This window comes from Bacteroides sp. 519 (assembly GCF_010500955.1).
In the GTDB taxonomy this organism is placed as follows: Bacteria; Bacteroidota; Bacteroidia; order Bacteroidales; family Bacteroidaceae; genus Bacteroides.
In genome coordinates, this window is the sequence record NZ_QVMJ01000014.1 from 84,092 (window position 1) to 141,762 (window position 57,671).

The 57,671-nt window shown below is 39.1% G+C and carries 51 protein-coding genes and 1 pseudogene (2 of these 52 running past the window's edge); 27 read left to right on the top strand and 25 right to left on the bottom strand.

The window, feature by feature from the left end; genetic code table 11:
* The 9 genes from D0T85_RS12845 to D0T85_RS12885 form a co-directional block, all read right to left on the bottom strand.
* Positions 1-247: the beginning of a phosphoribosylaminoimidazolesuccinocarboxamide synthase gene (locus tag D0T85_RS12845; RefSeq protein ID WP_163213848.1), read on the bottom strand. The gene continues 689 nt to the left of window position 1, outside the view; the window shows 247 of its 936 coding nt (coding positions 1-247); the start codon lies at positions 245-247; its stop codon lies beyond the left edge, outside the window.
* 309 nt (positions 248-556) lie between these two features.
* Complete coding sequence (locus D0T85_RS12850; RefSeq protein ID WP_163213850.1) at positions 557-1,552, bottom strand: PhoH family protein; 996 nt, start codon at positions 1,550-1,552, stop codon at positions 557-559.
* Between the two features lie 482 nt (positions 1,553-2,034).
* A complete protein-coding gene (locus tag D0T85_RS12855; protein ID WP_163214053.1) occupies positions 2,035-3,942 on the bottom strand; it encodes a trehalase family glycosidase in 1,908 nt (635 codons plus the stop codon).
* 18 nt (positions 3,943-3,960) lie between these two features.
* Positions 3,961-7,089, bottom strand: a complete 3,129-nt coding sequence (locus D0T85_RS12860; RefSeq protein ID WP_163213852.1) for a glycoside hydrolase family 2 TIM barrel-domain containing protein — start codon at positions 7,087-7,089, stop codon at positions 3,961-3,963.
* A gap of 140 nt (positions 7,090-7,229) precedes the next feature.
* Positions 7,230-7,832 carry a lysine exporter LysO family protein gene (locus D0T85_RS12865; protein WP_163213854.1) on the bottom strand — a complete coding sequence of 201 codons (603 nt, stop codon included), beginning with the start codon at positions 7,830-7,832 and terminating at the stop codon, positions 7,230-7,232.
* Positions 7,829-8,110 (bottom strand): LysO family transporter, encoded by a 282-nt coding sequence (locus D0T85_RS12870; protein WP_163213856.1) that lies wholly within the window; start codon positions 8,108-8,110, stop codon positions 7,829-7,831. The genes D0T85_RS12865 and D0T85_RS12870 overlap by 4 nt, the downstream gene beginning before the upstream one ends.
* 36 nt (positions 8,111-8,146) lie before the next feature.
* Positions 8,147-9,664, bottom strand: a complete 1,518-nt coding sequence (locus D0T85_RS12875; RefSeq protein WP_163213858.1) for a RagB/SusD family nutrient uptake outer membrane protein — start codon at positions 9,662-9,664, stop codon at positions 8,147-8,149.
* Positions 9,665-9,683: 19 nt separating this feature from the next.
* Positions 9,684-12,788 (bottom strand): TonB-dependent receptor, encoded by a 3,105-nt coding sequence (locus D0T85_RS12880; RefSeq protein WP_163213860.1) that lies wholly within the window; start codon positions 12,786-12,788, stop codon positions 9,684-9,686.
* A 202-nt stretch (positions 12,789-12,990) separates the two neighbouring features.
* A complete protein-coding gene (locus tag D0T85_RS12885) occupies positions 12,991-14,613 on the bottom strand; it encodes a tetratricopeptide repeat protein (RefSeq protein ID WP_163213862.1) in 1,623 nt (540 codons plus the stop codon).
* 141 nt (positions 14,614-14,754) lie between these two features.
* Here D0T85_RS12885 and D0T85_RS12890 point away from each other — a divergent pair, with 141 nt between their 5' ends.
* The 6 genes from D0T85_RS12890 (at position 14,755) to D0T85_RS12915 (ending at position 19,864) form a co-directional block, all read left to right on the top strand.
* Positions 14,755-15,705, top strand: a complete 951-nt coding sequence (locus tag D0T85_RS12890) for an SPFH domain-containing protein (protein WP_163213864.1) — start codon at positions 14,755-14,757, stop codon at positions 15,703-15,705.
* A gap of 5 nt (positions 15,706-15,710) precedes the next feature.
* The gene (locus D0T85_RS12895; protein WP_163213866.1) at positions 15,711-17,018 is read left to right on the top strand and encodes an alpha/beta fold hydrolase; all 1,308 of its coding nucleotides are present in this window, start codon (positions 15,711-15,713) and stop codon (positions 17,016-17,018) included.
* Positions 17,018-17,233 carry an Arc family DNA-binding protein gene (locus D0T85_RS12900; protein ID WP_163213868.1) on the top strand — a complete coding sequence of 72 codons (216 nt, stop codon included), beginning with the start codon at positions 17,018-17,020 and terminating at the stop codon, positions 17,231-17,233. Before D0T85_RS12895 ends, D0T85_RS12900 begins: the two co-directional genes overlap by 1 nt.
* Positions 17,226-17,693 carry a hypothetical protein gene (locus tag D0T85_RS12905; RefSeq protein ID WP_163213870.1) on the top strand — a complete coding sequence of 156 codons (468 nt, stop codon included), beginning with the start codon at positions 17,226-17,228 and terminating at the stop codon, positions 17,691-17,693. The genes D0T85_RS12900 and D0T85_RS12905 overlap by 8 nt, the downstream gene beginning before the upstream one ends.
* A gap of 109 nt (positions 17,694-17,802) precedes the next feature.
* The gene (locus D0T85_RS12910; protein WP_163213872.1) at positions 17,803-18,195 is read left to right on the top strand and encodes a BlaI/MecI/CopY family transcriptional regulator; all 393 of its coding nucleotides are present in this window, start codon (positions 17,803-17,805) and stop codon (positions 18,193-18,195) included.
* Positions 18,196-18,199: 4 nt separating this feature from the next.
* Positions 18,200-19,864, top strand: coding sequence for a carboxypeptidase-like regulatory domain-containing protein (locus D0T85_RS12915; RefSeq protein ID WP_163213874.1), 1,665 nt, complete (start codon positions 18,200-18,202; stop codon positions 19,862-19,864).
* A gap of 56 nt (positions 19,865-19,920) precedes the next feature.
* Here the strand turns inward: D0T85_RS12915 and miaA are convergent, their stop codons facing one another.
* The 15 genes and pseudogenes from miaA to D0T85_RS12990 form a co-directional block, all read right to left on the bottom strand.
* Positions 19,921-20,829, bottom strand: a complete 909-nt coding sequence (miaA, locus tag D0T85_RS12920; protein ID WP_163213876.1) for a tRNA (adenosine(37)-N6)-dimethylallyltransferase MiaA — start codon at positions 20,827-20,829, stop codon at positions 19,921-19,923.
* Complete coding sequence (locus tag D0T85_RS12925) at positions 20,829-21,383, bottom strand: plasmid pRiA4b ORF-3 family protein (protein ID WP_163213878.1); 555 nt, start codon at positions 21,381-21,383, stop codon at positions 20,829-20,831. Before D0T85_RS12925 ends, miaA begins: the two co-directional genes overlap by 1 nt.
* A 53-nt stretch (positions 21,384-21,436) precedes the next feature.
* Entirely contained in the window at positions 21,437-22,204 is a 768-nt protein-coding gene (gene lpxA / locus D0T85_RS12930; RefSeq protein WP_163213880.1) for an acyl-ACP--UDP-N-acetylglucosamine O-acyltransferase, read from the bottom strand.
* A gap of 11 nt (positions 22,205-22,215) precedes the next feature.
* Entirely contained in the window at positions 22,216-23,607 is a 1,392-nt protein-coding gene (locus tag D0T85_RS12935; protein ID WP_163213882.1) for a bifunctional UDP-3-O-[3-hydroxymyristoyl] N-acetylglucosamine deacetylase/3-hydroxyacyl-ACP dehydratase, read from the bottom strand.
* Positions 23,607-24,650 (bottom strand): UDP-3-O-(3-hydroxymyristoyl)glucosamine N-acyltransferase, encoded by a 1,044-nt coding sequence (gene lpxD, locus D0T85_RS12940; protein WP_163213884.1) that lies wholly within the window; start codon positions 24,648-24,650, stop codon positions 23,607-23,609. The genes D0T85_RS12935 and lpxD overlap by 1 nt, the downstream gene beginning before the upstream one ends.
* 187 nt (positions 24,651-24,837) lie before the next feature.
* Positions 24,838-25,662: an orotidine-5'-phosphate decarboxylase gene (gene pyrF / locus D0T85_RS12945; RefSeq protein WP_163213886.1), complete on the bottom strand. Its 825-nt coding sequence runs from the start codon at positions 25,660-25,662 to the stop codon at positions 24,838-24,840.
* 122 nt (positions 25,663-25,784) lie between these two features.
* On the bottom strand, positions 25,785-26,873 hold the full coding sequence (gene prfA, locus D0T85_RS12950; RefSeq protein ID WP_163213888.1) for a peptide chain release factor 1: 1,089 nt from the start codon (positions 26,871-26,873) through the stop codon (positions 25,785-25,787).
* 14 nt (positions 26,874-26,887) lie between these two features.
* Entirely contained in the window at positions 26,888-27,259 is a 372-nt protein-coding gene (locus D0T85_RS12955) for a four helix bundle protein (protein WP_203558476.1), read from the bottom strand.
* A gap of 88 nt (positions 27,260-27,347) precedes the next feature.
* Positions 27,348-28,514 carry an AIR synthase-related protein gene (locus D0T85_RS12960; protein WP_163213890.1) on the bottom strand — a complete coding sequence of 389 codons (1,167 nt, stop codon included), beginning with the start codon at positions 28,512-28,514 and terminating at the stop codon, positions 27,348-27,350.
* A 279-nt stretch (positions 28,515-28,793) separates the two neighbouring features.
* A pseudogene (gene recA, locus D0T85_RS12965) lies at positions 28,794-29,822 on the bottom strand (recombinase RecA); the annotation flags it as partial.
* A gap of 36 nt (positions 29,823-29,858) precedes the next feature.
* Positions 29,859-31,052 carry a saccharopine dehydrogenase family protein gene (locus D0T85_RS12970; RefSeq protein ID WP_163213894.1) on the bottom strand — a complete coding sequence of 398 codons (1,194 nt, stop codon included), beginning with the start codon at positions 31,050-31,052 and terminating at the stop codon, positions 29,859-29,861.
* Between the two features lie 304 nt (positions 31,053-31,356).
* Positions 31,357-32,292 carry an Rpn family recombination-promoting nuclease/putative transposase gene (locus D0T85_RS12975; RefSeq protein ID WP_163213896.1) on the bottom strand — a complete coding sequence of 312 codons (936 nt, stop codon included), beginning with the start codon at positions 32,290-32,292 and terminating at the stop codon, positions 31,357-31,359.
* Positions 32,293-32,445: 153 nt separating this feature from the next.
* On the bottom strand, positions 32,446-34,290 hold the full coding sequence (locus tag D0T85_RS12980; RefSeq protein WP_163213898.1) for a fimbrillin family protein: 1,845 nt from the start codon (positions 34,288-34,290) through the stop codon (positions 32,446-32,448).
* An 81-nt stretch (positions 34,291-34,371) separates the two neighbouring features.
* The gene (locus D0T85_RS12985; RefSeq protein WP_163213900.1) at positions 34,372-34,629 is read right to left on the bottom strand and encodes a transposase; all 258 of its coding nucleotides are present in this window, start codon (positions 34,627-34,629) and stop codon (positions 34,372-34,374) included.
* Between the two features lie 1,000 nt (positions 34,630-35,629).
* A complete protein-coding gene (locus D0T85_RS12990) occupies positions 35,630-36,394 on the bottom strand; it encodes an XRE family transcriptional regulator (protein WP_163213902.1) in 765 nt (254 codons plus the stop codon).
* A gap of 207 nt (positions 36,395-36,601) precedes the next feature.
* Between D0T85_RS12990 and D0T85_RS12995 the strand changes: the two genes are divergently transcribed.
* The 17 genes from D0T85_RS12995 to D0T85_RS13070 all read left to right on the top strand — a co-directional run bounded on the left by D0T85_RS12995 (position 36,602) and on the right by D0T85_RS13070 (position 48,172).
* A complete protein-coding gene (locus D0T85_RS12995; protein ID WP_163213904.1) occupies positions 36,602-37,510 on the top strand; it encodes a Lin1244/Lin1753 domain-containing protein in 909 nt (302 codons plus the stop codon).
* Between the two features lie 356 nt (positions 37,511-37,866).
* The gene (locus D0T85_RS13000; protein WP_370459966.1) at positions 37,867-39,582 is read left to right on the top strand and encodes a bifunctional DNA primase/helicase; all 1,716 of its coding nucleotides are present in this window, start codon (positions 37,867-37,869) and stop codon (positions 39,580-39,582) included.
* A 30-nt stretch (positions 39,583-39,612) separates the two neighbouring features.
* Entirely contained in the window at positions 39,613-39,828 is a 216-nt protein-coding gene (locus D0T85_RS13005) for a DUF4248 domain-containing protein (protein ID WP_163213908.1), read from the top strand.
* A gap of 164 nt (positions 39,829-39,992) precedes the next feature.
* A complete protein-coding gene (locus tag D0T85_RS13010) occupies positions 39,993-40,496 on the top strand; it encodes a DNA-binding protein (RefSeq protein ID WP_163213910.1) in 504 nt (167 codons plus the stop codon).
* Between the two features lie 227 nt (positions 40,497-40,723).
* Positions 40,724-40,825 carry a smalltalk protein gene (locus D0T85_RS13015; RefSeq protein ID WP_163213912.1) on the top strand — a complete coding sequence of 34 codons (102 nt, stop codon included), beginning with the start codon at positions 40,724-40,726 and terminating at the stop codon, positions 40,823-40,825.
* 92 nt (positions 40,826-40,917) lie between these two features.
* Positions 40,918-41,739 (top strand): hypothetical protein, encoded by an 822-nt coding sequence (locus D0T85_RS13020; protein ID WP_163213913.1) that lies wholly within the window; start codon positions 40,918-40,920, stop codon positions 41,737-41,739.
* Positions 41,711-42,103 carry a hypothetical protein gene (locus tag D0T85_RS13025; protein WP_163213915.1) on the top strand — a complete coding sequence of 131 codons (393 nt, stop codon included), beginning with the start codon at positions 41,711-41,713 and terminating at the stop codon, positions 42,101-42,103. Before D0T85_RS13020 ends, D0T85_RS13025 begins: the two co-directional genes overlap by 29 nt.
* Before the next feature lie 26 nt (positions 42,104-42,129).
* Entirely contained in the window at positions 42,130-42,351 is a 222-nt protein-coding gene (locus D0T85_RS13030; RefSeq protein ID WP_163213917.1) for a DUF4160 domain-containing protein, read from the top strand.
* Between the two features lie 76 nt (positions 42,352-42,427).
* Entirely contained in the window at positions 42,428-42,859 is a 432-nt protein-coding gene (locus D0T85_RS13035) for a hypothetical protein (protein ID WP_163213919.1), read from the top strand.
* Positions 42,860-43,302: 443 nt separating this feature from the next.
* Positions 43,303-43,701, top strand: a complete 399-nt coding sequence (locus D0T85_RS13040; RefSeq protein WP_163213922.1) for a D-Ala-D-Ala carboxypeptidase family metallohydrolase — start codon at positions 43,303-43,305, stop codon at positions 43,699-43,701.
* 115 nt (positions 43,702-43,816) lie between these two features.
* Positions 43,817-44,287, top strand: coding sequence for a hypothetical protein (locus D0T85_RS13045; RefSeq protein ID WP_163213923.1), 471 nt, complete (start codon positions 43,817-43,819; stop codon positions 44,285-44,287).
* 177 nt (positions 44,288-44,464) lie between these two features.
* A complete protein-coding gene (locus D0T85_RS13050; protein WP_163213925.1) occupies positions 44,465-44,977 on the top strand; it encodes a hypothetical protein in 513 nt (170 codons plus the stop codon).
* Positions 44,978-45,101: 124 nt separating this feature from the next.
* Positions 45,102-45,497 (top strand): hypothetical protein, encoded by a 396-nt coding sequence (locus D0T85_RS13055; RefSeq protein WP_163213927.1) that lies wholly within the window; start codon positions 45,102-45,104, stop codon positions 45,495-45,497.
* Between the two features lie 10 nt (positions 45,498-45,507).
* A complete protein-coding gene (locus tag D0T85_RS22535; RefSeq protein WP_203558477.1) occupies positions 45,508-45,852 on the top strand; it encodes a hypothetical protein in 345 nt (114 codons plus the stop codon).
* A gap of 77 nt (positions 45,853-45,929) precedes the next feature.
* Entirely contained in the window at positions 45,930-46,916 is a 987-nt protein-coding gene (locus D0T85_RS13060) for an Imm65 family immunity protein (RefSeq protein ID WP_163213929.1), read from the top strand.
* A gap of 21 nt (positions 46,917-46,937) precedes the next feature.
* Positions 46,938-47,483: a hypothetical protein gene (locus tag D0T85_RS13065; RefSeq protein WP_203558478.1), complete on the top strand. Its 546-nt coding sequence runs from the start codon at positions 46,938-46,940 to the stop codon at positions 47,481-47,483.
* Between the two features lie 119 nt (positions 47,484-47,602).
* Positions 47,603-48,172 (top strand): hypothetical protein, encoded by a 570-nt coding sequence (locus tag D0T85_RS13070; protein WP_163213933.1) that lies wholly within the window; start codon positions 47,603-47,605, stop codon positions 48,170-48,172.
* Positions 48,173-48,228: 56 nt separating this feature from the next.
* On the opposite strand, the gene D0T85_RS13075 is transcribed toward D0T85_RS13070, so the two are convergent.
* Positions 48,229-50,247, bottom strand: a complete 2,019-nt coding sequence (locus tag D0T85_RS13075; RefSeq protein ID WP_239060723.1) for a glycoside hydrolase family 2 protein — start codon at positions 50,245-50,247, stop codon at positions 48,229-48,231.
* A gap of 348 nt (positions 50,248-50,595) precedes the next feature.
* Here D0T85_RS13075 and D0T85_RS13080 point away from each other — a divergent pair, with 348 nt between their 5' ends.
* The 4 genes from D0T85_RS13080 to D0T85_RS13095 form a co-directional block, all read left to right on the top strand.
* A complete protein-coding gene (locus tag D0T85_RS13080) occupies positions 50,596-53,844 on the top strand; it encodes a TonB-dependent receptor (protein ID WP_163213937.1) in 3,249 nt (1,082 codons plus the stop codon).
* Positions 53,845-53,855: 11 nt separating this feature from the next.
* On the top strand, positions 53,856-55,877 hold the full coding sequence (locus tag D0T85_RS13085) for a RagB/SusD family nutrient uptake outer membrane protein (RefSeq protein WP_163213939.1): 2,022 nt from the start codon (positions 53,856-53,858) through the stop codon (positions 55,875-55,877).
* Positions 55,878-55,892: 15 nt separating this feature from the next.
* Entirely contained in the window at positions 55,893-57,080 is a 1,188-nt protein-coding gene (locus tag D0T85_RS13090; protein ID WP_163213942.1) for a discoidin domain-containing protein, read from the top strand.
* 269 nt (positions 57,081-57,349) lie between these two features.
* On the top strand, positions 57,350-57,671 hold the start of the coding sequence (locus D0T85_RS13095) for a hybrid sensor histidine kinase/response regulator transcription factor (RefSeq protein WP_163213944.1). Its footprint extends 3,704 nt past the window's final position; only the first 322 of its 4,026 coding nucleotides appear in the window; it begins with the start codon at positions 57,350-57,352; its stop codon lies beyond the right edge, outside the window.

Here is a 57,671-nt window from a genome sequence, read left to right on the forward strand (position 1 = left end):
GAGTAGCAAGTTTCCAGTTAGGAACAATATCGGCAGTTGCATCCAGAAATTTAGAAGCAATCATATTCAAAACCTGTCCCTTATAAGGAATTCCTTTAGGTAAAACTACATCGAAAGCAGATATACGATCGGTTGCAATCATTACCAGTATTTTACCGTTAATGTCGTATACATCACGTACTTTTCCGTGATAAACACTTTCTTGTCCCGGAAAGTTAAAATCAGTTCTAACTAATGCTTTATTCATCTTATTTTAGTTTTAAGTTTCTTGCTATACATGAGGCCAACGGCCTCTATAGTTTCTTGCTATGCATGAGGCCAACGGCCTCTATTCAATAGCGTAGGGCAAAGCCCTACGTAATAATCGGGCGTGCAACCGACCCCAAACGGGGTCAACGCAATCAACCAGGATATTTGAGTAGACTCCGTTGGAGTCACGTTATTATCAATCTCGTTACGTAGGGCTTTGCCCTACGCTGCTGTATTGAGGCCGTTGGCCTCTACTTTTTAAAAACGCGGATTAGCGCAGATTTGAAATCTGATTAAATAATCTGCGTTAATCTGCGTTAATCTGCGTTTCAACAGAAGCCTTTCTCTTTTCTCGTTCCGCCTTCACCTCCTTATCAAACTTCTCATACGCATCCACTATTCTTTCCACTAACTTGTGGCGAACAATGTCTTTCTTACTCAGTTCAACAAATGCAATGCCTTTCACCTGCTTTAAAATCTTCATGGATTGTACCAACCCCGAAGTTTGCGATGGTGGAAGGTCTATCTGTGTAATATCACCAGTAACAATCATTTTGGTGTTCATCCCCATACGGGTAAGGAACATCTTGATTTGTTGTGCGGTTGTATTCTGGGCCTCGTCCAATATTACTACAGCATCGTTCAAAGTGCGTCCACGCATAAAAGCCAATGGAGCAATTTGTATAACATTCAACTCCATGTATTCTTTCAACTTGGCCGCAGGAATCATATCCTGCAATGCATCATACAAGGGTTGCAGATACGGATCAATCTTTTCTTTCATATCACCGGGCAGAAAACCAAGTTTCTCGCCGGCCTCTACAGCAGGTCTGCTAAGAATAATTTTTTTAATCTCTTTATTCTTAAGGGCTCGTACGGCCAATGCAATAGCTGTATATGTTTTGCCCGATCCTGCAGGACCAACGGCGAATATCATATCATTCTTATTATACCCCTCGACCAGTTTTTTCTGGTTTTCGCTTCGGGGGATAATAGGCTTTCCTGTTACACTAAATACAATTACATCACCGGCCTTCTCGGCTTGGGGAGCATTACCTTTAACAATGTCAATGATAACATCTTCTTTAAGCGAATTATATTCTGCGCAATATTTTTCCAGCTTCACAATAATTTCTTCAAAAGCCGCCATCTCTTCCTCGTCACCGAGTACTTTAATCACATTGCCTCTGGCTACTAATCGTAATTTAGGATAAAGTGCTTTCAATAGTTGTAGGTTAGCGTTGTTTACCCCATAAAAAATAACCGGGTCAATGTCTTCTAATACAATAATTTTCTCAATCATCTATAACATTTAAAAATTCTTATTTGTTTTTGCGCGAAATTCACGCAAAGTTAACGAAAGGTTTGGTTTCTATTTATAATTCTCTTCAGAAAATCCCTTCTGATCTAAAAATAGTCTTTATTTTGTAATATTAACTACTCCCCTACCTGCCTTGCCTGCCTTGTCTTTTAACTAGAATGCCTTTTTGCTCTATCTGTATATTCTTTTATGATGCTCTGCGGAAAAGTCTGTAGTTCTTTGCGGAAAAGTCTGTAGTTCTCTGTGGAAAAGTATGTAGCTTTCTGTGGAAAGTTCCGTTGTTTTCCACAGAAAACTCTGTAGTTTTACAAACAAAAATACGGAAATGGTAGTAATATGTAATTACCAACATTCCCGTATTATACCTGCATATCTTATGCTACACTAAAGATACAATATTTTGATGACATGTGCAACCGCATGTTAACATACGGTAACACTTACGTCTGTATCTTGCCTTTATTTTATTTTCCAAACTCCTCGTACATCAATAATAGATGCGCCGAACTCCATCCAAAATGAGGAGCTTTCAGTAACTCACCTGTATGTGTACCATAGTTCTCGTGAATGGGAGCATCTTCTTTTAAGCCATGTAAACGATTAAACACCTGCCCAGTAAATTTATCTGCCAACTCTTTGTGCCCATAGTTGCGCAATCCCTTAATGGCAAAATACGTTTGATCTAACCAGATAGGGCCCCGCCAATACCCTTTGGGAGTGAATTTCGGATTATCCGCAGCAACCGTAGGGAATGGAATATAGGTGGCAAACTTAGTGGTATCTGTTAGTAAAGGCAGTGCCCTGTTCATTTGCTCTTTGCTGGCAATACCTGTCCAGAAGGGGATGTACGCCTCGCAACCTTCTTCTTTAATAAACTCACCATCCGGTAAATGGCGGTCGAAGAAGAAACCTGTTGTACTATCGAAAAAGTATTCGGCTACATTGGCTGTATAATCAGGCTCGGCAAAAGGTTGGTTAATAAGCCCGGCAAACTTCTTCAATAGTTTGTACTCGTAAGCCAGATAGGCGTTAAGGTCAACACTTTCCTGATCAAAGCTCCAGGCATCATCTGCATTTTTAACCATTTTGGCGTTATCGAAACGGATGGCGTTATCCATTCCGCTTTCCCATGCCGCAGCCTCGGCAGTGCCATCAACCGAACCGAATTCGCAAATCCCGTTCCGGTTATGATCTCTCTTAGCATACCACCAACGGTGATAAGCCAGAAGTTGTGGATACATTTCGCGAACAAATGCCGTATCGTTGGTATGGGTGAATATTTCATCTACCGCCCATGCTGCCAAAGGAGGCTTGCTATCGCGGGCGTTATTCTCGTCGGTGTTCGAATAAATACAATCAATCACCATACCATCAGCCAACTGATAATCGAACATGGCACGTATCTGGTTCTTGGCTACTTCGGGAGCAAATCTGGCGTAAGCCACAGCTGTTTTCCACGAATCCCATGCCCAGAATCCCATGAAATAACCTACTGCATGACTGGGTACTACACCTTCGTGCAACAGTCCGCCTTTCTGGCTTTGCCAATTTGCAATTAACGTGGCAACCGCTTTTACAGCTATCCGGTTATACTCCTCAGGCATATCATTGCGAAGCACACTTGTTAAATAACCCTCCCAACGTTTATTGTTGGCTTCGATATAGTTCTGCGGATGGTTAAGTATGGATGTTGCTTTTTGCAAACCTGCTATTTTTTCTTTTTCGTTGTTAAAAAAAGATAGGGTAACATACACATTCTCTCCACTGCAAACTGCCAGGTAGTTATCGTTGGTAATGCTTACCCGGGCATCGGGCTCAAAGCCGATACATACAATCTCGCCCGAAGGGTGACGGGCAATTACCGTGTTCTGGTTCAGTTTAAAACTTGTACCATTGGCCCAGGTATCGCCTTTCAGTTGTAACTCACGATTGATATTTGTACGAATATATAATAGTGCTGTGTTTGTGTCGATAAACTGTAGGTGTTGTTCAATGTTTCCTGATGGAGAATGTGATTTTACAAAAATCTCTCCGGGAAAGTAGTTTGTAGAATCCGGAGTAAAAGTTTCGTTGATGTTGCTGAATCCGGGTACAACGGCACTGCGAACCATCCAATGACGATGGTCGAGGCTGAAAGGACCGCAAAATCCGTTTATCCATTTATCTTGCATGGGGATGGTAAATCCCATCCACGAGCCCTGATCGGTGAACCATCCACCGCAGCGGGTGTTTGCCTCAGGGGTGTATGCGATATTGAATAATTTACCATATTCGTATCTTATTGAGTGGGGGCCCTTTGGGGTGTTTACACAGCTCATCATACAGATGAGGAGTGCGCAAAAACAGAGCTTGATCATTATTTTATATAACATATTTGACATACATGCGGATTATTTATCAATTGGTATTATGGTGAAAGAATAAGAAATCGGTTCTGGTGTAATTGTGTACTCCGGATGAACCTGCGCCCCCCAGGTATTATCACCACCTACGCCCATCTGACGGTAGTCTATATTTACCCATACCATATCTTTTTTATGGATACTGCCACCATGTTTACGTTCAGTGTTGAATGGGATATATTCAATATCTTCCATGGGGAAATTCCATGCACTGATACTAAGTGGCCTATCGCCTTCAATCATGATTCCTACGTTTGCAGCATTCAGAAAGCTAACCCATCGAACATCGCACTTGTTGCCTGTTTCTTGCGAACGTACATAGGGGTGATATTGTTCCCATACCGTTTGTTGGTACAATCCGATGGCTGCCGATGATTTACGGTCTTCGTAATTTTCGTGCGGACCGCGTCCTAGCCAAGTCATCATTTCATATTCGGCCGGAAGCACCATGTATGCACCAAAGCGTGGCATTTCAGGGAGTGGTTTGCTGCCTGGGGCAAAATCTATCGAAACCCTGATTGTTCCATTTGCCAGAACCTGATAAGTGAGTTGCAAATGTGCATCTTGTTCGGGCATATCGTACAACTCTGTTATGGTTACGGTATTCTTACCTGCGTTTTGTTGCACATCGAATGATTTTAATGTCTTTGTTTTTCCCGCATGTTGCCAAGTGGCACAACGCGTTGCGGTTCTGTTAGCAACATCGTTATCGGTAAGTGCCCTCCAGAAGTTTGGTTGCAATCCTTCCTTTATCACCTCTTTTCCTTTGTACATCATATTGATTATGCCACCATTAACTGCTGAGAAGTTTAATTGGAAATCCCCTCCCGAAACAATGAAACGGTTATCATCCTTTTGGGTGGTTAAAGTACCCGGAACGGCTTCAAGCGGTTTTTCTTTCTTGATTCCCGGCATCTGCCATTGTTCCATGGCCACAATATGATCTTTTGCAAACAATGCATCACCTGTTCTGGTCAAAGCTTCCAGTTTCAGGAAATATTCTTTTCCATCTTGTGGAACGGCCTTCATTGGGATAGTAATTTGCTGTGTGCCATGGGCGGCTATAGCCGGAAAATCCAATCTTCCCGAATCGACAGCCTTTCCGTTTGTTTCCATTGTCCATCTCAGATAGAATTTATCCAGATTGATAAAGTCGTGCCTATTTGTAACCTTTATAACATTGGTAGTGAAAGGAGCCGGTTCAAAGTGAATGTACTGATATACTTTCTTTACCTCCCAGATGTGCGGATGCAAAGAACGATCGGCAGCAACAAGTCCGTTGGCACAGAAATTAGAGTCGTTAGGGATGCCAACAAAACCCATATCTCCACCATAAGCCCATATCTTCTTTCCTTTATCGTCCTTTATTTCAAAAGTCTGGTCTACCCAGTCCCAGATGAAACCGCCCTGTAGCTGATCGTATTTATAAATAAGATCCCAGTAATCCTGAAGATTACCAACGCTGTTTCCCATGGCGTGTGCATACTCACATAGTATTAACGGGCGCGGCTGACGCTGGTTTACATGTTCGCGCAACAGCCAGATACGCCCATACATGGGGCAATAAATATCGGATACACCCTGTTTCCTTGAGCCCTCGTATTGTGTGGGGCGGGTAGGGTCGAACGTTTTTGTCCAGTGATAAAGCGTTTCGAAGTGTTTGCCATAGCCCGATTCATTTCCCATAGACCAGGTAACGATGGAAGTAAAATTCCTGTCGCGCAGTACCATGCGTTCCATTCGTTCCTTAAAAGGAAGCTCCCATTCGGGGTAATTGGCCAATGTTCCATCTTTATGATAATCCATGCCGTGGCTTTCAATATTAGCCTCATCAATCAGGTAGATGCCATAACGGTCGCACAAAGCATACCATTCTGCACAATTGGGGTAATGTGAGTTACGTACGGAATTAATATTGAACTGTTTCATTAGTTGGATATCGTGCACCATGCTTTCTACAGTGATGGTGCGGCCGTGGTGCGGATCGTGTTCGTGCCGGTTAACGCCTTTAAAAAGAACAGGCACGTTGTTGATAAGTAACATCCCGTTTTTCAGTTCAACAGTGCGGAAACCAAACGGATGAGCAAACGATTCCAAAGCCTCACCTTTTTCATTGAAGGTATTTATAACCAATGTATACAGGTTGGGTGTTTCAGCATTCCATGGGTTTACTTTGGGAAAAACATTGCTGACGGAAAAGAGTGTGTCGGTAGCATTGCTGAGGCTTTTCTTTGTGTTGAATATAGCATTCTTGCCATCCAATACTTTCACTTCTACGGTGTGCCCCGCTTGGGCATTCTTGATATATAGGTCGAGATTCAGATTTCCGTCGGTATATTGGTTGGTTAATTCGGATACCAGTTTAAAGTCTCTTATCCGTACAGACGGACGGGCATATACAAATACATTCCGTTCAATGCCGCTGTATTTCCAGCAGTCCTGATCTTCCAGATAAGAAGCATCGCTAAAGCGGAATACCTTTACAGCCAGTTTGTTGTTTCCTTTTTTAAGTAGTGAGGTGATGTTAAAGTGGGCAGGCAGGCGACTATCTTCGCTGTATCCGGCCAGTTCTCCATTCACCCAGCAGTAAAATGCGGATTCTACACCTTCAAAATCAATAAATACATCCATTCCGTTCCATTCTTCGGGGATGGTAAACTCGCGTACATAAGCGCCAACGGGGTTATAATCGGTAGGCACATGCGGCGGGTTTGCCGGGAAAGGATAGCTTACATCGGTGTAGATGGGGGCATCGAATCCTTGCAGCTCCCAGCTTCCGGGTACTTGTATGTTACTCCACTTTTTGGTGTTGTATCCGGGTTTCCAGAACCCTTGCGGACAGCTATCCGGGTTTTTCGAGAATAGAAACTTCCATGTACCGTTTAAGCTGATGCGCCTTTCGGCTTTTGCATTCAGTTTAAATCCTTCGGGTACAGGCAGGTTGAGTTGTTGCAGTGCTTTGGCTTCATCTTTAAAAGGGATAAAGTGGGCATTCATCGGTTCCCGGTTTATGGCATTTACTTGTGGGTTTTGCCAGGGAACTTTATCTCCTTCTTTAGCTTTTGTTGGGTTAGAAGCTAAAAGAAAGGTAAGGATTAGTAGTATATATTGTTTCATAAATACATTTATATTGTTGCTGATTGTTTTTGAAACGCAGATTAACGCGGATTAACGCAGATTATTTAATTATTTATATTTCAATCTGCGTTAATCCGCGTTAATCTGCGTTTCAAAATAATTCCTTTTGCATATTCTTGTCAAATTAGGCAGAAGAGTGTAACCAGAAAAGGCACACTAAAGTCTACTATAAACCCATGAAAGATGGATACTACTACATACTCCTTTCCGGAATATCTGGTAATTATGGGCAGCGTGGTATCCATAGTGGTTGCACCTCCAACAGAGATAGGAGCCAGTTTCCCGAAATACTTCACCAATAAGGGTGCACAAAGCAATGCAATAATCTCTCTGGTGATGTTAGACAAGAGGGCGATTGTTCCTAACTCGGCCCCCTTATACTCTGTTATAAATATGCTGGATAGGGAATAATACCCAAACCCTGCGCCCAGAGCCATTACATCGGCCGGATTTCTGTGTTCCAGAAAAAGACTCACAACTGCGCAACCAGCTAAGGTGCCCAGAATAGTCATTACCGGGAGAAGAATCAGGCGCGGATTAAGTGTTTTGAAACTTTTCAGGGTATTGGGATCGTTACCCACACTAAGCCCTACGCAAAACATCAACACACACAAGGTATAGTAACTAAGTTTGCTTTCCGAAAAGTCGTAAGGTATTACATGGTATATTCCAAATACGGTTCCCAATGCAAAGAACGATACTATAATAAAACTTCCTTTCATTGCTTTACTCCTTTCTTTGGTTTATTGATAAAGTACCACAATGCCCAAGCGCCTAGGGTGCTTCCTGTTACAGCTGCCAGTGTAATAATCAAAGCTTCGGCTCCAATAGTATGGAGCCCTTTGATTATAGCTTCGTTGCTGCCTACATCAATGCCCAGCAGAAAAAGTAATACCCATATAAGTACGGTAATAATTTTGTGAATCCATGTAAGTTGTTTGTTTCTTAACAGGAAACCTAAAAGCATACCGGATAGCATTATTCCAATTATGATTAGCATGTTCTTTTTTGATGCAAAAGTAGTTGTTTTTGAGTTCTATTTCCCAATTTGGCTGTTTGCATTTAACTCACTTAGTGGAACAGGATAGAAGGAGTGTTCATTCTCTTTGAAGTTTTCTCCACGACCCACTGCGGTAAGTGCTTCTTTTGTTTTTCCCCAGCGGCGAAGATCGTACCAACGGAAGTTTTCTAATGGGAACTCAATGATACGTTCGTGCTCTATCTGTGCTTTTACCTCTTCTTTTGTTGTTCCCGTCATAGCAGGCATATCGCCGTGTACGGATCTAACCTGATTGATTAATGGAATGGCTTCGGAGGTTCGGCCCAGTTCGTTCAAAGCTTCGGCTTTCATAAGAAGAACGTTTGCGTAGCGCATTAGGGGGATGTTAATGGCGCTAAAGTTTGGTATTAATTCTTCGAATCTTGATGGAAGAAATTTGCGGAACACTGGTATGGGCTTAATAACAAAAAAATTATCATAAGTATCTCCATACACACGCTTCGCCTCAGGGTCATTAAAATAATCACATTTATAAAAAATTGAATGATACAATCGGGAGTCATAAAATCCTGTTGATGCTATTTCTCCTTCTTTCATAAATTCGTTTAATAACATAGGGCTGGGTAATATCTCTTCCCATCCTTTCAAATCTTCAGTGCCTATCCATTTATGTAATGAAGTTTGATAGGCTGCACCATTGGCAGCATTCATTGTTAACTGCAATTCGAATATGGACTCTTTACTATTTTTATTCGTAGAATTAAACATGCTGAGGAAATCCTTTTCTAACTCGTATCCCTTTACAGCATCAAAGGCTTTTACAGCTTCGGTTAGATACTCTTCCTTTTTAGAGGTTTCTTCATACGCACGGGTAAGGTAAGTAAAACCCAGATAAGCATTAGCTGCCCCCGAAGTTGCCCTACCCAAGTTATCTGTATTGTGTGATGAAGGGAGGGCTGTGGCGGTTTTAAACTCCTGAATAATAAATTCCCAAGCATCCGAACGTGATGATAAACCTTTCTCCAACTCTGCCTGATTGGTGATATATTTATCACGTATAATTATTTCTTTCCAGTTAAGAAGTAGTTTAATATGATAATATCCACGTAAAAAATGAGCCTCGTTTACTATTTGTGTACGAATAGTTGGGTCTATAGCGTTATCCGGCATTTCAGCTACTTTTTCTACAACCTGATTCGCAAAACTGATTCCCCGATAGTTATTCCACCAGTACGAAGTAAACTGCGAATTTCCATTGGTATAGCTAAATGTTGCCAATTCTACCCAGTTGGGATAATTGTAGGCATCGGCACCGAGAATAACCACATCTTCACGATAGGCTTCAACCGGCCATTTAACTTCAGGAAATTCCCATCTATTTATAGAATACTCTAATTGTGAATAAGCAGAAGCTAGCCCTGCTTCAGCATCGTTTTGATCGCGCCAGAAAGTTCCGGATGTTAACTGATCGGGTGATTGTAAGTCTAGATAGTCGTCACATGAAATGAGAGCCACAGCACAAAAAATTGTTACTAAATATAATATTTTTTTCATTTTAGTATACTTTTAATAGTTAGAATGAAAGTTGAACGCCAACAGTAAACGAACGAGTGAAAGGATATATCAGGTTGTCGATACCCGAATTAAGAACACTTGCACGTGAGAATTCCGGATCAATACCAGAGTAATCGGTAATTGTAAACAGGTTTTCACCACTTACATAGAAACGTAGGTTTTCAATATACACCTTACGAATGAATGATTTTGGTAAAGTATATCCCAATTGAAGTTGGCGCAACCGGATGAAATCTCCTTTTTCGAGGAAACGATCGGACTCTTTCAGGTTTCCGTTAGGATCTGAAGAAATAGCTCTTGGCACTGTTGTTTTTGTGTTTTGTGGAGTCCAAGCATTAAGTGTTGATTTCATGAAGTTTGAACCGGCATTCATTGATTCATAAAAATAGCGGTTACCATTATACAATTTATGTCCCCAAGCACTACCCAAAATTGCCGAAAAGTCGAAGCCTTTGTATGCAGCAGATAAATTGAGGTTTGCTTCCATTTTGGGAATGGCCGAGCCACAATATACTTTATCGTCTTCATTTATATAATCGTCTTCCGTTACATTAACAAATCGTATATCACCGGGTGCTGCTTTTCCCTGAAGCTGTTTTTGAGATGTACCCACATGTGCTTTTACCTCTTCTTCGCTTTGGAAAATTCCATCGGTTTTATACAGGTAAAATGCTCCAATTGGTTTTCCTACCCGTGTTTGGGTTGGAAAATGTTCTGTTCCATATCGCAGACCTTCGCCTGTCAATACCTGATATTCGTCCGAAAGTGATACAACTTTGTTTTTGGTGGTGCTGAGATTAAAACCAATGTTGTAACTAAAGTCATTGATATTGTCGGCCCAGTTTACTTCAAACTCAAAACCTGTATTACGTATTTTACCAACATTAAGTATCGGGTTATTAAGTCCGGCCGATAGTGGAAGTGCTTTGGTTATTAATAAATCTGTTGTTTGATTATGGTAGTAATTCAGTGCTCCTGTTAATTTGTTTGATAGTAAACCAAAATCGAACCCTACATTGGTAGTCTCGGTTGTTTCCCATTTTAAGGAACGGTTTTCCAGCCCCCGGGCAATATTTCCAACCCAAGGATTTTCTCCGTTTCCTTTTACATAACCTCCCAGTAGAGTGTTGCTAGAGCTAATTAATGCTTGAAAGTCATAATACCCAAGTGCATTTTCGTTTCCTAAACGACCCCAGCTGGCACGTAGTTTAAGGTTGTTAATGATTGAAGCTTTAGGAAAGAAACCCTCTTCACTGATTCTCCAGCCTACTGCAACAGATGGGAACGATCCCCAACGACTGTCACTTCCAAATTTTGACGAGCCATCATAGCGCATAGTAGCCTGTAATAGGTATCGATTGTCATAGTTATAATTCAAGCGGCCGAAGAAAGAAGCCCGTCTGTAGTCCCATTTGCTGCCATCACCACTAAAAGTGCCGCCTGCTCCTGCTCCAATAGTATCAAAGTACTCATCAAGAAATCCGGCTGGTTCTTTAGATGTAACCAGTTTACCGTCTTCTACTTTATACACTGTGTTATATCCTTCTATACCGACAGAATTCCAGGTGTATTTTCTATTTGTTATTGAACTACCTGCCATTGCATTCACACTGTGTGCACCAAATGTTTTATTAAAATTGAGGATATTATCGAATACTTGTTCTTCCCAATAAGCCGATGATTCGGATTGATATGGATATTCGTTAGGCGACTTAACATCGGCCACATAAGAAGGAGCATGATAGGCTGTACGTTGGTGCTCTCCGCGGTAATTGTAACTTGTTTTAAAATTTAACCACGATGTGAAATTCATTGTAAGTGCTATATTTGCTGTTGTATGATACTTCTTATTAGAATAATCTTCAAAATGGTGATCGGCCATTACATTGCGGTTACTTGGCAGCCCATCAAAATTGGTTAGTCCATAGCCCGATGGCTGCGATTCATCATAAACAGGAACAAGGGGAGATATCATATACATTTCTTTCAATGAATATTGAGGCTGTTTGCTATCTGTAAATTTGAAAGCAAGGTTTGCATCAAAGTCGAAGATGTATTTAGACATTTTGAGTTTAGCTCGTGCATTATCCTGACGATAGTCATTTCCCAAAAAGATTCCTTTTTCATCGGCATGGTTATATGAGATCGAATACTGTGCTTTGTCCGATCCGCCACGTACACTTACCATATAGCTTTGTGCAAATCCTCCACGCAGCATTTCATCCTGCCAATTTGTATCCACATTACTATTATTGGTAACATAAGCCGGAAGGGCTTCGCCACCATTTTCGTACATTTGTTTATGTACCTGACGGTATTCGCTGGCATTAAGCATTTCCAGTTTCTTTGCTACGTTTGTGAAACTTAAATAAGAACTGAAATCTACTTTGACATCGCCCTTCTTACCATTCTTTGTAGTCACAATAATTACCCCATTGGCAGCAACCGAACCATAGATAGCAGCAGCGGCTCCATCTTTCAGTACTTCCATAGAAGCAATATCCTGTGGGTTTACATTTTCAATATCACCAGGGAAACCATCAATAATATAAAGAGGTTGGTTATCGCCGAAAGTTTTTACACCACGAATTTTAACGCGAACCCCTGCTCCGGCATTGCCACCGGACTTTTGAATATTTACACCTGCAATTTTACCTTGCAATGCTTCTGCCGGATTGGTAGTGGTACGTTTACTCAGTTCTTCCACATCAACTGATGAAATGGCTCCAGTCATATCACTTTTCTTCATCACACCGTAACCAATTACCACAACTTCATCTGTAAGATAAGAGTCTTCTTCAAGAACTACTCTTAGTTCTTTTCTACCATTCAAAGGAATTTCTTGTGTTTTGTATCCCATATAAGATACAACGATAGTAGATTGGGGATTGACGTTTAACGAGAAGTTACCATATATATCGGTAATTAATCCGTTAGTGGTGCCTTTTTCCATAACGTTAGCACCGATAATAGGTTCTTTGGTGTTATCAACTACAGTGCCTTTTAGCTGAATGCTTTGTGCAAAAGCATTGAAAGGTGTTAAGAGTGCGCACAATACTATCAGGTGTATTGCAATGCTTCTTAAGAGCTTTTTGTGATTCATGTTATTTGTTTTTAAAAGGTTAATATTGCATTCCGGAATGCAAATGCTAAGTAAGCCTAAAATAACAGAGAACAACAAAATACGGTGTCTACTTTGGGACTACAAAATGGCGTTAGGAAGGGTAAAATGATCTACAACTTCATTTATAACAATTTAATTATTAGAGAATTGAGTAAATTAGGTAATCTACAAATGGCTTTATCTACACCCCTTGCAAATACTCCGTTAAATCCTCCTCCGAATTCAGTCCGAGAGATTTCCTTAACCTGTACCGATTCATATTTATTGTTTTCGGAATGGTCCCTGTAAGAAACGAAATCTCTTTAGTGGATAAATTTACCCGAAGCAAAGTAGCAAGATATTTCTCACCTTGTGTTAATCCCGGATGACGAGTGGTTAAGCGTTTAATAAAATCGGAATTCTTTTGTTCGATACTTAATAACAAAGCGCTTGTTTCCTCATTTCCGTTTTGGTATTGGCTAATAAAAGCATTAATTTTCTTAAGATGTGGCTGTATGGCTGTAGCATCCAGCTTATACCCCTCCTTGATCTGTTCTCTGATACGTTCCAGCAATCCGTTCCGGCTGCGGAGAAACATGGCAAAGCTGGTTACCTCTTGCTTGGTAGTATCCAGTTCTGTTTGAACAGTTTGAAGTGTTTGCCCCTGTTGTTTTAACTGAAGTTCGGCCAGCTCGCGCTCCGATTGCTCCAGTTTGAACCGGGTTTCGGCTAGTTGCAGGTCCTTGCGTCGTTTAATCCATCGGGGAAGAAAAATAGCGGCGATAATAGAGAATATAAGAACGGCGGCGAGTACCATCATATTGCGTTTAAGCAATTCAATCTCGTATGCCTGCTCTTTTATGGCAGTTTCGCGCTGAATGTTCTGTACCCGTTTCTCGGATAATTCTTGCTCAACTGTGCGGAGTTTCTTATCGTTTTGCAATTCCAGACTTAAATTATAGAGTTGCAGTAAACACTCGTAGGCTTTATCGTGCTGTTTCATTGCAGCATATACCCAGGAGGCATATTCAAAGTTATCACAAATCAGCTCTTTTGCATTAGACTCTTCGGCAGCCTGTTTCCCTTTTTCCAGTGCCTCAAGAGCTTTTTTATATTGTCCTGCAAAATAATACTGCTTGCTCATATTGTTATAGTTCTCGCCCAAAGCCCAAGTAGCATTCATGTTTCTATTGATAATGATGGCCTCCTGTATTAAAGCTAGTTTTTCATCTATGTTGCCCTCATACAGGCACATATTATTCAGGTTTGCTGCAACAGCTTTTATATCACCAATTCTTCTGTTAATTTCTAAGGCGTTGCGAAAAAACTGTTCGGCTGTATTGAATTCGTTCAGGTTATAATGAATAATGCCACGGTTGTTATACGATGCAGCCAGACGGGCAGAGTCGGCATAAACTTTACTCAACGCTGTTGCTTTATCGTTTATCTCGAATGCTTTTGTGTAATCCTTTAGTCGGCAATACACATTCGATATCTGCATTTGTATATCCATAAGTAAAGTATAATCGTTCTCGGGACAACAATCCAAGGCATCATACAATGTCTTTATGCTGATATCGAAATCTCCCAGATACTTATGTGCTACTCCACTCATTAGTAAAGCTTTTGCCTTTCTTGAGTTAGGCAAAGACGTTTCGGGAATATACTCTAGCGCTTTCTGCGAAAAATATACTGCCTGCGTAGGGTTGGTATATTGAACCGTTTGTGATTTTTGGATTAATGAATCAGCTTTAGCATCATTACCATATAATCTGAGCGAACATAAAACGGTAAGTATAATACAAATGTGTTTTATAGTATTCATTTAATGTGCTTATTGTGTTTGGGTGCAAATATAAAATAAATAATTGACTAACAAATGTTAATGTTGCCTCAAGTACTTGTTTCTTAATAATTAAGCGATATATTTGTGATATCAAAACGATATCATTTTAAAACTCTTATTATGGAAACAAAAGAAACTACTTACAAAGGATTCAAGATGAATGGATTTGCCATGCTTTTCCTACTCATAGTATTGTTAGCAGGTTTTATTGCAATGTTCTGGGCAGCTCCCTTTATTGGTGCGGCAGCCTTTCTGATTGCCATATTTGGCATTATCTTTGAATTGGTGTTACTGGCAGGATTTATTTCTTTAGAACCTAACGAAGCCCGTGCTATGGTTTTCTTTGGTAAGTATAAAGGTACTTTTAAAGAAACCGGTTTCTTTTGGGTGCATCCTTTCCTGAATAAAAAACAATTATCACTGCGTGCCCGTAATCTTGATGTAGAACCCATTAAGGTAAACGATAAAACAGGTAACCCAATTCTTATAGGTTTGGTACTTGTATGGAAACTCAAAGATACCTATAAAGCCATGTTCGAAATCGATTCACAAACAATGGCATCAAGTCAGCCCGGAGTAGTGGGGCAAGTAGGCCAGTCGGTGGCAAGCCGTATGTCGGCCTTCGAAAACTTTGTTCGCATACAAAGTGATGCCGCTTTGCGTCAGGTTGCCGGACAATACGCTTACGACGAAAGCGATCATAGCAATGAACTAACCTTACGCTCGGGCGGAGAAGAAATTAACGATCAACTTGAAATAAAACTGAACGAGCGCCTTGCTATGGCCGGACTGGAAGTGGTAGAAGCACGTATTAATTATCTGGCTTACGCTCCCGAAATTGCAGCTGTGATGCTTCGCCGTCAGCAAGCTTCGGCTATTATCACTGCCCGCGAAAAGATTGTAGAAGGTGCAGTATCTATGGTTAAAATGGCTCTCGATAAACTTGCCGAAGAAGAAATTGTTGAGCTTGACGACGAAAAGAAAGCCGCAATGGTAAGCAACCTGCTGGTAGTGCTTTGTGCCGATGAGGCTGCTCAACCGGTGGTTAACACAGGAACCTTACATCATTAAACACTATGATAAAGAAAATAATTCTATTAGCTTTGCTACTCATCCCTGCACTAACCGGCAGGGCACAAAGCTATGTTGAGGTAGCCGAAAAAGCATATAAATTCTTAAAGGCAGGGCAAGGCGATAGCCTCCTTATTATGTCGGACTCTATTGTACAAGCAAGAATTTCTGCTAATGAGTACGGAATGTTATATACACAGTTGGAAATACAGTTAGGTGAGTTTAAGTTTGATGGAGAGTGGGAAGTAAAACCACATGAGGATAGCTTTATCTGCAAAAAGATGATGCAGTTTGAAAACATGAAGTTAATATTCTCTCTTACATTAAATAAGGATAACCAAATTTCCGGGCTGTACTTTTTACCGGATATGAGAGCTGCGCAAACCTATACCCTGATTACGAATGATACAATAAAAGAAGAAACGATTGATATTATAACCGACGATTATAAACTTGGTGGCATATTAACATTACCTGTGGGAATAAGCAATCCACCTGTTGCCATACTTGTACATGGCTCCGGTTCCAGCGATCGTGATGAAACCGTTGGTCCCAATAAACCCTTTCGCGATCTGGCATGGGGGCTTGCTGAACGAGGAGTAGCTGTTATTCGTTATGATAAACGTTCGTATATTTATGGTAATGACTACGCTCCCGAAGGAAAAGGCAATATTGATTATGAAGCAGTTTATGATGCTCTTTCGGCTATCCGGATTGCAAAAAAACATCCGGAACTCTCAGGTAGTAAGATCTTCGTAATTGGCCACAGCCTTGGAGCCCTTGTTGCCCCCCGTATTGCGGATAGTTCTTCCGATCTGTCGGGTATAGTAATGATTGCCGCCAATGCACGACCATTTGATGATGTAATACTTGAACAAGTTGAATATATTGCCGGCATATCCGGTTTAGGGACAGAACAGAAACATGTGAATGAGGTTAAAATGCAGGTAGAGAATGCACGTAAATACGGCACAACCGAGTTTGATACTTCTATTCCTTTCCCGTTGAAGATGCCAGAAAACTATTGGAAGTCCATGCGCGATTATAAGCAACTGGATGTAGTAGCAAAACTGAAACTACCAATATTCATAGTTCAGGGAGAAAGAGACTATCAGGTTACAATGGAAGACTTTGGAATGTGGAAAACAGCTTTGAAGAAGAATAAAAAGGCTGCATTCAAATCGTATCCCAAACTGAATCATTTACTTCATGAAGGAGAAGGCAAAGCTACTCCTGATGAGTATAGCGAAGAAAAATATATCCCCGGTTACGTAATGGAGGATATAGCCAATTGGATTAAAAGTAATAAGTAATGAGTAAAAAAGAATCTTCAACCAAAAGTTTTGTACTGCGAATTGATGCAGAAACAATGGATGCTATTGAAAAATGGGCAGCCGACGAGTTTCGTAGTACAAATGGCCAGTTGCAGTGGATTATTGCTGAGGCTTTGAAAAAGAGTGGCCGGATGAAGAAGAATAAAAATAAAAAGAGTACTAACACTGATAATAAAGAAACTGCAAATGATTAACCTTGGACGATTTAGTGGCAAAGGAATGCCCAACATTCGCATCAGACCTGTAATGTTAGATTGGATATTTATTGGAGTATCCCTTGCCATTGTGATACTAGTATGGATATTGTTTCTTATAAATTATCAACAACTTACGGCTCAGGGTAACGATGGTTTTACGCTGGCAATAATGAATACAGTAATAACCATTATACTGGTATCTGTACCGTATATACCTCTGAAGTGGACAAATTTCCCTTTCCGGTTAACAGAGGCAAATGTATGGAAGCAATATTTTCTGCTATTGCGTGTTGTTCGGATTTCGATGCTTGAGCTTAACTTTTTGTTTCTTTCTCTATTTCTTTCCAATCTTATTCCCGAATGGAAAGTTTATAATGCAGTGTTACAGCTTGTTATAATGGGTGTTTTGGGCATAACTTTTTTGATCTATTTCTTTATTGCTTATAGATGGCGATAAAGTCTTAGTAGCTTTAACTATAACCTTTAGTTTTAATTAACTAATTAAATTAGTTTCTAAACTATATAATTTAGTTCTTTGCAATATTAAGTATCAGAATCTACTTTATATGAAAAGACTAACAGCAAAAGAAGAAGAAATAATGGGTTTCTTCTGGGAAAAAGGACCTTTGTTTGTGAAGGAGATGCTCCCTTTCTATAGCGATCCTAAACCGCACTTTAACACACTATCTACCATTGTACGCGGACTGGAAGAAAAAGGATATCTGGCACATAATACCTATGGTAACACCTACCAGTATTACGCAGTTTTATCGGAAGACGAATTCAGAAAAAACACCCTGAAAGGTGTAATTAGCAAATACTTTAATAATTCTTTTATGAGTGCAGTATCATCTTTGGTACAAGAAGAAGATATATCTGTAAGCGAACTAAAGAAGTTGATTGAAGAAGTAGAAAAGGGTCCGCAAATTGTAAACGGTAAATCCGCAAATAGTAAATAGTTTTATGGGAGCCCTCTTTGTGTACATACTAAAAGTTACAATCTGTTTGGCGGTATTCTATCTTTTCTATCGGCTATTGCTAAGCAAAGAAACATTTCATCGTTTTAATAGAATAGCAGTTCTGGGTATCCTGGTGCTTTCGCTGATTATCCCCCTCTGCGAAATAACGGTGAAGCAAGAAACCGAGATTCATCAAACCTTTTTAACGGTCGAACAATTACTGATGCTTGCCGATATGCAGTCTACAGTTGTAGCACAGGCAGAAACAGCAACAACAAGAACTTCGGTACAGGTAATCCTGATTGTTTATTTGCTTGGTATTGTATTTTTGTTTTGCCGGAATATCTATTCACTCATTCAATTGTGTATGCTTATCCGCTCGGGACAAAAAGAACTGCTGGGCGATGGTATAAAACTAATCATTCATACAAATACTAAGCTATCGCCATTCAGTTGGATGAAGCATATTGTGATCTCGCAGAAAGACCTGGAAGAGAACGGACGCGAGATACTAACACACGAAATGGCACACATCTATAAATGGCACTCTATAGATTTACTTATTGCTGATATCTGTATCTTCTTTCAGTGGTTTAATCCGGCAGTCTGGCTGTTAAAACAAGAGTTGCAAACCATTCATGAATATCAGGCTGATGAAACAGTTATACAGGAAGGCGTTAATGCAAAGGAATATCAATTATTATTAATAAAAAAAGCCGTTGGCACAAGGCTCTACTCTATGGCCAACAGCTTTAATCACAGTAAACTTAAAAAACGTATCACTATGATGTTAAAAGAAAAATCAAATCCATGGGCACGATTGAAGTATCTCTATATACTTCCTGTTGCAGCTATTGCTATTACTGCTTTTGCCCGTCCCGAGGTTTCAAAAGAATTTAAAGAAATCTCAGCCGTCAAAGTTAATGATTTGGCTGCAATTGTAGAAACAAAGAGCATTGAAAATGAACCAAAGGAGTTGAAAGCCGAACCCAAAGAAGATATCTTCTCTGAAAATTCGCAGGTTGTAAGTAAGGGCTCTGATGTGGTGCTTCATGTAGAAAAAGAGCTTGCTGTTCAAAGTGAAGAAAAAGATTTGGTACTCACAGAAGCATCTGGTAAAGTTGATGATGTTATGCTCTATACTGATACAATGAAGGTTGAAAAAATACCTGATATATATATAACAAAAGGCAAAGTACCCGGAAGCATGTTGCTTACAACAAAGAGAGGAATGTTTAAAGAAAACCATCCTCCACTTATTGTTATTGATGGCGAAAAAGTATCCGAAAGAATTATGGCGCTTATTGATCCGGATAGAATAGAACAAATAAGTGTTCTCAAAGACGAAAAAGCTGTGGAGTTGTATGGGGAAGGAGCCCAAAATGGCGTAATACTCATTACCACTAAAAAGGAACAGATTAACCTTTTAGAAGATCAGAATAACAATATAAATGTTTTTGGTTCGGTGAAAGATAAATCAGGTAATCCAATTATTGGTGCCAATGTTATAATAGAAGCTACAACCAGTGGTACAGTTACCGATATGGATGGAAACTTCATGTTATCTGCCGACCCAGATTCGTACATCATTATCAGTTATATTGATAAAGAAACCAAAAAGGTAAAAGCAAGCACCAACAAAATATCGGTTGTATTGGAAGACGAATAATTTAATAAGGAGTTAAGGAGTTATTGGCTGAAAAGCTTTAACTCCTATAACTCCAATTAACTCCTTCCATTCTTAAACACATTATATATTTCTGTTTCTTTTTCAGGATGGAACCATCTGATATCTTCATCCCGTTTAAACCAGGTCATCTGTTTGCGCGAGTATATCCGGGTATTCTGTTTTATCTTATCAATAGCAAAAGATAACTCCCATGTGCCATCCAGATAGTTAAATATCTCCTTATAGCCCACTGTGTTTAGTGAATTAAGGTGGCGATAAGGCAGTACGGCTTTTACCTCATCAATCAATCCTTCTTCAATCATCAAGTCAACCCGGTGATTAATACGTTCATAAAGTTCTTCACGGTTGCGTGTAAGCCCTATCTTAATAATATTGAAAGGTCTTTCTTTCAATGTTCGGGTGCGGAACGAAGTATACGTTTTCCCGGTCATGTAGCAAATTTCCAATGCATGAATAACCCGTTTGGGATTTTTGAGGTCTACAATCCGGTGATACTCCGGGTCGAGGAGCTTAAGCTCGGCACATAGATGGTCTAGCCCTTCGGTTTCATATTTGCCGAGTAATAATTTGCGTGTATCCTCGTCGACGGTTGGGATATCATCAATGCCTTTGCAAACAGCATCAATGTACATCATAGAACCACCAGTAAGTATTACTGTATTCTTTTCAAGAAAAAGTTTATCGAGTAATTGCAGTACATCAGCTTCGTATTGGGCAGCACTATAATAGTCTGTTAACTGAAGCGTGCCAATAAAGTGGTGTGGTACCCGTTGTAGTTGAGACGGGGTAGGAGCGGCAGTGCCTATTTTTAAATCCTTGTACAGTTGCCGGGAATCAGCCGAAACAATATCTGTTTCAAAGCGTTCGGCCAGTTGCAGGCTGAGCTCTGTTTTCCCGACAGCTGTAGGACCTATCAGTACAATTAAATTCTTGTCTTTGTTCATTAAAAACCATCATCGATAACATCACCGCCCGATGGAGTGTTTACATCAAAGCCGTCTGCATCAAAGTCTTCAAAGTCAAAATCCTGATCACCGTAGAAGTTTTCGTCCAGATCTAAAGAAGAAGAGGTAGCCATCATTTCTTCTATATCCATAGTTTGTTTGGGTGCTTCGCCTTCTTTGCGGGTACATTTAGGTGATTTAATATCTTTACCTGTTATAATTTCGGCTAGTTCAAGAAAGAAACAACGTTCGGTAATGTAGTCAAAAACGTATAATAGCTTTTGTTTTTCGTCCTCTATCAGTTCGTTCAATGGAGTTTCGCTCATTACCCAGCTATCAATTTCGGGATTATTATCCATCTCTTCCAATGTAACTTCTTTTTCTTTTTCCCAATCATCATCGCAGATAAAGAACGAAGTCATCTGGTCATCGCTGTATCCTACCGAACTGAGGATGGTTTTATGAAAGTCAAAAAAAGTAGCTTCCGGGTCAATTTGTATTTCTCTGATAAAATCATCAACCTCATCAGATATAATAATAAACCTGTATATCATATTTAGTTACGAGTTATAAGTTACGAGTTACAAGTATCATACGGGTTGTTGCCCTATTTTATGATTCCTCTTTGTGAACCACGAATAAATTCAATAATGTATTGTATTTCGGGAGTTATTTCTATCTCTTCTTCTACCTTGGCAAGTGCATCGGTAGTATTTAAACCGCTTTGATAGATGATTCGGTATGCGTTGTGAATGTTCTCAATAACTTCGTTCGAGAATCCCCGGCGGCGCAAACCGATAATATTTATTCCGCTGTATGCAATAGGTTCGCGACCGGCAATAATGTAAGGAGGAATATCTTTGCTGAATCTGCTTCCACCTTGTATCATTACATGGCTTCCTACCCGGCAGAACTGATGCATCAATACTGCACCGCTGATAATGGCATTATCGTCAATAATAATTTCGCCTGCCATTTTGGTTGAGTTACCAATTATACATCCATTGCCAACCAATGCATCGTGTGCAACATGTACGCCTTCCATTAACAGGTTGTTGTTGCCTACAATTGTTTTGCCTTTTGCTGCGGTTCCTCTGTTAATAGTTACATTTTCGCGAATGGTATTGTTGTCGCCTATTTCGGCTGTGGTTTCCTCTCCTTTGAATTTGAGGTCCTGAGGAATACCTCCGATAACAGCTCCCGGAAAAATAACATTGTTATTGCCAATACGACTGCCGTACAAGATACTAGCGTTTGCCATTATTTTATTGTTATCGCCAATGATTACATTCTTGTCGATATAAACAAAAGGGGCGATTTCTACATTTTCTCCTATAACGGCTTCGGGATGAACGTATGCGAGAGGACTTATCATATTTTAAATTATTATTTGTTTTTTACTATTTGTGCCATGAACTCGGCCTCGCAAGAGATTTTTTCGCCAACAAACACATAGCCTTTCATGGTAGCGATTCCTCTGCGGATGGGTGTCATAAGTTCTACCTTGAATATCAGGGTATCGCCTGGAACTACTTTCTGACGGAATTTAACTCCATCTATTTTCATAAAGTATGTAGAATACTTTTCGGGTTCTTCGATAGAGTTAAGTACCAGTAAACCACCCACCTGTGCCATGGCTTCGACCTGCAATACTCCCGGCATAACAGGTTCTTCGGGGAAATGTCCCTGGAAGAAGGGTTCGTTAGACGTTACATTTTTAACTCCAACAATGTAATTGGCACCAATTTCTATAACCTTGTCTACCAATTGGAAAGGATAACGGTGTGGCAATAACTCGCGGATGCGGTTAATGTCCATAACCGGCGGTATGTTGCAATTATAAGTTGGAGCCTGTATATCGTGCAAACGGATTTCTTTCCGCATTAACCGGGCAAACTTGTTATTTATGGTATGTCCTGGGCGTGTAGCAATAATTCTTCCTCTGATAGGTTTGCCAATAAGTGCAAGGTCGCCAATAACATCGAGTAATTTATGGCGGGCACATTCATTAGGCCATACAAGTGGATCGTGATTGATGTAGCCCAGTAAATTGGCGTCCATGTGTGGAACTCCCATAACATCGGCTAATTTATCAAACTTATCTTGCTCCATTTTGCGTTCATAAATAACAATAGCGTTATCAAGGTCGCCACCTTTAATTAATCCGGCTGATAGCAGAGGCTCTATTTCACGAACAAAGACGAAGGTACGGCTATTGGCTATTTCGTCTTTAAACTTGTTCATGTCCTCGAGGGTTGCATATTGGTTGGGAATAATCAGTGAATCATCATACGAAACCAATACGTTGAGGCTGAAATCCTCGTCGGGCAGTACTATGATTGATGAGCCTGTTTTCTCATCGCGTACTTCTATCTTGGATTTAATTATATAGTAATCCTTAACTGCATTAAGTTCTTCGATACCTACCTTTTCGATTTCCTGTACATAGAATTCAGAGCTACCGTTTAGTATCGGAAATTCGGGGCCGTTAACCTCTATGTGGCAGTTGTCTATGCCTAATGCATACAGTGCAGCCATTCCATGTTCAATGGTGCTTACTCTGTCTCCATTTTTATTAGCTAGAACGGTTCCACGAGTGGTATCAATAACATTGTCGGCTATAGCATCGATAATTGGTTTTCCTTCCAGATCAATGCGTTGTATTTTATATCCGTAATTTTCGGAAGCGGGATTAAAAGTAACTGTCAGATCAAGTCCGGTATGAAGACCTTTTCCACTTAATGAAAAACTATCTTTCAGGGTCTTTTGTTTGATCATTATTGCTTGTTTATTTGTTGTTTTATTTCGTTTAGTTCTCTTCGCAAAGCATTTAATTCCGAATAGACTTCGGGTAGTTTCTTGAATACGGCAGATGACCGGAAGAATGTTTTTGAGTCAATAGCAGGACTACCTAAAATCTGTTGTTCCGATTTAACGTTACTGATTATTCCTGCCTGTGGTCCAATGCCCACTTTGTTACCAACAGTAATATGACCCGATAAACCTGCTTGTCCACCAAACTGGCACCATTCTCCTATTTTGGTTGAACCGGCTATACCAACCTGTGCTGCCATAACCGTGTGCGAACCAATAACATCATTATGAGCTATTTGTACCAGATTGTCCAGTTTAACACCACTGTGTATAACGGTAGCTCCCATTGTAGCTCTGTCAATACAAGTATTGGCTCCGACTTCTACTTTGTCTTCAATGATAACGGTACCAATTTGCGGAATTTTTTCGTATCCGGTGGCAGATGGGGCAAACCCAAAGCCGTCGGCACCAACAACAGCACCCGAATGAATAATACATTCATTGCCTATGCGACATTCGTGGTAGATGGTGGCGTTGGCGTATAGAATACAGTTGTTGCCTATTTTTGTAGAGTCACCCACATACACATGCGGATAAACAGCTGTATTATTGCCAATAACAACATTCTCGCCAATATAAGCAAAAGCACCTATATATACATTCTCGCCTATTTTTGCTGTTGGGGCAATATAGGCTAAAGAATCTATGCCTTGTTTTTTAGGCTTGCTCGATTCGTAAAGTACAAGTAATTTTGAAAGGCTTTCGTATGGGTTACTTACCTTTATTAAGGTGGCTCCTATCTCCTGCTCAGGAGTAAAGTCTTTATTTACCAATACAATGCTTGATTGCGTAGTATATATATAAGGAGTGTACTTGGGGTTGGCTAAAAAAGATAAAGCTCCAGTTACTCCTTCCTCTATTTTTGCAAAAGTGTGAACTGTAATATCTTCATTACCTATTATTTCCCCTTCTAAAAAAGTAGCAATTTGCTTGGCCGAGAACTCCATATTTATGTTGTTAATATGTAATTGTATTCTTCTGTTTTGGGCAGAAGAAATGTTAATTGCATTTCAATCTCTCAAATTAATCCACAAATAACGGATTTTTTTTTGATATTTCCTTACCATCCATGCTATAATTTATAAATCGGGGATAAGGCAATTCGATTGAATGTGTTATTTATTTATCGAAATTTTACAGAATGCTTTGCAATTGAACTGCCATCTCTTCTTGAACTTCTTTTGCTGCTTTGCGGGCTGCATCGGCAAAGTTCTCTGTTTTATCAGCATAGATTATTCCACGTGAAGAGTTAACGATAAGACCGCACATGTCATTCATTCCGTATTTGCAAACTTCTTCGAGCGACCCACCTTGAGCACCAACACCGGGTACTAATAAAAAGTGGTTAGGGGCATATTTGCGGATGTCGGTAAACATTTTGCCTTGAGTGGCACCCACAACATACATCATTTGTTCATCATTGGCCCATTCTTGAGATTTCTTAAGAACCTTTTCGAATAAACGTTCGCCATTGGCATCTTCTGTTAACTGAAAATCGTGCGATCCTTTGTTCGATGTGAGAGCCAACAGAATTACCCATTTTTCGGGATAGATAAGGAAAGGCTTCACACTGTCTTCGCCCATGTAAGGAGCAACTGTAACAGAGTCGATATTTAGTTCATCAAAGAACGACCGGGCATACATTTCGCTTGTGTTACCTATGTCGCCTCTTTTGGCGTCGGCAATAATAAATTGATCGGGATAGTTTTTCTTTATGTAGTTTACTGTTTTTTCGAAAGCTATCCATCCTTTTACCCCAAGGCTTTCGTAAAAAGCAAGGTTGGGTTTGTAGGCTATACACAAGTCGGCAGTAGCATCGATAATTGCTTTGTTGAAAGCAAAAACCGGATCTTCATCTTTAAGAAGATGCTCAGGTATCTTCTTTATATCTGTATCCAGCCCTACACAAAGGAACGACTGTTTACGTTTTATGTTTTCGAATAATTGTTGTTTGTTCATTTCATTTAGTAGCTAGTAACTAGTAACTAGTAGTTAGTAACTAGTAGTTAGTAAACTAGTAGTTAGTAAACTAAATCCGCATGGATACTAGCTACTAACTACTAGCTACTAACTACTGTATTTTATAATTCTGTCTCTTTCATTCTTTCCGTATTCTCTGCAATAGTAAGTTTGTCAATCATATCCTGAATATTACCATCAACAAAATCGGCCAGGTTATATATGGTATGATTGATGCGGTGATCGGTAATACGCCCTTGCGGATAATTATAGGTACGGATTTTTGCAGAACGGTCGCCTGTTGATACCATTGTTTTTCTTTTAGAAGAAATGGCGGACAGGTGTTCCTGCATTTTCATATCATATAGTCTGGTTCTTAACATTTGCAGTGCCATTTCTTTATTGGCAAGCTGCGAACGCGACACCTGACATTGAATTTGTATCCCAGTGGGTTTGTGGTACAGTTGAACTTTGGTTTCAACCTTATTTACATTCTGACCTCCTGCTCCGCTTGAACGTGCAGTTTGAAATTCAAGATCGGCAGGGTTAATTTCTACGTCAACTTCTTCGGCCTCTGGCAAAACTGCTACCGAGGCAGCCGATGTATGTACACGTCCCTGAGTTTCGGTTGCGGGTACACGTTGAACGCGATGCACGCCACTTTCGTATTTTAGGGTACCATAAACATTGTCTCCGCTTACGGTGAATATAATTTCTTTGAATCCCCCAGAAGAGCCTTCACTGCTGCTGCTTACTTCCATTGTCCACCCTTTTGTTTCAATGTATTTGGAATACATACGGAACAGGTCGCCAGCAAAAATAGCAGCCTCGTCGCCTCCTGTACCTCCCCTGATTTCTACTACGGCATTCTTAGCATCTTCAGGATCGGCTGGTACTAACAGCATTTTTATTTCTTCTTCCAGTTCGGGTAACCTTGTTTGGCTTGCTTCCAACTCTTCCCGTGCCATTTCGCGCATTTCTGCATCTTGCTCGTTTCCAAGAATTTCTTTGGCCTCGTTTATGTTGCTCAAGGTTTGGATATATTCTTTGCGGGCCTTCATCAGGTCGTCCAGTTCTTTGTATTCCTTGGTAAGTTTTACATACCGTTTCTGGTCGGCAATAACTGAGGGGTCGGTAATGAGGGTTGAAACTTCTTCGAATCTGCTAACAAGCCCTTCTAGTTTATCTAATATGTTATTATTATCTGCCATTATTCAGTTACGAGTTACAAGTTACGAGTTGCTTGCAGATTTCTAACTAATCCACTAATCATTTTAATTATCTCCAATAATGAAGAGTTAAGGTCGTTATACTCTTGATCTGTAATATAATTTAATCTTTTAGATATAATAAAAAAAGTTTCTAATTCACTTGCCGAACCTAATGCAATATGAAGGAACTGGGATAATTCAGCTTTACTTCTTCTACCACACCCTTCGGCTATGTTTGCAGGTATGGATACAACACACCGTCTTATTTGGTTGCTCATAGCAAAAAGTTCTTCTTTAGGGTACTGTTTTAATAAAGAATAAACAGCACATACCAAATCTATACTTTTTTGCCAAACCAACAAGTCCTTATGCGTTCTTATTTCCATAGGTTTTAGTTACGAGTTATTAGTTACAAGTTACGAGTTACAAGTATAATCCGCATGGTACTTGTAACTCGTAACTCGTAACTTGTAACTAATATCTGAATTCTCCGAATTCAGATATTATAATTAATTCTTTGTTTTCGCTTGCTTCCACTCTACCCACTATCTGGGCATCAATATTGAATGATTTAGAGATTTCAATAATCTCTTCTGCATATTCAGGACTCAGGTAAACTTCTAAACGATGTCCCATATTAAACACCTTATACATCTCTGCCCAATCTGTATTGCTTTGTTGCTGAATGGTTTTGAATAATGGAGGTACAGGGAATAGATTGTCTTTGATAACCCTTACATTATCAACAAAATGCAGAATCTTGGTTTGCGCCCCACCAGAGCAATGTACCATTCCGTGTATTTCTGTACGTAAAGCGTCTAATATTTTTTTAACTACAGGAGCATAGGTACGAGTGGGCGAAAGTACCAGTTTGCCAGCATCTAGTGGAGAATCTTCAACCGTATCGGTTAATTTCAGGTTACCGGAGTAAACAAGTTCTTGGGGAACTGCTGCATCGTAACTTTCCGGATACTTTTCGGCTAAATAGTGTGCAAACACATCATGACGGGCAGAAGTTAGCCCGTTGCTACCCATTCCGCCATTATATTCCTTTTCGTATGTAGCTTGTCCATACGAAGCCAATCCTACAATTACATCACCAGGACGGATATTGGCATTATCGATAACTTCGCTGCGTTTCATGCGGCAAGTAACTGTGCTATCTACAATAATAGTACGTACAAGGTCGCCAACGTCGGCTGTTTCGCCACCAGTGGCAAATACTCCGATACCCATTTCGCGAAGTTCGGCAAGTAGCTCATCGGTGCCATTAATGATTGCCGAAATTACTTCTCCGGGAATCAGCAGTTTATTGCGTCCGATGGTAGATGAAACAAGAATATTGTCTATAGCACCTACACAAAGCAAATCATCAATGTTCATGATTAGAGCATCCTGCGCTATTCCTTTCCATACAGAAACATCGCCGGTTTCTTTCCAATACATATATGCCAAAGAAGATTTGGTACCGGCCCCGTCGGCATGCATAATATTGCAGTATTCAGGATCGCCACCCAGAATATCGGGAATGATTTTACAGAAAGCTTTCGGGAAGATACCTTTATCTATGTTTTTTATAGCGTTATGCACATCTTCTTTCGAAGCAGAAACACCACGCATCATGTATCGTTGATTGCTCATGGATATAATATTTGAAATGTAGCTGCAAAAGTACAGCTTTTTTTTATTACAGCAAAGGGTAAAGGCGCGAAAGCGTAAAGGCGCGAAGGCGCGAAAGGATGAAGGCGCAAAAGGATGAAAGCGTAAAGGCGCGAAAAGGATAAATTAGAAACATCCTTTCGCGCCTTAACCCTTTCGCGCCTTCGCGCATTTAAGCCTTTATTCTTCGCCTCCTGTTTCTTCGGCAGGTGCGTCTTTTTTCTTATCTTTTTTATCTTTGCCTAGCAGTATTGCCGGATTCTTTTTGAGCTCTTCTGCAATCAGATTTTCAATTTCATCGGCTAATTCCGGATTGTCCAATATGCATTGTTTGGCAGCATCGCGGCCCTGACCGATTTTAGTTCCCTGATAGCTATACCATGAACCGCTTTTCTTGATTATTTCCAGATCGGCACCTATATCAATGATCTCGCCCGAGCGTGATATTCCTTCGCCAAACATGATGTCGAACTCAGCTTTTCTGAATGGAGGAGCTACTTTGTTCTTCACAATTTTCACCTTGGTGAGTTTACCTAGCATTTCGTCTCCATCTTTAATAGGTGTGCTTGGGCGAATATCCACACGTACCGATGCATAGAATTTCAATGCATTACCACCAGTGGTTGTTTCGGGACTTCCAAACATTACACCAATTTTTTCGCGAAGCTGATTGATGAATATACAGGTTGTGCGTGTTTTAGCTACTGCAGCAGTGAGTTTACGTAAAGCCTGCGACATTAATCGGGCCTGCAAACCTACCTTGTTCTCGCCCATATCGCCTTCTATTTCCGATTTTGGTGTTAGTGCGGCAACAGAGTCAATTACAATAATGTCGATGGCCGATGAACGGATTAGCTGTTCTGCTATTTCCAATGCCTGTTCGCCGGTATCGGGTTGAGACATATACAGGTTGTCGATGTCAACTCCCAGTTTCTCTGCATAAAAGCGGTCGAAAGCATGTTCGGCATCAATAAATGCTGCCAAGCCACCAGCTTTCTGGGCTTCTGCTATTGCATGAATAGCTAACGTGGTTTTACCAGACGATTCGGGTCCGAATATTTCAACTATTCTTCCGCGAGGATAACCACCTACACCTAATGCCATATTAAGAGATACAGAACCTGTTGGAATTACATCGATTTGTTCAACTACTCCGTCGCCCATTTTCATGATTGCGCCTTTACCGTAGCTTTTTTCTATCTTGTTCATGGTTAGCTGTAAAGCCTTTAGCTTTTCTGTAGCATCCATGTTGAGATTTGGTTCAAAAAGAGATTCGTTTTTCTTTGCCATATTTTTTTGTTAAATGTTCGCTAGATGTTTTTTAGCCTATACTTCCAAATCGGTGTCAAAAACTTCGTGCCATGGAAGCCCTTGTTTGTTGAGTTGATCCATGAACATATCCGGATTAAACTCTTCTACATTGTTAACTCCCGGGCGTTTCCATTCTCCTTTCAAGAACATCATTGCCCCTATCATGGCCGGAACACCGGTGGTGTAGCTAACGCCCTGCATACCTGTTTCTTTGTAAGCCGCTTCGTGGCTACAATTATTATATACATAGTAAGTACGTTCTTTTCCATCTTTAATACCACGAATGCGGCAACCAATGGATGTTTCGCCTGTATAGTTTTCGCCCAAATCCTGTGGGTTAGGCAGTACGGCTTTCAAGAATTGGATAGGCACAATCTTTTGTCCGTTATAATCTATTTCGTCGATGCGTGCCATACCGATATTCTGGATTACACGCAGATGGGTAAGATATTCCTGTCCAAACGTCATCCAGAAGCGTGCACGTTTAATGGTTGGGAAGTGTTTTACAAGCGACTCCAATTCTTCGTGATATAAAAGATACGATTCTTTAGGTCCTATATTAGGATAGGTAATAGGCTGATGAATCTCAAGTGATCCTGTTTCTACCCATTGCCCATTTTCGTAATAGCGTCCTTTCTGGGTAATTTCCCTGATGTTTATTTCCGGGTTAAAGTTAGTGGCGAAAGCTTTATGATGGTCGCCGGCATTACAGTCAACAATATCCAGATACTGAATTTCGTCGAAATAATGTTTGGCTGCATAAGCAGTAAAGATACCACTTACTCCGGGGTCGAATCCACAACCCAGGATGGCAGTTAGTCCGGCTTCTTTAAATCTATCGTGATAGGCCCATTGCCAGCTGTATTCAAAGTGCGCTTCGTCAAGGGGCTCATAGTTTGCTGTATCCAGGTAGTTAACGCCTGCCTGTAAACATGCTTCCATAATGGTGAGGTCTTGATATGGAAGGGCTACATTAATAACAATGTCTGGTTTAAAGTCATTAAACAAAGCAACCAATTCATCTACATTATCTGCGTCGACCCTGGCTGTTTTTATCTCAGGATTCCCTATTGCTTTCACAATATCGTCGCATTTTGATTTAGTGCGGCTTGCAATCATAATGTCGGTGAAAACGTCTGCATTTTGTGCTACTTTATGCGCTACTACAGTGCCTACACCGCCGGCGCCAATAATAAGAACTCTACCCATTTAAGTACTTTTGTTTTTAAATTCAGATTGATATAACGAAGCAAAGATAAAGAAATAAATTAGAACGCATAGATACAGAGAATAGGAAATTATTTCTCCCGGTAGGATAAAGCCTTTATCCTACCAGGAGAAACCGTTTTGCCTACCGGGATGAAGGCTTTATCCTACTGGGAGAAAAGAGTTATCCTACCGGGATGAATAACAATATTATTCATTTTTCAAACAACGAATTGTATATCCGGCAACATTTTCTTTGAAAAAACCGGTTGTTTTAAAATTAGTTCGCTTCCAATATGTGTACCTATCAAGGGCTTAACTTTTCTATTTCTTCAAGAGAAAGTCCTGTCAAATCTTGAATTGTATGTAAAGGAATAGAATTGAACTTCATTCTACGGGCAACTTCAAGAATTCCTTTTTCAATCCCTTCCGCAAGTCCTTTTTCAATTCCTTTCGCAAGCCCTTCTGCAAGTCCTTCTTCACGACCTTTTTCAAGTCCCTTAGCCAATCCTTTCTTTTCGGATGTTTCCATTACACTATACCAGTCGCGGTAATTCTTCAAACTGTCTTCGTACTCAACCAGCTCCTTACGATTGAAGCGGGCTATTTCGGCAGTTTCGAACAAGCGGGTAAATATACGTTCTTGTAAAGCAGCAGGACGTTCCATTAACCTGGAGAGGTTACGAAGCACAAACATCCATTTATCGAACATATTTTCCAGTTCATACTCGGTTTTATTAAACTTGGGCATTTCCAAGTAGATGAGTGTTAGCTTGTCATAAAACACTTCCTGAGTGGCTACATCTACAAGTCTTACTTCGTGATGGTAATAATCGTTGTTGTTGCTGTCGAACGAGAAGTTAAGGATACCAACTGTATAAACAGCTTTCAACTCATAATTCCAGCTCTTTCCTTTCACTGCTTGCTCACGAATGGGGAATGTGGTGTAAAATATACTACGGTCTTTAAAGAACTGTTGTTCACCTTTTTGCATCTCCACCAAGAACTTTTCGCCTTGTTCGTTTTCACAATAAACATCGAATACTGCACGCCGGTCGGCTTCCAGTGTACCAAGATGTTCGGCATTGAGGTAAGTAACGTCTTTTATTACTTGTCCATCAGGCAACAACGAATTCAGAAAGCTGATTAACAAATCTTTGTTGAGTTCGGTACCAAACAGTTTTTTGAACCCAAAATCAGTATAAGGGTTGATGTATTTTTCTATAAGTCCTTCGCTTCCCATAACCTTAAGTGTTAGTTGCGACAACAAATTTACTGGAAATTTGGGAGATTGTCAAGAATGTGACTAAGATTTAACTGCCTTACCTATACACGTAAGGGTATGCCATTGACACACCCTCTTTCTGTTTTTTGTATTTAGTTTAAAGTAACAATATTATTCATTTTTCAAACAACGAATTGTATATCCGGCAACATCACTATTTGTTCCTAGATTTATATTATCATTGTTATAGCTTATTACAATAGGTGCATCAGCCAAGCCATCCTTAGTTGACCAATAAGAGGCATGTTCATTGATGTTCTGGATTTTGTCTTTGAAGAACCCGGTTGCTACAGCACTGAATCCAGTCATGTTACTGATCTTAATTCCAGAAGACGTTTTCCATGATCCATCTTTTTTAAGTACCGATGTTTTGCCTTTTATGTATGTTTTTAAACTAGCCCAATCAGTTGATGTACTTACTCTCCAACCTTCCGGAGCTATTTTACCAGTGGCTATTGCAGCCGAGTTATAAAAGAAATAAGCATTTTGATGCGTGCAATATTTTGCTGTATTATCAGCAAAACTGGTACCCTTAACAATATCCTCGCCATCTGTATACTTAGTTGCTTTTAAATTAGTTCGCATCCAATATTGCGTACCTATTTTCACAAGTGGGTATGTAAATGTTTCGTTTCCTCTGGTATCAACCAATACATCAGGCTTAAGCTGTACCTGAAGTGCATTTTCCGGACGCGAAGTTACTATTTCATTATTCTCTGATATGTAAATAATCTGAATCGGGTTAGAGCTTCCTGGGGCATAAGTGAATGTATTTTGTAAGACATTCCAGCTGATACTACCTCCATGCTTTTTGTCGGCCTCGGTATGATCTTTCAAAACTATTCCGTTTTGCAAATCAACTTTTCCATTAAGCATTGGATAAACAATGGTTGCCACTGTTTCTATTTCGTTGGATAAGAGGTACTCCAGAGTTATCTCGGCTACTTGTGTTCCTTTATTTAATACTTTATATATTTTAGTATCAGCAAAGTTCAAATCATTAACATCAATGAAAGTAGAGACTTCGGTTGCTGTAGATTCTTGCTTTTTAGTTTCGCCCCAATCATTTATTTGAGTGTTTAAAACACATTTCACTTCATTATTATTGGATTCTAGTACAAATGTCATTTCACGAGGGATACCACTTTCCAACAGCAAGCTTTCAGTTTGCAGATAAGAAAATGTTCTGCCATTAATCTCTATCTCTACCAACGCGTGGTTTGCAGCTATTTCTTGTGGAACCATTAGAACACTTTTGCCAACCAAAACGCCATTCACAATTTCCCAGCCACCATTAGGTATCTGATCGGCAGGTGCACTCTGATTGCCAAAACTATCATCCAGAAAGTTATAAGATGCATTAGTATACACATCTTTTATTCTTATAGTTGGGTCAAGAGTACGAAGTTGATCGATGGTATAATCGTTATTGGGTTTTATTTGTAAATCCAATCGAGACATTTTATGTTCAAACACAATGTCTACAGGATCATTTGATGCTTCTACATTTTTTGTATTTGCTACCAAGAAATCGGATTGACCATACGATTCGGGAGTTGTTTGATTTGTATTTGCATTAACTTCAATAATTGAAGTCCCTTCTTTCACAGCATTATCCTTATACGGATAATACCCGATGAAATCCGTCAACACCTTTTGATCCGAAAAGAAGATAGTTTTATTCGGTTGAAAACCATATTCTTGAGAGAAAGTAAATTTTATATTGTCAGCATGTCTCTCTTCATTTAGTTTATTGGGTTGATTCAACATAAATATACCAATAGCATCACTATTTGTAAAGCTATTAGATACTATTCGTGAAGGAGATTGCTTTATTTGTGTGGATAACATCACTGGATATAAATCATCATCTGGCTCATCGGATGAATGAATGCCGTTTACACAAGCGACTGTGGTGAATAGGGATAAAAAGCAAGCAACTTTTGTTAATTTCATGTATTTCATTTTGTAACAGATTAATAACCGACCGCAAAAGTAAAAAACACAATATAATTAACAAATTATTATTTAAATTATTTAATAAAAAGATGTGATTTTATCGCATTTCGCCCTTAATACGCCTATCAAGGGCTTAATTTCTATTTTTTTCGGAGAAAGTCCTGTCAATTCTTGAATTGTGTGTAAAGGTATAGAATTGGATTTCATTTTGCGGGCAATTTCAAGGATACCCTCTTCACGTCCTTTAGCAAGTCCCTTTTCAAGTCCTTCGGCAAGCCCCTCTTCTCGACCTTTTTCAAGTCCTTTAGCCAATCCTTTCTTTTCAGATGTTTCCATTACACTATACCAGTCGCGGTAATTCTTCAAACTGTCTTCATACTCAACCAGTTCCTTACGGTTGAAACGGGCTATTTCGGCTGTTTCGAATAGGCGGGTAAATATACGTTCTTATATTTGTGCCATCTGATATTTCTCTTATAAGAGTTAAATTATTCATTCGTTCTTTGAAATATTGCTTATAATAAATGATATTGTGACCTTTACGGCAGCCCTATGAAGTGAGGGCGGGCATGAACTGCCCCCATGTTTGAGGCTAAAGCCATCTTAAATGCTGTGTATGATACTTATCAGCCTTATTTTGATAATAGTGCCAGCATGAAGCCCGGACAAATCTGTTTTGAAGTAGTTTCGATTGAAAACTCCCAAGCAAAAGATCAGTGAATGCCAGATGAAAACTGTGATTCTAACACTTGATGCAGGAGAATCCGCCAGCATCATGGAGTTATTGGTCTTCGCCCTCATCGTCTCGAGCGTATTTGCAATGAAGCTTTCCAACAAGGAGGATTGTTAACCGTAGAAGCTTGAAAAATCATCCATCTTGTATATCTCTGATGTAATCTTTGAAGGAGACATTCTCTTTTAGCGCCTGTATTACCCGAAATATATTCAGCAATCCAAGATAGTAAAAACGGCATCCAAAGCAGCTAATAGAACAAATAATGCCAAAAAAACCTCGTCTTAAGATTATATGCGCAAAAAATCAAAACAAATGGGGTCAAAATCAAAAATGGGCAGCTTAATAGAAGCAAGAAGATAAAACTTCAAAAATAAAGAGGATGTGACAATTACTTCGTTTTTACACAGCCTCTTGAGGCGGGGTGGCCTTTAGGCGCCTTTAGGCCGGGGCGGGGAGTGAAAATATACCATCTGGTATTCGGCTGCGCAACCTTTGCGTCCCCCCTCTCCGCCCTAAAGGGCACCTCTCCCCTCCTTTATCACTTTACCTCACTTTACCTCCTCTACCTCACTCTACCTCCTTTTACCTGACTTTACCTCCTCAATAAACCGTTGTTGTTTTCTTTACGATATAAAGAAGTTGCCTTATCTCATCTACATTCAGTGTAAAGTCTCTGTACTCGGGCGATGGGTTGAGCGAATGAAACGTAACCATTCCTGTTTCCGTGTCGTGGTCTATCATCTGTTTGCACAAAATGCTATCATCTGTCACTACAATCCAGTACGGAAAGTTTCTGTATGGCAAGCGGTTCATCCAATTATCGCGGGCTTGCTCCCTGGCCAGTACAATGTCGCCTTGCTCTAAGCTGTTTTTGCTGCCATCGTCCATGCTGTCGCCCTTAATTTCGAATGCCAGATAACGTCCATGCGCTATCCGGTCTACTATAAAATCTACCACTTCCCACTCGTCGCGCTCCATAGTTATGGCTTCGCTTGTACCAGATATATACCTGCCGTATGCGTAATAGGGAACCAGTGGAACGCGCATTTTATACTTTCCGCTACTTGTTTTATAAAACTTATTGCCCGATTTTGTGATGTGATAGAGCGTGTCTTCGTCCTCTTCCACATCCTCCGGTTGTTGTTTCAGCATATGGCCTTTACCAGTTAGTAGCCATTCGACAGATATATCGTCAAACGTTTCCGATATTTTTGATATCAAATTCAAATCTATGGCAGTTCTTCTGCCCACTATGTAGTTATTTAGTGTAGAGTAGTTGAAATTTATCTTTAGGGCAAACGACCTGGTAGTCAATCCTTTATATTTGATTATTTCACTAACTCTTTCTATTACAGAAGTTTCCATATATTAATTATTTAGATTTTGTATAAATACAGCTTTCGCCCGAATATTCCTGTTGGCGAACTTGCTAGATTCGTCATTTGACTATATATTTGCGCTATCATTTTACAAATATACGAAAACAATTAAGATTTCGACAAAACAGTTCGGTTAATAGTTTCAATCGACACAATTTTAAATAATAACTTCAAAAAAACTAGAATTAACAAAATGAAAACAAAAACATTTATCCCAATTGAATGCGATATTTTAAACGACAATCGCATGAATGCTCTTCTCAACAAATCCGGAGCTGCCGGCTATGGTGTTTATATGCTTTTACTTATTGAATTACGCAACCTGAAAGACTACTGTTTAGATGGTGAATCATTGCGATTTATTGCACGTAAGTATAACATTCGTCGTAAATTGATTGATGATGTGTTGTACAACTACGGTTTATTCACTGTAGATAGGATGGAAGATGATAACCTACTTATTACTTCTGATTATGTTACACGGGTTATGCAAAATTACAATGATACGGTAGCTAAACGCAGTATAGTTGGAAAGAAAAACGCTAACAAACGCTGGCAGAAGGAAAATGGTAATGCTATGGCAACAGAACATAACATAACAGAAAAGAAAACATCAGTAGAAAAAGATAAAAAAGAAACTGCTGCTGTTGCTGCTGTTGCTGCTGATAATCCTGTTACTGTTAATAGCGCTTGCCGGTGGAAAGATTACCTGACCGAAGCTGTGAGCGACCGCACATGGATAGAGTGCCAGGCCATGCACTCGGGTTTGGGTGTTCGCTTTCTGCAGTACGAACCGGTTATAGTAGACTTATTTGCCAAACATGCAATTACACATGGCAAATCCGACCAATTATCGTCGGTTGGCGAAGTAAAATACTATTTTGCCAACTTCACGCGCAGCGGAACACATACCAACAAGCGCATTGTAGCAGAACTCAATAAGCTGGAACGCATGCAAAAGGAAGAAAATCCTTACCGGTTCGAAACCATAGACCCTGTTAGTGGCAGGCGAACGTTTCAAGGAATTGAAATACCCGCCAGTGCACCACCGCGCCCAAACGAAAATGTTACATGGAGTACCAAACTTGCAAAGTGGGTATAAAATGAACTGCATTTGCATGCTAAATGAACTGCATTTAGGGTACAAATGAACTGCATTCGAGCTACAAATGAACTGCATTTGAGGTGCAAATGAACTGCATTTTTTTGATGAAAAATGTTTTAACAATAGAACACAGAGGCACAGAGACACAGAGATTTTTTATTCATATTCCAGCATGGAAGGAGTTAAAGGGAGTTATCAGGAGCTTTGCTCCTTAGGAGTTATAGCTCTAAGATACTTCAGAGCATCTAAAGCTTTAACTCCTTTAACTCCTAGCAAAGCGATAACTCCTTCCATTCTATGTTAAAAGCTCTGTGCCTCTGTGTCTCTGTGTTCTAAAAAAATAAAACGAATAAATTATGAATTTCAATAAACTAGGAATAGATACTGGTGGCCGTACCACCGGAAAAGTAAAACTGCATTGTCCACGTTGCCGGGATACCCGCAGCAACAAACGCGATAAGCCATTGAGTGTAAACCTTGATAGCGGACTGTTTCATTGCCATTACTGCAACTGGAGCGGTAGTGCTAAAGAGCCGGTAACCCAGCCCCAGAATACGTATACGCCTGCTGTGCCAGCAAAGCCAGCCGCCGAACGGCCTGTACCCATTACCGAATTGCACCGTAAATGGCTGATGGAGGAAAGAGGAATATCTGCCCATGCAATTGATAGTATGGCACTTACATCGGCCAACGCATGGATGAGCCAAAGTGGCAGCTATGAAGCGTGTATAGGTTTCAACTACTACGAGCAGGGTAAACTGGTAAACACCAAGTTCCGCAGCATGCTAAAGCACTTTAAAATGCTGCAAGGAGCCGAAACAATACCCTATAACATTGACGGCATTTTAAGTGTGCCCGAGTGTATTATTACCGAGGGCGAAATTGATGCCCTGTCGTTTATTACAGCCGGGCGGATGGATGTTATTTCGGTACCCTCGGGTGCCAATACCAACCTTTCGTGGCTAGACCGCTTTATTGGTACACATTTCGACGATAAGCAAACCATTTTTATTGCTGTAGATACCGATGCCAAAGGAGTGATATTGCGCGACGAGCTTGTTCGCCGGCTGGGCATGCACCGCTGTCGTATTGTAAGCTTCGACGAGGGATGCAAAGATGCCAACGAGCATCTGCTAAAGTATGGTGCCGATAGTTTGAAATTGTTGCTCGATACCGCTCCCGAGGTTCCCCTCGAAGGTGTATTTACTGCCATCGATATTAACGACGACTTGCAACGGTTGTTTTTAGAAGGTTTGAAACCCGGATTAGATACCGGGTGGAGCGAACTGGATAAACTGTGTACATGGGAGGCAGGCAGGCTGTGCCTGATTACAGGGGTTCCCGGCTGTGGCAAATCGGAGTTTGTTGATGAGCTTGTAATGCGGCTCAACCTGCGCCACGGTTGGAAAACCGCCTTTTTCAGTCCCGAAAACATGCCCATGAGCTATCACATGCGTAAACTGATTGAGAAGGCCACGGGCGAACGTTTCGACTCGCAAACCATGGCAGGAGGCACTTTCCAGAAGGCAGTAAACTATTTACACGATAATTTTTCGTCTATCATGCCCGACGATGATTTTACGCTCGATAACATCTTGAACAAGGCGCGTACACTGGTGGCCCGTAAAGGTATACGCATACTGGTGGTAGACCCCTACAACAGGATTGAGCACCACATTCCGCCACAAATGACGGAAACGCAATACATCAGCATGGTAATCGACAAGATGTCTAACTTTGCCTGGCGCAACAATTGTTTGTTTATTCTTGTGGCGCATCCACGCAAAATAAACCGCGATGCTGCTACAGGACGGGAGCCTCGCTTGTCGATGTACGACATAAATGGTTCGGCACATTTTTATAACAAAACAGACTACGGGCTGATTGTTGAGCGCGACCGCACAGAACAGGTTACCCGTGTACGGGTAGAAAAGGTGAAGTTCAAACACCTTGGCCAGGGAAACGGTGCCGAAGCAACTTTTGTGTATAACCTAACCAATGGCCGGTATGTGTCGTGCACGCCCGGTAACACAAGCGGCATTGTGTACGATAATACCACGTGGATATAACCCATTCTCTAACCTGAAAAAACAGAAGTCATGAATAACAGATCTTACTCGCGCACCGAAATAGCAACCATGTACATGCCCTGTTTAAGCTCGCGCACCGCCCTGAGGCATTTTAATATTTGGTTGAACCAAAACCAACGTTTGCAGCAAAAGTTAAAGGATTTGGGAGCCAACGAAACAACCCGTATGTACACTCCCAAGCAAATAGAAGCGATATTCGAGGAGTTTGGAACTCCTGATGAATAATTAAATGACAATTTTTACCATTTTCGACCAAAATAAACCAGAATTGACCAAAACACGCATGCCCCAATTGGCGGCTTTGTATCTTTGTAGTATCCAAAAGGGATAATAGCGCTATAGAGATTATTAAACAAATTAAAATTAACAAACTAAAGACTTAACAAATTATGAGTATTCCTGTAAAACGCGTTAAACGCAAACAAATTTTGAGTGATCCGGCTTCGCCGGAGTTGTACTACCTAGTACTTGAACCTGGTAAATCGGATGTGGTTACCGAAGATGATTTGGCCGATGATGCCGAAATGATTGGCGGTATGAGCCGTGAAGATGCCATACACATTCTGGGTATATTGATTCGCCGCATGCGATTTTACCTTACCAAAGGCAATAAAGTAAAAATTGGCGGATTGGGTACTTTCCACCTTACCTTCCACAACAAAGGTACCGAGGAGGAAAAGGATTGTACCGTGCGTAACATCAACAAGGTAAACATCCGTTTCAAAGTAGATAAAAATCTACGCATGGTAAACGAAAGTACAGTTGCTACCCGTAGCGACAATAGTGTGAAATTCTATATCAAAGGCGAAACCACAACCGGCTCTTCGGGTGGCGGTAACGACGACGGCGGCGATGATGATTCAGGCGGCGGATGGATTGATCCAACGGCTTAAGCGGCAACGTGAATTATTCATTCCAGAATGGAAGGAGTTAAAGGGAGTTATCAGGAGCTTTGCTCCTTAGGAGTTATAGCTCTAAGATACTTCAGAGCATCTAAAGCTTTAACTCCTTTAACTCCTAGCGAAGCGATAACTCCTTCCATTCTATACTCCCTGCATGCTTCTCCGAAAGGTGGAATTAAACTAAAACTAGTAACTAACAAATTAAAAATTAAAACATTATGAAAGCGAATAATAAAGTATGGGATGTGATTCTTAAGGTGATAATTGCTGCGGTAAGCGCGCTGGCAGGGGCGCTGGGGGCGAATGCGATGAATCTTTAAGAATTGAGAATTGAAAATTGAAAATTAATTAGGTAAGGTGTGCGCCGCAAAGGAAACTTTGTGGCGGCACGTTGCCGCAAAAAGAAAAAAATATGAAACGAAAAATAATATCATTAACCCTTCTGCTGCTGTTCGGCATTGGTATAGTCTTTGCTCAAGACATTCAGTTTCCGCGTCCCCTGACGCCCGAAGCTGCTACCATGATGAAATACATTGATCAACCCGTAAACTATTGCCACGGCCTTGCCAATGTAACCATCCCTCTGTACGAACTCAAAGAAGGCGACATCACTCTTCCTATTACAGCTACATTCCATTCATCTGGTAATAAAGTAAACGAATTGAGTAGCCGTATTGGTTTGAATTGGGCTCTTAATATTGAACCCTCCATATCCCGCAGAATTAACGGGTTGCCCGATGAATATGGCTATCTGGTAACTACAGGAAGGCAAAATTATAACTATCCGCGTAACCACTGGGACATGGAAATGCTTGCCAGCGGCCAAGCTAACAAAGACGAAGATCCTGATCTGTTTTATTACCAGTTATCAGGCAAATCGGGTAAATTCTATTTTAAACGTAGTGGAACACTGGAAAAACCCGGTGCAAATGTAGATATCTTAACAATTCCTTATGAACCGGTTCGTATAGAACCAGACAGAACAAACGGGCATCTACATGCTTTTGATGTAACCGATGATGGAGGAACCTACTACCGGTTTGGTAAATCACTGGGTACGCAGGCCATTGCTCTGGGTACATCTGCCGGACAACATGTGCAATGGAAAGCAACAGAAATGCTCTCTCCTAGTAAAAAAGATACACTGTATTTTAAATATGCAACCACAAATACCAATATCACCACCCAAAGCAATACGGACTATATTGCAATATCAAACTGCTTATACGTATGATAAGCACGGTAATATAAAATCACTTGAACGTTATGGTAAAACTACGGGCAGTGCATTTGGTATTGTTGATAAGTTAACAATGACTTACACTGGTAATCAGCTAACCAAAGATTTAAACAAAAAGACATCAAGCATCTCGTACAATTCGTTATCTTTGCCTAAGTCGCTTGTAATTAATGGAGTAACACATACATATACGTATGCTGCGGATGGCCGCAAGCTTCGTGTAATGCAGGGCAGCACAAAACGTGATTATGCCGGAAACATTATTTATGAGAATGGTTCTTTGAAACGTATTCTGGTTGATGGTGGTTATATTGAAGGCGGTGTTTATTATTTCTATCTGAATGATCGAATGGGTTGAATCTTTATGATTATTCGGCTAGGCAGATGGATCCGGCAATCGGGAGGTTTACGACGATGGATCCGCTGGCGGAGAAGTATTATTCGATTAGTGTAAAATCGTATGGCACTAATGATGTTCATAAACCTGCCCATGCACATGTGAAAGGGGGAGGAAAGGAAGTTAGAATTGGCCCTAATGGTAAAACATTAGATGGTCAGCCAGAACTAAGTACAAAACAGAGGAATGTGGTTAAAAAACAACATTAAAGAGATAAGAAAAGAGGTTAATAAAGTAGGAAAGGCAAATAAAGCGATTGAAGAATATTTTAAAAAATAAATTATTATGGAAGTTTATTTAGATAGTTTTATCAAGGCTATTGAAAAGCGAGTTGATAAGAATGAAATTATAGGTAATCTCATATTAAGAAATCCAAATACTGAACTTCTTAATGAGTATTCTATACCAAAATCTATTTGCCTTTTTTATGACGTTGTAAATTCGATAGAAATATCTTTTCCGAGAAAAATCGTGATAATGCCACCCCAAAGGATGATCCTTGTAGATAAAAGATATTTGTGTTTTTCTATCATAAATGAAACGAAAAAAATATGTTTTGATACCTTTCAATTAAATAATGATAATGAATGGAATATTGTTTGTCTTGAGAATAATTTTCTTATTACTAAATCATTCAAAAGTTACATAACAAATAAGTTTTGGGCGTGGATTGATAGAGGAAGACATATCTGGGAGGAAGAAAATTATAATTTATAAGGATTAAATATGCTATAATCATACCCAACTTTCACTCTCACAAATATATGAACGGTTTTTTTAAACAGTTTTTTTGCCCATACGATCAAGATTATTCTCTTGTTATAGAGGATAATGAGATGACGGCTTATGCTTATCTATGTAAAGGCAAGGATATTATTGGAGATGTTTGGTTATATAATGTGGGAATACAAAATGATATCAATTGAGGTTGTCGGAATAACTTACCATTTTCCAATAAACTTGATTATATATATAAATATTGAGCCAATATTAAATCCAAATGAAGTTTTAGTGAAATGGACAAAAGATTTTCAAGTATATATTTATATACGAGAAGCACTTATTGCAACTATTAGAACAGACAACAGTATAGTTGGTCAACTTGTGTAAAGAAAGATGGTCCTTTGGCAATGAAATATTAATATAAGTTTAATCGCACAATGACCTATTTTACACTTCCGGAACTCTGTCGCAGTGCCACAGCCCGGAAATACAAAATAAACAACGAATGTTCCCTCGACCACATTCAAAAGCTAACCAGTTTAGTAACCAATGTACTCGATCCGCTTCGCGAGGCCTGGGGTAATCCCATATTCGTAAACAGTGGATATCGGTCGGCTGCATTAAACAGGAAATTGAAAGGAGCACCAAACTCGCAGCACTTAACCGGCGAGGCTGCCGATATTACTACCGGAAGTATTGCAGGTAATAAACAACTGTTTGAGCTGGTGCAATTGTTGAATCTTCCGTTTGATCAGTTGATTGATGAGAAAGGATTCAGGTGGGTGCATGTTAGTTATAGAGAAAAGGGGAATAGAAGGCAGGTGTTGAGGAAATGAGGAAAGTTTCGTTATCTTTGCCTAAGTCGCTTGTAATTAATGGAGTAACGCATACATCTTCTTGGACAAATGTTACTGATGAGTTTATAGCTAATCAACAAAAATCTGAGGTACATTGGAATTAATAGATTTGAATTTTTATCCTAATATAGGACTAGGCAATATATCTTTTTATTTTCAAGAAAACGATATATTACAAGTGATGGGATCTCCTGAGAAAAGGATGATTTATAGTTATTCGGAAAAGGAATCTGCTATTTGTTTATTTTATAATAAATTAGGTATAAGTTTCTGGATACATTATGAAGATAATCTGTTTAATCACCTAAGTATAAGTATTGAAGATATCATATTAGATGGAATGAAATTTTCATTGTTATCCAAACAAGGAATATTAGAATTCGTTAGAAATTACCATTATCAATGTGGATATGATTATTTATATGAAAATACATATAATGAAAACGTAAATGAAGAGTTTTATTATTTTGAAAACATAGGACTTTCAATTTGGTTTGAAGAAGATTATATATCTGATATATCCATAAAAATGAGTTCTAATTTCATAATGGGTCATATGAATTAATGAAAATTTTCGATCCTGAACTTATGAATAAAATTAAATATAACCATGATAAAATGTATCAAAACTTACGTGATTAGTATCTTTATTACTATTCTTTGTGGCTCTTGTAATCACATCAAAGAAAATCCACAGGTGAAATACTATGAATACAGTTGTTATTTTACACTACATGGAAAGATGGATTCGATAAAATCTTATAAAGCTTTTGTGTATACAGATACAATAGGAGCAGATAAGATTTATGAGTTTGCTTATAATACAAAGAATGATACTCTTAAGTATCAAGAAACTTATTTATTCAAAAAAGAGTCTTGGGGTATTTCACGTATTATAAATAGTATAGCAAATCCTTTTTTGCGTATAGATACTCATGAAGCTGTTTATTGGGTTTATCCGGACGAATTGTTTGAAGATATTCGTAGTACCAGTTATATTTATATTGGTAAGGATTCTATCCTAAATAAATCTATAAATAATAAAGTTTTAGCGTATCAATTCCAGTCAGAAGATGGTGATCCTTATGGGAAGAAAATACTTTTTCTTGATGAAGACTTTAATTTGGTAAGTATGATTATAGACTATTACTATTATTTAGACAATATGTCATCAAAACTGGAAGTTGTAGACCCGGTAGATGTACCTAGTAAATTTAGGATGTTGATAGATAATATTATTATATGTTTAGAATAATAAATCTTACTAATATTGGTTGATTACTTAACATTCTGATGGATTAATTTCTATCAGGATGTTATTATATAGCAACCACCCTAATGCACTACATAATCTATTTCCTGAATTGAATAAATAAAATATGAAGAGTTTATTTTTGTTCTGTATTTGTACTTTGTTCTTTTGCAGTATGCAAGCCCAAAAAACAAAGTTGTTGACTGAAGAGGAAGCAAACCAAGTAATGATTGATATGGGTATAAGAAATTTGCCTGGACTCTTTTATGATCATTATTATAGATTTCCTAATAATGCACAAGAATTTTATGATTTTATTTCAAATCATTATGATTTTAAAAATGATACAGATTGGAAACCATTTATTGAATATTTAAGAGATGAGAAAGATAGTTTAAATATTATTGCACAAGAAGGTGTGTTCCTAATAACTTATGGTAGTAAATTATTATCTTATAGCAAAGATGATATATGTAGTTCCATAGCTTTACATATGCCTAAGGAAAAATATATAAACCATTAATCTATATGACTTGGAAGGTAAGAACCTAAAAGAAATGATAGGGATAGAAAAATCAGATTCAATTGCAAATATATTTAGCAAAATAAGAGAGACTGTTTTTTTAGACACCCTGAAGTATCAGCCAGAAGTGAATTTATTAGTAAAGTTTGATAAATTTCGTAGAGTTTTATTAGAATACAATATTTCTGATGGACTACACATCTATTGCCTTAACGAATCTTTAGTATTATCTGATTATCCTTTTTTAAAGGACATAGATAACATCTGTCGTTTATTCTGTCAACAACAAAATTTGAGTAAGATGGTTTTTAGTTGTACTGTCTATCAAAACATGAACTTTTTTAAAACACCATAAAATTAGACAAACATGAAATACATAAAATTGATCTCTTGTAATTATGAACAAATGCGCAACTATATAAATGAGAACAAATGAAAAATATATTAGTTTTTTTAACGTTCCTATCTTTAATATCTTGTAATGAAAAAGAAGATAGATTCAGTGCCGCCATACACAATGGCAAATTATTCATCGATAATAACAAAGTAACATTAGAATTTTTAATCATTGACGAACTGGTGAATAATAACAATTCATCAATAACAAGAATGTTCCAAAGTACAGCTCCTTGGAATAACTATATAGATCCAACATCTATAATTCCTTATAAAAACAAATATATTTGTTTATTCGAAAAGGGAAAACAGTCTTTAAACAAAGAGCAAGTAAACAACATAACAGGATTTTATAATTCTATCGAAATCCCTTCGGATGAAATTTTTGCATGGACATATTTCTTTGTTTTTTCCAAATCTAATAATGAAAGTTTTTTGATAAGAAAAGATATTCAGAAAGAAATGTATGAATATAGAGAACTCTGGCCTTATCTTTCTAATTATTACGAGAGTAAACCTTTAACTATGATCATATTATCCGAAGAAGCAAATATGAAAGAGGATTCGCTTGGTAATAAAGAATTTCCTTTTCAAATAGAAGAGATAAGTGCAAGACTGTATATAACCAATTTATCTGACTCTATCATAACGCTTCCCTACAAACCTGAAACAGGAGGCTATTGGGTCATTGTAAATGGTAGAGATAGTCTTCTATTATCTATAACGGATGATGGTGAGTTTGTAAATATTAACCCAAACCAAAGCGTGGAGTTGTTTTTCAGGAATAAGGTTGATAGCTTTCTTCCAAACTCTACGAAATTAAATGGTGCAAGAAAAATTCAGGAGTTGTTAAAAGATTCATTGTTCTATTTTAATATACCTAAAAACAAAAATTTAAAGAATGCTTTTATATCACCCACACCTATTAAAGTTATAAACATTACTGATGATGAAATGTATTTTAGATTTGGCTATAATACATATGTTTATGATAGAGATGGGAAATTATTAGAGGTGATTTAGCGACATCTTAATAACAAAAAAATGAGAATACTAACATATTTATTGATAATCTATTTTACATCTTGTACACACAAGGACATTAATAAAGGAAATGCACTATACTCTAGTTCATTTGAAAAATTCTTGAACTTGCTAGATATTGATTCATTATCCGTTAAAGTCAAAGATAAACCCATTTTATCTATACTATTTTATAATGTTATGAATTGCAGCTATTTTCGTATATATCAGTCCAGTGAAATTTTGATTGAAAAAATAACAGGATTCACAGAACTGGATAATTTCGTTCTGTTATATGCTGGAATAGATGATAACATAGCGAGTAAGTATTTTGTGATTCAAAATATTAATTGGGATAATTTTGAAAACACATATAACATTACCCAACCATGCTTTGAATGTTTCAATGAACCAGATAAAATCATTCTTAAGGAGTTACATTATAGGATTATCAATGATACGACATTTCATCTAATTCAACCAGATGATGCTTTTTTAAAGAAATATGAAGAAGAACTTATTAAATCTGGTTACATAATTTCACCTCCAACTCCACCAAGTAATTAGCTTTGTTTTACGAGTGCATGTTAGTTATCTCGTACAATTCGTTATCTTTGCCTAAGCCGCTTGTAATTAATGGAGTAACGCATACCACAGAAGCAACAACCAAATATCTAAAAACAAACATGAATGATAAACGAAAATTGATTAATATATTATTGATGATTTTATTTTGCTTTTTGATTATTTATGTTGTGATTGTAACACTTAGAGTAAGCAACAGGCTGATATTATATACTGATACGATTAAAAAATGTGAAGTAGGAAACTCTGGCGGCTCAGGTTCGCGATTTGATAAGATTGAACTCGTTGATAAAAAATATTATTTGTATCGAAGTTATTATGTAGTTCCAACAGTTTTAGTAGCAATCGAAAGAAAGAAGTTCAAAAATCATGAGGGAGAAAAGATATCGTACTTTGTCGACCCAAATCAGATGAAGCAAGCAAGTAGGTACTCAAAACACCCTGAATACACACCAATAGCAGGCGAAAGAAATGGGGAAAACAAGAAGAACTGTTGGTATTGGTTCAGTGTGGGCGCTTATGTTGTTAAATATGGGGGCCTTTTTATATCTTTAATTCCTATATTTGGCTTGTTTGGTATCGTAATCGGATTTAAGCCGAAAACCAAATTCGAAATAACATTTCATCTTTTTGTAATTTTTTGTATAATTGTTTGGGGTTTTGTGCCTTAATTTGAGTGCATTAAAGAACCCCTCCTTAACCAAGGAGGGGAATCCATACGGTGTTACTATTTGCAACTAGCCTGCAATACCTCCACAGAATCAGTTAAATCATTATTACTAATAACCTCTACCTGATTTTTGCCATCCTTAAGTCGGATACCTTCCCACACTACCATTCCATAGTTATTGGGCTGCTTTTTACCCATGCTAACTTTGTTTACAAAAAGCTCAACTTCCTGTTGGTTAGTAAATGCCATAAAGGTTTGTTGGGGTTTATAGCGGTTTACTACTCGCTTTTCGGCTAGGTGAAGCACTGGTTCTTTCTTATTCCAGTTGGCTTTATAAAAATAGAATGCATCCTTACGAACTTTGCGGTCGAAGGTAACCAAACCTTTGTCGTTAATGCCCGGACGATCTCCTTCGGTACGGTGGGCTGCTCCGAAGTCGAACATATTCCACACAAAGCTTCCCCAAACAAATGGACGTTCGTTAATAATCTTCCAGTTTTCTATGTGATAGAATGTTTGCCAGTTTTCAGGATGCCACCATGCTGTAGGAACGGTTTGTACCAACGAATCCTGTTGATGGTAGATGCTGGCACCTGCACCATACTCGCTTATGCCAATGCGCAGTTCGGGGTGTTTGGTATGGGTAGCATCCAGAAAGCGAGCCAATGTGGCTGGGGTTGATCCATACCAACCATCGTACCGGTTCCATGCAATATGTTCGGTTACAAAGTTAATCTCTGCATTTATATTGGTGGCCGAGGTAGTTGGACGGGTTGGATCTTCGGCTTTAGCCAGCTCATTTAATTCCTTGATGTATTCAAGAGGGTTGTCTCCTACCTCTTTCAATTCATTGAAAAGTCCCCAGAAACAGATGGATGGGTGATTGTAATTCTGACGGATTAGCTCCTTAAGTTGCTCTTTTCCATTAGCGCGGAAGGAAGGTTGATCCACAAAGCCTTTATCAGCATAGCCTCCGGGACCAATGAAAGGTATTTCGGCCCAGATAACAAATCCGTATTTGTCCATGAGGTTGTACATGGCAGTGGCTTGTGGATAATGTGCCAGACGTACAGCATTGACTCCCATTTCGAGCATAAGTTGGGTATCTTCTTCATGATGACATTGGCGGAGTGCATTACCAACCTCGGCCCTATCCTGATGGCGACATACTCCGTGCAGTTGCAGGTGCTTGCCATTGAGGAAAAAACCTTTATCGGGGTCGGTATGATAGTAACGAAGTCCTAAGGGTTGGATAACACTGTCAATTACTTTACCGTTTTGTGTAATGTCTACTAAAGCCCAATACATGAAAGGGTCTTCTTGGCCATTCCACAACCGGGGATTATCTATAGTAAAAGAAAGCTCTTCCTGAATATCTGTGTTTTCTTTCAGAGTAATAGTTTTGCTCTGTTTTTGTGCAACAACCTCATCATTGAGTATTTGAACTCTCACATCCACCTTTTGTTTAGTTGCCGTACTATTGGTAAGATTAATTTTTGCACGCACGGTGGCTTGCTTATCGGTAACCTTTTCCTGTATTAAGTATACGCCCGATGAGGCATAATCCAAAGGCGAAATACAAACCGGGTCTGTAATTAAGAGATGAACATCCCGGTATATGCCGCCATAAAAGTTAAAGTCGCCCACCAGTGGCATAATGTCTAATTGTTCGGCATTGTTAACGCGTATCAGTATCTCGTTCTCTGCATTATACTTTACCTTATCAGTCAGTTCAAAAATAAAGGCAGCATAGCCTCCACGATGTTCGCCAATGTGTTTGCCGTTAATAAAAACGTTGGTTACAGCGTTTGCCCCTTCAAAGCGCAGGAAGAGTCGTTTACCTTCCCATTCGGGTTTTACAAACAGTTTCTTCAGGTAGTTACCAATGCCCCGTTTATAGTCCTGCTTACCGGTAAGGGCATCCTGGGCGTTCCAGGTATGGGGTAAGTCAACTCGTTTCCAAGAGTTTTTTTGTACCTGATGCGAGAAGCGAAAGCTCCAGTTATCATTCAATAAAACACTTTCTCTTTGGGCATGTATATTCTGCAACAGGCAGAATAAAATAAGTAATGCCATACTTACGTTTCTTTTTCTCATAAGATTTATATTATTGGTTGTTGCAAAAATAGTTCTATTCTATGAAACACAAGTACACTACCAGTACAATATGCATCTGTTAACGCTATTTTGAAATTGAGTAAAAGAAAAAATTAAATCAGTAAGGGTTAAAAACAGAAATAACAAAAACAGTAAGGTCTATAAAACAGTAGATTGTAAGTTTGCATACAATAAAAACCTTATTTAATAATTTACTAAGATTAATACCAATGAAACATGTTACTTAACTTGTCCTCAATTCTACCACTAAGGACTTACCTTACTTAATTCAATAACAAGTGTATCAATTTAAGAGAAATCAAAATTATGAAGAATGCAAAGAGACTTATATGCCTTCTGCTATTATTTGCCGGGATAGGTAGTGCATACGCCAGCCCTGATTTTGTTACAGCAACCCATCAAACAAAAAGTATTTCGGGTACTGTGACTGATAATAACAACGAGCCACTTATTGGAGTTTCGGTTGTTGTTAAAGGAACATCGAATGGAACCATAACCAATATCGACGGAGGATATACGATTCAGGTACCTGATGCTAAAACAGTGCTTGTGTTTTCGTATGTTGGATATAACAATCAGGAAATAACTGTTGGTAATCAAACTGTTATCAATGTAGTGATGGCCGAAGATTCTAAACTTCTGGAAGAGGTTGTGGTTATTGGGTTTCAGTCGCAAAAGAAAGTTAACTTAACAGCTTCTGTTGCCAACATAGACTCAAAAACGTTTGAGAACAGACCTGTATCGAACATCGGACAGGCATTAATAGGAGCTGCCCCCGGATTAAACATCAGTATTGAAGGAGGAGATCCTAACAAAGTTCCCGACCTGAATGTACGTGGTGCAACTACAATCCGCTCGCGGAAAGATAAAACAGGAGCTAGCGCAGATGCCGGTAAGTATGATATCGTTTCGGGCCAACCCCTTATCCTTTTAGATGGGATCGAAATCAGCAATGAAGATTTGAACCAAATTAATCCTGCCGATATTGATAATATATCTGTGCTTAAGGATGCATCGGCTGCTGCTATCTATGGTACCCGGGCTACTTATGGAGTTGTATTGGTACAAACCAAATCAGGAACATTTAATCAAAAGGCAAGGATAAACTATTCCTATGATATATCATGGGATAAACCGGTTGGTACCCCAGATATATTAGATTCTTATTATATCTATAAAACAGCTTTGGATAAGAATTTATGGACTGTTGGTACTCCATACACCGAAGAAAATGAAATGGTGCTCGATAAAATGCTTGCATACATGAACGACCCTGTAAACAACAAACCGTGGTATATGAAGGGCGATATTATTGGAGGTACCATAAACTGGGTTGGAAATACAAATCCATATAAAGAACTGGTTAGAGACTGGACTCCAACACAAAAGCATAATTTCAGCATCAATGGCGGAAGCGACAGAATCGCTTACAATATTTCTTTAGGTGCTCAAAGTCAGGAGGGAATGTATAAAATTAACCCGGATGATTTAACCCGCTATAACATGGCAATGAATCTTACTGCTAAAATAACCGATAGGTTCAAGGTGTCTGCTAAAGTTTCACATAATATTTTCGATTATAAATCTCCAACTAAAAGAAGCGATGGCGACCTTTGGGGATCGGTAGGTAAATATTATCCCGAACTCAATATCTATCAACCATTACTCACTGCGGCTGATGATCCTATACCTAATTCACCTACCGAAAATCAAGCTAGTTTCTTGTTTTCGGGTGGACGTACTAGTAGTTCCCGGAGAACAACTATCTTATCAATATCACCAGAGTTTACCATTATACCTAATGAATTAGTTATTAAAGCAGATTTTTCATTAACTCCCATTACTTATAAAAAAGAGGTAACAGCTCCAAGGCAGGGCCGTGTAAATGCATCGTGGGAAGAACTGGAATACAGATGGGCTACAGAGAATACTGGGAATATAACTAAATCAACTACCGACCGATATGCAATAAATTTATATGCAAATTATACTAAAACATTTGCAAATGCTCACAATGTATCGGCATTGGTAGGGGTAAATCAGGAGAAAAAAGATTATTCGCAAAGTTATCTTGGGTTAGTAAATATGCTCGACCCCTATATCCTGAATCCGGCATTGGTGGCAGATAAAACAAAGAATACTTCTTCTGTATATAATTATACAACAACAGCACGAGCCATTTTTGGACGTTTGATGTATGATTATAAGAGTCGTTATTTATTTGAATTCGACATCCGCTACGATGGAAGTTCCAAGTTTCCAAAAGCAAATCGTTTCCAAACCTATCCAACATTCTCACTGGGTTGGAGAATATCGGAAGAAAAGTTTATGCTAAAAACAAAAAGTTGGCTCGATAACCTGAAGGTCAGAGCCTCATGGGGTGAACTTGGAAGTCAACCGAATGATGTGTATGGCTACCAATCGGTATTCGAAAATGAAAATGCTTATTATTATTTTGAAGGAAACCGTTTTGGTGTTGGCATTAAACCACCAAGTATACCAAGCCCTCGCTTAACTTGGGAAAAAGCCACATCAACAAACTTTGGTATCGATGCTACATTCTTACAACAAAGATTAGATGCCTCTCTGGATATTTATGAAAGAACAACATCCGATATATTGTTAGGTGGAGGTAAGGAATATCCTATTTTACACGGAGGAGAACTTCCTTTGGAAAATGGTGGAGAATTAAGAAACCGTGGATGGGAATTACAGATTAAATGGAGAGATAAACTAGCTTCTGGTCTTAGCTATAATGTAGGTTTATCTTTATCCGATTACAAAGCAAAGGTTACAAAAGACCCCTCTAACTTAAAGAGAACAATAGGAGATGGAAAAACATATCCGGGTATGTATCTGGGCGAAATATGGGGATACGAAACCGGAGGTATTCTTCAGAAAGAAGATTTTGATTTAGATGCCGAAGGAAACCTGATACGTGATGGAAAAGGAAATCCGATATACCATGGTCCGGTGTTTAACAATGAAGTAGTATATCCCGGTTATTTATGGTATCACGATATTAATGGAGATGGTATTCTTACCGCAGGAGACAATACTGTTGACAATCCGGGCGACAGACGCATCATAGGAAATAGCACTCCACGTTACCGGTACTCAATAAATCTGGGAGTTCAGTACAAGGGATTCGATTTAGATATGCTATTCCAAGGTGTAGGAAAAAGAGATTACTGGGTTGAAAGCACAGAAATGTATTGGGGAAAAGGTGCAGGTTCATGGGAGTATTACAACAACTCGTGGATGCCCGACAGAACCAATACTAAATATCCGATGTACGGAAGCGAAATAGCCGGAAGAACCCAAAGCGGATATCTATTAGATGCTTCTTATCTATCCTTACGGCAGGTTATATTAGGATATTCGTTACCTAAATCACTTATAAATAAAATCAAACTTAGCAAGGTAAGAGTACATGTATCAGGTTATAACCTGTTCTCTATCTCTGACATACCAAACTACTTTGATCTTGATTATGTAAGAAGTGCTTATCCTGCAAAACGTTCTATAGCGTTAGGTATTCAAGTTGGATTTTAAAATATACTAGAATGAAAAAAATATATACTATAATTGCAGCAATGCTGATAACCACATCGTTGTTTACCGCATGTAACGATGACTTTATGCAGCAAGACCCGATAGACGACATGGCAAACGGAACTTTTTTCACTAAAGAAGGCGACCTGTCGTTATACTTAGATGGCCTATATCAGTATTATTTAATTGGCCACGGTAGAGGCGAAACCAATGTAACAACTGCTATAAAAACATACATGGGTTTAAGAGGTGGAGGAAGCCCTATTGTTTATGGTGATATGCTTAGCGACAACGCAGTTTATACAACAGCAAACTCAGCCACAACCGATCCGGATGGCAAATTATCCGGAACATACGAAACACCCAATACAGCTCCGGCATGGTACGATGCTCCGTGGGAATGGAAACGTTTAAGGAAAGTAAACTATTTCCTAAATCATTATCAGGAAGTTAGTACTACTAATCCAGAGAATTTAAAGAAATGGGCAGCAGAAGCATATTTCTTTAAAGCAATGGATTATTACACTAAATTACTATCATTGGGCGAAGTGCCATGGCTCACTAAGGAACTGACTTTGGATGCACCAGAACTATATTCCTCAAGAACACCACGTGTAGAACTGGTTGATAGTATTATGATGTGTTTGAACTTTGCAGTTGACAACCTATTAGATAACAACGAACCGGCAGGCCGTGTAAATCAGGATCAGGCATTGTTCCTGAAAGCCAAGTTCTGTTTATTCGAAGGAACATTCCGGAAATACCATACAGAACTGAACTTGCAATCAACTGCTACTAAATTTCTGGAAGAAAGTGCCGAAGCAGCAAAACGCATCATGGATAAAGGTCGCTATCAACTTTATAAAGACCCCAATGTAACAGACTCTTATTGGCAGCTTTTCTCTCAAACCGATCATCCCAGCACTCATGGAAATAAGGAAACTATTCTGGCCCGTGTATACGATGGTGCTACAGTAGGAACAAGTGTAGCTCGCTACTGGGGATTTAACAATCATACCCGTTATGCTTGTGGGGCTCCACTTGGTGTTTTAGAAGAATATTTATGTGAAGACGGAAAACCGATTTATCTTAGCGGAACTCCGGGAAATTATGTTCAAAATCCATTGTTCAAAGGATATGATGGTTTATGGGAAGAATTAGACAACCGTGACCCACGCTTAACCCAAACAATTTGCAAGCCCGGACAGTATGCATCTGTGTTCGATTATAATGCAGGAGGCAAATATGGAATTGACGAAGTAGGTATTATATATCCTGCCATTACTCAGGCTACAGGTGGAGGCTCTCCAACCAAAATGTACAACACAACGGTAACAGGTTACCGGTTTATCAAACATTTCCTTCCTAATAAAGCTATATGGGATGATAATCCTAAAGGAAAACAAACTGCACATATATTCCGTTATGGCGAATTGTTACTGATATACGCAGAAGCCAAAGCCGAACTAGGAACTATATCAAATGATGATTTGGACAAAACGATTAATGCATTAAGAGCAAGAGCAGGGTTTAATTTTACAAAATATCCTGATTCAAAACTAAGTTTAAGCAATATTCCTGCCGATCCGCGTCTTGATGCCATATATACAGCAAAACTGGATTACTCTGTTACTCCGATTATTCGCGAAGTAAGACGTGAACGCCGTGTTGAGATGATGATGGAAGGACAAAGGTATGAAGACCTGATACGTTGGAAAGCCGGTAAACTCTTTACTGTACCATTAAGAGGAATGAAAATGACTGCCGTAAAAGAAGCACTTTATGATGGTAGAATTGATCAGGTTAATCCCAAAACAGGTATTAAAGAAACCGCAGCACCCAAATATCAGAAGAATGTTAGCACATTTGTTGATTCTGAAGGCTTTATTATTCCATGGGCAAAATCCACACGTGTAATTGATGGAGTATTGCCATGGGACGATCGCAGGTATTATTTCCCAATACCATTAAAGGAGTTGCAGTTAAACCCGAATCTGACACAAAACCCAGGTTGGAAAGACATTAACAGATAATTAGAATCTACAATTATGAAGAAGAATTTATATACACTTATAACTATAGCCTCGTTAGGACTGGCATTCACTGGTTGTAATGATGATTACGATGAAATCAGGAATGGAAACATTTCGGTTAAAGGTGTAGAAGCCGACAGTGATAAAAAGTTTATTCGGATTGAAGACAACAAAACCCTTCAACTTGAAACTTTTGTAATGCCTACCCAATTAGCATCGAAAGTGAAGTTTTCTCTTACAGGTACACAATCGGGAGCAATTGAAATATCCTCCGAAGGTTTGATTACACCATTGATAAAAACACCTGCCGAAGGTGCAATACCTGCCCCTCTAGGAGTAGATACAATTATGGTTTCTTTAGAAAATCATCCGGATATATTTGTTAAATATCCAGTAAGAGTTTATAGCCATATAAAATTGGCTACGAGTATTACGCTAAGCTCATCAGGACAGTTACCGAATATTGTAAAAGGAAGAACTTTTAACTTAGCTCAATATGTTACAGTTAATCCTACTGATGCTACCGATAAAACAGTATCGTACTTCTCGGAAGATACATCCATAGCAACAGTAGATCAAAACGGAGTTGTTACAGCTGTTGGTGAAATAGGACAGTCGACTAAGATTTTCATTAAATCGAATGACAGAGGCGGTGCTACAGGAGAATCTACAATAACCATTGTTGGTAAACCTGCAAAACACGTAGAATTCCCCGTCTCCAACAAATGGTCACTCGCATCCAACCTGGACGCCAAAGAAGGCGCTCTTGAAAACCTGTTAGACGATAAAAACTCCACATTCTGGGCACCTACTATAAACAAACGCCCCATCTACGATGTAGAGTGTAATCTGGATATTGATTTGGGCGAAGTAATTAACTTCAGTCAATTTGGTTACAGGCACAGAAGCCTCAACTACTCGCACCTGCAATGCCACACATTTAAATTACAGGCAAAGAAGGCCGAAGGCGATGCTTGGACCGATTTACGCGAATGTGTTACCGAAGCACTGCAAGCAGATAACTACCAACTGTTTGAAGTAGATAAACCAATGGAAGCCAGATATATAAGAGTAGTCTTTGTGAAAGGTCACCTTAGATCAGGTAAAACCGATTGGAATTATAGCGAAGATGGAAACGTATCCGTTGGAGACATCCAAGTGTTTAAATACAACTGGACAGCAGAAGATGAAAAAGAACTCTAACATATAAAATGAGCACCTACTTTTAACTATTACATAGAGGCTGTGCAATTGGCATAAAACCATGCTTTTTGGCACAGCCTCTTCGTTTGTTTTTATCCCGGTAGGATGAGGCTTTTCTCCCGGTAGGATAAAGCCGTTATCCCGGTAGGATGAAGCCTTCATCCCGGTAGGAGAAAACCGTTATCCCGGTAGGATGTTTTTATTCAGACCAATGACTTCCATACATCATCTTTTTTCTATATCTTAGAGTTCTAATTATTTGTATAGCAATGAAAACAAGGTATATATTCTACTTTTTCCTTGCCTTCCTTTTTCTTACCCAGCAGGCTTGGGGGGCCGAAAACTATAAATTCAGAACCATGTCGCCCGATGGGGGATTTTATTACGATGGCATAAAAGCCATTGAGCAAGACAAAGACGGATTTGTATGGATAATGATGGACTACGAGCTGTATCGCTTTGATGGACTGGAATATAAAAAATATTACCCACACTTTGCTGCAATAAACGACTCGTGCAAATGGCTTTTCCGCAACATGGCATCCGATGCTCAGGGAAATCTCTTTGTAAATACCGACAATGGGGTATTTG

Bases quoted from the DNA above. Each gene is read 5' to 3' on its own strand.
- D0T85_RS12970 (WP_163213894.1), bottom strand. From the start codon at position 31,052: ATGGGTAGAGTTCTTATTATTGGCGCCGGCGGTGTAGGCACTGTAGTA.
- D0T85_RS13060 (WP_163213929.1), top strand. From the start codon at position 45,930: ATGAAAAATATATTAGTTTTTTTAACGTTCCTATCTTTAATATCTTGT.
- D0T85_RS12890 (WP_163213864.1), top strand. From the start codon at position 14,755: ATGGAAACAAAAGAAACTACTTACAAAGGATTCAAGATGAATGGATTT.
- D0T85_RS12995 (WP_163213904.1), top strand. From the start codon at position 36,602: ATGAAAACAAAAACATTTATCCCAATTGAATGCGATATTTTAAACGAC.
- D0T85_RS12850 (WP_163213850.1), bottom strand. From the start codon at position 1,552: ATGATTGAGAAAATTATTGTATTAGAAGACATTGACCCGGTTATTTTT.
- lpxD (WP_163213884.1), bottom strand. From the start codon at position 24,650: ATGGAGTTCTCGGCCAAGCAAATTGCTACTTTTTTAGAAGGGGAAATA.
- D0T85_RS13070 (WP_163213933.1), top strand. From the start codon at position 47,603: ATGAATGATAAACGAAAATTGATTAATATATTATTGATGATTTTATTT.
- D0T85_RS13005 (WP_163213908.1), top strand. From the start codon at position 39,613: ATGAATAACAGATCTTACTCGCGCACCGAAATAGCAACCATGTACATG.
- D0T85_RS12885 (WP_163213862.1), bottom strand. From the start codon at position 14,613: ATGAATACTATAAAACACATTTGTATTATACTTACCGTTTTATGTTCG.
- D0T85_RS12990 (WP_163213902.1), bottom strand. From the start codon at position 36,394: ATGGAAACTTCTGTAATAGAAAGAGTTAGTGAAATAATCAAATATAAA.
- D0T85_RS13035 (WP_163213919.1), top strand. From the start codon at position 42,428: ATGGAAGTTTATTTAGATAGTTTTATCAAGGCTATTGAAAAGCGAGTT.
- D0T85_RS13090 (WP_163213942.1), top strand. From the start codon at position 55,893: ATGAAGAAGAATTTATATACACTTATAACTATAGCCTCGTTAGGACTG.
- D0T85_RS12935 (WP_163213882.1), bottom strand. From the start codon at position 23,607: ATGATCAAACAAAAGACCCTGAAAGATAGTTTTTCATTAAGTGGAAAA.
- D0T85_RS12900 (WP_163213868.1), top strand. From the start codon at position 17,018: ATGAGTAAAAAAGAATCTTCAACCAAAAGTTTTGTACTGCGAATTGAT.
- D0T85_RS13055 (WP_163213927.1), top strand. From the start codon at position 45,102: ATGAAGAGTTTATTTTTGTTCTGTATTTGTACTTTGTTCTTTTGCAGT.
- D0T85_RS12870 (WP_163213856.1), bottom strand. From the start codon at position 8,110: ATGCTAATCATAATTGGAATAATGCTATCCGGTATGCTTTTAGGTTTC.
- D0T85_RS12980 (WP_163213898.1), bottom strand. From the start codon at position 34,290: ATGAAATTAACAAAAGTTGCTTGCTTTTTATCCCTATTCACCACAGTC.
- D0T85_RS12915 (WP_163213874.1), top strand. From the start codon at position 18,200: ATGGGAGCCCTCTTTGTGTACATACTAAAAGTTACAATCTGTTTGGCG.
- prfA (WP_163213888.1), bottom strand. From the start codon at position 26,873: ATGGCAGATAATAATAACATATTAGATAAACTAGAAGGGCTTGTTAGC.
- miaA (WP_163213876.1), bottom strand. From the start codon at position 20,829: ATGAACAAAGACAAGAATTTAATTGTACTGATAGGTCCTACAGCTGTC.
- D0T85_RS13080 (WP_163213937.1), top strand. From the start codon at position 50,596: ATGAAGAATGCAAAGAGACTTATATGCCTTCTGCTATTATTTGCCGGG.
- D0T85_RS13075 (WP_239060723.1), bottom strand. From the start codon at position 50,247: ATGGCATTACTTATTTTATTCTGCCTGTTGCAGAATATACATGCCCAA.
- D0T85_RS12975 (WP_163213896.1), bottom strand. From the start codon at position 32,292: ATGGGAAGCGAAGGACTTATAGAAAAATACATCAACCCTTATACTGAT.
- D0T85_RS12910 (WP_163213872.1), top strand. From the start codon at position 17,803: ATGAAAAGACTAACAGCAAAAGAAGAAGAAATAATGGGTTTCTTCTGG.
- lpxA (WP_163213880.1), bottom strand. From the start codon at position 22,204: ATGATAAGTCCTCTCGCATACGTTCATCCCGAAGCCGTTATAGGAGAA.
- D0T85_RS12960 (WP_163213890.1), bottom strand. From the start codon at position 28,514: ATGAGCAATCAACGATACATGATGCGTGGTGTTTCTGCTTCGAAAGAA.
- D0T85_RS12865 (WP_163213854.1), bottom strand. From the start codon at position 7,832: ATGAAAGGAAGTTTTATTATAGTATCGTTCTTTGCATTGGGAACCGTA.
- D0T85_RS13030 (WP_163213917.1), top strand. From the start codon at position 42,130: ATGGATCCGGCAATCGGGAGGTTTACGACGATGGATCCGCTGGCGGAG.
- D0T85_RS12860 (WP_163213852.1), bottom strand. From the start codon at position 7,089: ATGAAACAATATATACTACTAATCCTTACCTTTCTTTTAGCTTCTAAC.
- D0T85_RS12855 (WP_163214053.1), bottom strand. From the start codon at position 3,942: ATGTTATATAAAATAATGATCAAGCTCTGTTTTTGCGCACTCCTCATC.
- D0T85_RS12925 (WP_163213878.1), bottom strand. From the start codon at position 21,383: ATGATATACAGGTTTATTATTATATCTGATGAGGTTGATGATTTTATC.
- D0T85_RS12905 (WP_163213870.1), top strand. From the start codon at position 17,226: ATGATTAACCTTGGACGATTTAGTGGCAAAGGAATGCCCAACATTCGC.
- D0T85_RS13065 (WP_203558478.1), top strand. From the start codon at position 46,938: ATGAGAATACTAACATATTTATTGATAATCTATTTTACATCTTGTACA.
- D0T85_RS12875 (WP_163213858.1), bottom strand. From the start codon at position 9,664: ATGAAAAAAATATTATATTTAGTAACAATTTTTTGTGCTGTGGCTCTC.
- D0T85_RS12985 (WP_163213900.1), bottom strand. From the start codon at position 34,629: ATGGAAACATCTGAAAAGAAAGGATTGGCTAAAGGACTTGAAAAAGGT.
- D0T85_RS13050 (WP_163213925.1), top strand. From the start codon at position 44,465: ATGGATTCGATAAAATCTTATAAAGCTTTTGTGTATACAGATACAATA.
- D0T85_RS12955 (WP_203558476.1), bottom strand. From the start codon at position 27,259: ATGGAAATAAGAACGCATAAGGACTTGTTGGTTTGGCAAAAAAGTATA.
- pyrF (WP_163213886.1), bottom strand. From the start codon at position 25,662: ATGAACAAACAACAATTATTCGAAAACATAAAACGTAAACAGTCGTTC.
- D0T85_RS13015 (WP_163213912.1), top strand. From the start codon at position 40,724: ATGAAAGCGAATAATAAAGTATGGGATGTGATTCTTAAGGTGATAATT.
- D0T85_RS13020 (WP_163213913.1), top strand. From the start codon at position 40,918: ATGAAACGAAAAATAATATCATTAACCCTTCTGCTGCTGTTCGGCATT.
- D0T85_RS12895 (WP_163213866.1), top strand. From the start codon at position 15,711: ATGATAAAGAAAATAATTCTATTAGCTTTGCTACTCATCCCTGCACTA.
- D0T85_RS12880 (WP_163213860.1), bottom strand. From the start codon at position 12,788: ATGAATCACAAAAAGCTCTTAAGAAGCATTGCAATACACCTGATAGTA.
- D0T85_RS13040 (WP_163213922.1), top strand. From the start codon at position 43,303: ATGACCTATTTTACACTTCCGGAACTCTGTCGCAGTGCCACAGCCCGG.
- D0T85_RS13085 (WP_163213939.1), top strand. From the start codon at position 53,856: ATGAAAAAAATATATACTATAATTGCAGCAATGCTGATAACCACATCG.
- D0T85_RS13010 (WP_163213910.1), top strand. From the start codon at position 39,993: ATGAGTATTCCTGTAAAACGCGTTAAACGCAAACAAATTTTGAGTGAT.